Here is a 53,652-nt window from a genome sequence, read left to right as displayed (position 1 = left end):
GGCCCTGATCGCTTTCTGACCTGCCCTCACCCCTACCGATGGAGGAGCCACCATGCATGTCGTGATCGCCGGCGGGCACGGGAAGATCGGCCGGCGCCTGGGCCGGCTGCTCGTGGGCCGCGGGGACGTGGTCACCGCCCTGATCCGCAACCCCGACCATCGCGAGGAGCTGCTCGCGGACGGGCTCAGCCCGCTGGTCCTGGACCTGGAGCGGGCCACCGCCGCAGAGCTGACCCCGCACCTGGCAGGGGCGGACGCGGTGGTGTTCGCGGCCGGCGCCGGACCGGGCAGCGGCGCGGCCCGCAAGTACACCGTCGACCGGGACGCCGCGGTGCTGCTCGCCGACGCGGCCGTGGCGGCCGGGGTCCGGCGCTACCTGATGATCTCCACCCGCGGGGCCGGCAGCCCGCCGCCGCCCGGCGCCGACGAGATCTGGTCCGCGTACGTGGACGCCAAGACCGCCGCCGACGAGCACCTGATCGGCACCGACCTGGACTGGACGGTGCTGCGCCCGGCCTCGCTGACCGACGCCCCCGGCACCGGGACGGTACGGCTGACCGCGGGGCGCAGCGTCGGGGACATCACCCGCGACGACGTGGCCGCGCTGCTGGTCGCGCTGCTCGACACCCCGGCCTCGGCCGGCCTGGTGCTGGAGGCGGCCGAGGGGCCGGACCCGGTGGCCGAGGCGGTCGGACGGGCGGCCGCCGAGCGGACGGGCGCGGTGCGCGGGTAGCACGCCGACGGCCCGGCGGCCGGCCCCCGTACGTGCGGGGCCGGCCGTCGGGCCGTTCCGTGTCAGGCCATCCAGAAAAAGACGGCGGTCATCCGCTTCTCCTCCAGCGTGCGGCCGTGGTAGCCGGTGGCGCTGTGGATCAGGTTGGCCTTGTAGAGCAGCAGCCGGTTGTAGCGGTGCGGCACCCGGATGTCCTCGGTGAAGGAGTCCGGCGGCACGTAGCGGGTGCCGAGCGCGTCCACCAGGTTGTTGTGCGGGGCCGCGACCAGGTTGCCGCCGAGCACGCCGCCGGGCAGGCTCTGCCGGAAGAAGCTGGTGCCGAACTCCTCGGGCACCGTGGGGTTGAGGTAGAGCACCGCGGCGTACCGGCACAGGGTGCGCGAGTCGGCGTGCGGCCGCACCTCGCACTCCCCCTCGCCGACCACCTGGATGCAGTTGTGGTTGAGGGTGGCCCCGCCCGGCGCGGTCTCCGGCCAGATCTTCCGGGCCCCGGTCGCCTTCCTGACCAGCCGTTCGACCTGGGCCAGCTCGGCGCGGTCCAGGCCGGGCATGGTCCGCAGCCCGGGCCAGCTCTCCGGCTTGTACGGGTAGCCCTCGACCCAGTCGTCCTTCGCCAGGCACCGCGCGCGCACCGCGTCGACGTCCGGCAGCACGTCGTCCAGCACCCAGTAGTCCCGCCCGGGCGTCGGCTTGCGGTAGGGCAGCACGGGGAGGGCCGGGGCCCTGCGCGGTATCGGCGGCATGCGCCAGACGGTACCGACGGCCCACCCCGGAACTCTCCCATGTACAGGTCAACCTTGCGCCAAATCCTGGCGCGCCGTCCGGCTCCCCGGGGCGACCCGCCGGCCCGCTCCGTGGCGCGGCCGGGGCGGGGATCGGCCAGGATGGGGAGATGCTCGATCACATCTCGCTCCAGTGCGCCGACCTGGCCGCCGCCACCGCCTTCTACGACACCGTCCTGGAGCCGCTCGGCGGGCGCCGCCTGATGAAGTTCGACGGGGCGGTGGGCTACGGCATCCCGCCGTCCCCCACGCTCTGGCTCGGGCCGCAGACCTCGGGCGAGGGCTTCCGCGAGACCCACCTCGCGCTCCGGGCCCCCGACCGCGCGGCCGTGGTGGCCTTCTACACCCTCGCCACCGCCGCCGGGGCGACCGCGCTGCACCCGCCGCAGGAGTGGCCCGACTACCACCCGGGCTACTTCGCCGCCTTCGTCCGCGACCCGGACGGCAACAACCTGGAGGCGGTCTGCCACCTCGCGCCCTGACCCTCGGCGCACGGACACTCGGCATTCCTGACCGTCGGTGCGCGGACGGCCGGGGGCCGCCGGAACGGCAGGGGCGCCGTGCGGTCCACCCCGCCGGGTGGTCCGCACGGCGCCCCGCGCCGTCAGCAGCTCAGGTTGGCGCCCGGGACGGTGCCCAGCAGCTGGGTGAAGCTCTGGTAGGCGTTGATCCGGCTCTGCACCTGGGCGGGGTTGCCGCCGTTGCACTCGATCGAGCCGTTGATGCTGCGGATCGTCTCACCGAAGCCGTAGCCGTTGACCATCGCGTTGTGCGGGGTCATGGTGCCCGGCCCGCTCTGGGTGTTCCAGTACCAGAGGCCGGTCTTCCAGGCGATCGCCGAGTCGGTCTGCACCAGGTTGGGGTTGTGCAGCAGGTCGATGCCCAGGGCGTCGCCGGCGGCCTTGTAGTTGAAGTTCCAGCTCAGCTGGATCGGGCCGCGCCCGTAGTAGGCGGACCCGCCGGCCGGGCAGCCGTAGGGCTGGGAGGTGTCGCAGTAGTGCGGGTAGTTGGCGGTGTTCTGCTCGACCACGTACACCAGGCCGCCGGTCTCGTGGCTGACGTTGGCGAGGAACGCGGCCGCCTCCTGCTTGCGGACGGTGTCGCTGCCGGTGGCCGCGAAGCCCGGGTAGGCGCTGAGCGCGGCGGTCAGGCCGCCGTAGGTGTAGAACGGGTTCCGGTTCGGGAACATCTGGTTGAACTGGGCCTCGCTGACCGGGAATCCGCCGGTGGGCGGCGGGGTGGTCTGGCCGCCCGAGCAGTTGTACGGCTCCCAGTACCAGGTGCTGATCACCGGGTCGTAGCCCGGGTTGTCGTGGGTCGCCCGGTAGTAGCCGCCGTTGGTGTACCGCACCACGGTGCCGGTCGTGTAGTTCTGGCCGGCCACCCAGGCGGGGTAGTCGCAGCCGCCGGTCGGGGTCGGCGACGGCGTGCCGCCACCGCCGCAGGTGCCCTGGTCGGCCCAGACGCCGGAGGCGCCGCCCGGGGTCTCGTTCTGGGTCCACCACTTGGCGGACCAGTTGTGGCTGTTGTACGAGACGGTCGCGCCGCCGGTGTACACGGAACCGGAGTTCCAGGCGGCCGCACAGCCGGCGGCCGAGGCCGACGAGGGCAGGACGACCGCCAGGGCTATCGCGGCCGCGACGGCGGACAGGAGCGCGAGGATGCGTCGGACTGACACGTGATCACCTCTCGGTGCGGTGGGGGGCCGCACGGGTACGAGGACAGGTCGGCCCCGCGCGGGCCCGGGTGGGGACCGGGCCGACCGGGGTGCGGGCCGGTGCGGGACTGAGGGTGACTCAACCGCGCTGGTATAGACCTGTCAACCCCTTCTGAGAGCGCTCCCTGAAATCCGCACACCCGGGGTGGCGCCGGGCCGCCCCACCCCGCAGGGTGGATCCCGGGTCCCGGACGGAGCAGGCTGAGGGGTGGTCACCATGAGGCGGGGACACCGGACCCGGCGCACGCTGCTCGCCGCCGCCGTGGTCGGATCGGTCGCCCTGTGCGGACCGGCGGCGGCCCGCCCCCGCCCCGACGGACCGGTGGTCGTGGTGGACCAGGCCGCCCGCGCCGTCCTGGTGCTCGGCTCCGCGGAGGACCTGATGGCGTACCGCGGGCCGGGTTCGCTGCCGGTGGTCCGCTCCTGGAGCGCCGACCGCGACCCGGGCCTGGCCGACCTGTCGCCCGGCTTCTCCTGGACCAACCCGTCCGAGGCCAGGAGCCGGGTGCTGCGGGGCCGCCGCTACCTGCTGGCCACCGCCTCCGGCGGGCTGGCCGTCGTGGTCGAGGACGCCACCGACCGGGTGTACTGGGCGACCGACACCGGACTCGCCAACCCGCACGGCCTGGACCTGCTGCCGGACGGGAACGTGGCGGTGGCCGCCAGCACCGGCGGCTGGATCCGGCTCTACACCGCCTCGCGCGGCCCGCGCAGCGACCGGTTCGCCGCCTACCCGCTGGCGGGCGCCCACGGGGTGCACTGGGACCCGCAGCGGCGGCTGCTCTGGGCGCTGGGCAGCACCGAGCTGACCGCGCTGCGGGTCGGCGGCACCGCGGCGGCGCCCACGCTGTCGGCGGTCCGCAGCACACCACTGCCCTCGGCCGGCGGCCACGACCTCTCCCCCGTGCTCGCCTCCCCCGGCCGGTACTGGGTCTCCACCGAGACGGCGCTCTGGGAGTACGACCCGGACGCCGACCGCTTCGCGCCGGTCCGGCTGTCCGGCGGCGGACGGGGCATCAAGAGCATCGGGGACGCCCCCGGCACCGGCCGCGTCCTCACCGCCTCCCCCGAACCGGGGAACGCCTGCACCTGGTGCACCACCGTGCTGGCGCTGCACCGCCCGGACGGCTCCCGGGTGCTCACCGGCACCCGCCTCTACAAGGCCCGCTGGTTCACGGATCGGCGCCGGTAGGCTGCGCCCGCGACGTGCTCGGACGGGAAAGCGGTGGCGCCGGCTCCGGTGTTCACGGCATCCTGACCGGATGCTGATCAGGGAAGCCACCGCCGACGACTGGCCCGCCATCTGGCCGTTCTTCCGGCGGATCGTCGCCGCGGGCGAGACGTTCACCTATCCGACCGGCCTCGCGCAGGAGGAGGCCCGCGGGTGGTGGCTGCTGGCCGCACCGGACCGGACGGTGGTCGCCGTGGACGGGTCGGGCACGGTGCTGGGCACCGCCAAGATGAACCGCAACCAGCAGGGCAACGGCTCGCACGTGGCCAGCGCCAGCTACCTGGTCGACCCCGAGCACGGCGGCCGGGGCGTGGGGCGGGCGCTGTGCACGCACACCCTGGAGTGGGCCCGGGCCGCGGGCTTCCGGTCGATGCAGTTCAACGCCGTGGTGGAGACCAACGAGCATGCCGTGAAGCTCTACCGGTCGCTCGGCTTCGAGGTGGTCGGCACCGTCCCGGAGGGCTTCCGGCACCCCACCCTGGGGTACGTCGGGCTGCACGTGATGCACCGCGCGCTCTGAGCACCCCGCCGGCCGGGCCGCGCCGGCTCAGACCCCGGCCAGCCGGGCCCTGAGCCGCTCGGTCGGGCGGCCCTGCTCGATCGCCAGCTCCAGGGCTCGTTCCCACTGCTCGCGAGCGCCTCGGCGCTCGCCGCGGTCGTGCAGGATCTGGCCCACGAACTCGGCGTAGTCGAACTCGGCGTGCACATTGCCGTGTTCGCGCCCGAGGGCGAGCACCCGCCGCATCTGGGTGAGCGCCTCGTCGGTGCGCCCCAGCGCGTGCAGCACCTGGGCGTAGGTCTTGGTGCACAGGATCAGGAACGGGTCGCCGGGGCGGTCCGCCAGCAGCCCGACCGCCTCCTCGATCGGCGCCAGACCGCCCGCCGGGTCGCCGAGTTCGCTGCGGTGATCGGCCAGGTTGTTGAGCGACTGGGCGAGCAGCCGGGGGTCGGCCAGCTCCCGGGCCGCGGCGACCATGTCGACCAGGTCCGCGGTGACCTCCTCGGGCGCCTGCCCGCGCTCGGCCAGCACGCTGGAGCGCAGCGCCCGGAAGCGGTGGCGCAGGGTCGCCTCGCTGGCCGGGTCCGCGAGCCGCCAGGCCCGTTCGGACTGCCGCAGCGCCTCGTCGAAGCGGCCCTGCCAGGCCAGCGAGAGGCTGTGGTTGCTGTACAGGTGCGGCCACTGCTCGGCGGCGCCGCAGGCCTCGGCCCCGGCCAGGGCGCGGGCGGCCGCCTGCTCCCAGGCGTGGAACAGGCCGGTGTCGACGTAGAGGAACCCCGCGTTCTCCACCAGCCGGCAGCCGTACGGGAGTCGGGGGCCGTCGGCGGCCAGCGAGACCAGCGCGCGCAGGGTCGGCTCCTCCCGCCGGAACCAGGTGAGCGCGGCGGCCGGCGCCGGGAACCGCGGGACGCCGCCGGCCGGTGCGGCCGGCGGCAGGTGCGGGCGGTGCTGCGGGCGGACCAGGGCGACGGCGGCGGCGGTCGCGGCGAGCTGGTACTCGCAGAGCCGGATCTCGGCCGCGGCCCGCGCGGGGGCGTCCAGTTCGGTGTCCGCCAGGCGGTGGCAGTAGAGCCGCACCAGGTCGTGGAACTGGTAGCGGCCCGGGGCGGACTCGGTCGCAAGGTGCAGGCCGGCGAGGTCCGCGAGGGCGGCCCGGCCGACCGGGTAGGGCCGGTCGAGCAGGGCGGCGGCCACGTACCCGTCGGTCTCGGCGCCCGGCACCACGGCCAGCAACGGCAGCAACCGGGCGGCCGGCTCCGGGAGTTGACGGCGGCTGAGGCCGAGTTCGCGCTCAACCCCGAAGCGGCCGGGGCCGTCCAGGGCGGCCAGCCGGGCCCGTTCGTCCTCCAGCTCCTCGACCAGATCGGCGACCGACCAGGTCGGCCGGGCCACCAGCCGGGCCAGCGCCAGGCTGAGGGCGAGCGGTAGGCGGTCGCACAGCTCGACCAGCCGGCGGGAGGCGTGCGGGTCGGCGAGGGCCCGCGCGTCGCCCAGGCGCAGGCGCAGCAGCCGGTGCGCCGCGGCGTTGGTGAAGGTGCCCACCGAGCAGTGCGCGGCCTCCTCCCGGACGATCAGTTCCGGGAGCTCGTCGCGGCTGCAGACCAGGGTGAGCGCCGGGCCGGTCTCCGGGAGGAACGGGGTGACGTCCTCGGGGCGGCGGGCGTTGTCCAGGATCACCAGCAGCCTGCGGGTGGCGAGTCGGTCGCGGTAGAGGGCGGCGCGGGCGCCCTGCCCCTCGGGGATCCGGTCGTCGGGGGTACCGAGCGCGCGCAGCAGGGCGAGCAGGACCTCACCGGGATCGGCGGGGCCCTCGGCGGCGAAGCCGCGCAGGTCGGCGTAGAGCTGTCCGTCGGGGAAGCGGTCGGCGACCCGGTGGGCCCAGCACACCGCGAGGGTGGTCTTGCCGCTGCCGGCCGCCCCGGCGAGCACCGCCAGGCGGGCGGGCACGGCGGGGCCGGCGGGCGCTACGGGCGCGGCGGGGTCGGCGGGGTTGAGGGGGTCGGTGCACAGTCCGTCCAGCCACTCGCGTTCGCGGACCCGGTCGACGTACCCGCCGAGGGCGCGCGGCAGCAGGCGGGCGACGGGTCGGTCCTGCTCGGGGACGGCTGCGGGGGCGGGTACGGGCGGGGGTACGGAGACGGCGGGGGCGGCGGCCTCGCGGCGGAGCGCCGGGTCGGCGCGCAGGATCCGGGTGTGCAGGGTCCGCAGGTCCGGGCCGGGTGCCAGGCCGAGTTCCTGGTCGAGCCGGCGCCGGACGTCCTGGTAGACCTCGACGGCCTCGGCCTGCCGCCCGGAGCGGTACAGCGCCAGCATGAGCAGCTCGCGCAGCCGCTCGCGCAGCGGGTGCTGCCCGACCAGCCGTTCGAGACCGGCCACCAGGTGCTCGTGCCGGCCGAGTTCGAGGCCGATCTCGGCGCGCTGCTGCTCGGCGTCGAGCAGGACGGCGGCCAGCCGTTCGCGCTGCCGCTCGGCGTAGGCGCCGGGGAGTCCGGCGAGCGGTGGGCCCTGCGGCAGGGCGAGCGCGCGCTCCAGGCAGGCCTCGGCGAACTCGGGTCGGCCGCCGGTACGGGCGCCGGCCGCGGCCCGCAGCTCGGCGTCGAGCAGGCCGACATCGGTCCGGTCCGCGGGGATGCGCAGGGTGTAGCCGCCGGCCGTCCACTCCAGCAGGCCCGTGGCGGGCCGCGTGCCCTCGGGCCCGCCGCCGTCGCCCTCGGCGGCCGCGCCGGGGTCGAGCGCGCGGCGCAGCCGGGAGACGTAACCGCGCAGGGTGCTGACGGCGGCGGACGGGAGGTCCTCGCCCCAGACCGCGCGGAGCAGGGTGTCGAGGCCGACCGGGCGGCCGGGGTTGAGCAGCAGCGCGGCGAGCACCACCTGCTGCTGCGGGCGGCCGAGGGCCACCTGCTCGCCCCCGCGCCAGGCGCGCACCGGCCCGAGCAGGGTGAATCGCGGCACTGCGGCCGCCGGGTCCGACATCGGCCATCCAGCTGGAGAAGTCACGACAGTTCCTGCACCTTAACGCAGCGCAGGAACGTTTCTGCGTTCGGTCCACCCCCGCCCACGGCACCCCGGTTGGGAGCGGAGTCCGCCGCCCGCCCCCGCACCCCGGCCCTGGCCCACCTCCAAAAACCGCGCGCCCCGGCCGCACCGGCGCGCACCAGGAGGACGTGCACGCACCGAGGCGCCCCGCGTCCACCGCGCCACCTCGCTTGAACTGGCCGGACGTCGTGGACCCGGGCAATCCGCTTTTCCACGGTGACCGTTCCGCTTAAATGTCAGATCGTCATATGTGAACCAACCGAGCCCGATCGGCTCTCGGCCAACCCTATGCTGGTGCTTTACCTTTGCTTGACCTGATGCGAGGTTCAGATGGTCCGTCGCCCGCTCCTCCCGACCCACCACCTTCGCACCGACGTCACCGCCTCCCTGGTGGTCTTCCTGGTCGCCCTCCCGCTCTGCGTGGGGGTCGCCGTCGCCTCCGGCGTCCCGGCCGAACTCGGCCTGGTCACCGGGATCGTGGGAGGCCTGGTGACCGGACTGCTGCCGGGCAGCAGCCTCCAGGTCTCCGGCCCCGCCGCGGGGCTCACCGTCCTCGTCCACGAAGCCGTGACCGAGCACGGGCTGCCGATGCTCGGCGCCCTGGTGTTCGCCGCCGGTCTGCTCCAACTCGCCATGGGAGCACTGCGGTTGGGCCGGTGGTTCCGGGCCGTCTCGCTCTCGGTGGTGCAGGGCATGCTGGCCGGCATCGGGCTGGTCCTGATCGCCGGGCAGCTCTACGCACTGGCCGGCGCCAGGGCCCCGGGCCAGGGTCCGGCCAACCTGGCCGGCCTGCCCGGTCTCGCCGTGACCACCGCCGGGGACCGCACCGGCCTGGCCGCCGCCGCGGTCGGCGGTGCGACCCTGCTGGTGCTGGTGCTGTGGCGGCGGCTGCCGGCCCGGGTACGGGTGGTGCCGGCGCCGCTCGCCGCCGTCGCGCTGGCCACCGCCGTCACCGCGCTCGCCGACCTGCCGATCGGCCGGATCCAGGTGAACGGGTTGCTCGCGGTGGTCCGCGCACCGGCACCCGAGCAGTTCGCCGGGCTCGCCGGGGCGGGGGCGCTGGGCACGGTGCTGGCCTTCACCCTGATCGCCTCCGCCGAGAGCCTGTTCAGCGCGGCGGCGGTGGACCGCCTGCACGACGGGCCCCGGACCGACTTCGACAAGGAGTTGATGGCCCAGGGCGCGGGCAACGCGGTCTGCGGGCTGCTCGGCGCGCTGCCGATGACCGCCGTGATCGTCCGCAGCGCCGCCAACGTGCAGGCCGGCGCGCGGACCAAGGCCTCGCGGGTGCTGCACGGCTGCTGGCTGCTGCTCTTCGCGGCACTGCTGCCGGCCGCCCTCGGCGCCATCCCGGTGGCGGCGCTGGCCGGCGTGCTGGTGCACGCGGGGGCGAAGCTGATCCCGCTGAAGTCGCTGCTGCCGCTGTGGCGTTCGCACCGGGGCGAAGCCCTGGTGCTGGCCGCCACGGCGGTCGCGATCCTGGCCACCAACCTGTTCGAGGGGGTGCTGCTCGGCCTGCTGCTGGCGGTGCTGAAGTCGGCCTGGGAGACCTCGCACCTGCACACCGAGGTGACCGAGCGCCCCGGCGCGCCCGTCCTGCTGCGGCTCTCGGGGAACGCGACCTTCCTGCGGCTCCCCCGGCTGCTGGAGACGCTGGACTCGCTCCCGCCCGGGCGGCCGATCGAGGTCGATCTGGCCGGGGTCCGGCACCTGGACCACGCCTGCCGGGCGGCGTTGCGGGAGTGGGTGCAGCGGCACAACGCGGACGGCTCCGAGACGGTCCGGGTGTCCGCCCCGGTCTGAGCGGCGCACCCGTCGGGCCGGATGCGGGTGCGACGGGTGCGCGGGCTCAGTGCCGGCCGGAGATCCGGTCCGCCAGCCGGGCCACCGGGTCGGTGGTGGCGGAGCGGCGGGCGGACTCCCGCCGGTCCGCGCCCCGGTAGGCGGCGTACAGCGCGTGCACGCCGAGCCAGCGCAGCGGTTCGGGCTCCCAGCGGCGTACGCGGTGCCCGACCCAGGGCAGCCCGGTCAGCTCGGTGGCGCCGCCCTCGCCGGAGTCCAGCAGGACCAGGTCGCGCAGCGTGCGGCCGGCCAGGTTGGCGGTGGTCACCCCGCTGCCGACGTACCCGCCGGCCCAGCCGAGGCCGCTGACCCGGTCCAGCTCGACCCCGGCGCACCAGTCCCGGGGCACGCCGAGCACCCCGGACCAGGCGTGCTCGATGCGCACCCCGGCCGTGGCGGGGAAGAACCGCACCATCAGCTCGCGCAGCGCGTTCACGGTGGCGGCCTGGGTCCTGCCGTCGTTGTCGGTGCGCGACCCGTAGCGGTACGGGACGCCCCGGCCGCCGAGCGCGATCCGGCCGTCGGCGGTGCGCTGCGCGTACATGTACGCGTGCGCCATGTCGCCGAGCAGCTCCTGGCCGTCCCAGCCGATGGCGTCCCAGACCTGCTGCGGGAGCGGCTCGGTCGCGATCATCGAGGAGTTCATCGGCAGCCAGGTCCGCTTCTGGCCCCGGACGGCGGCGGTGAAGCCCTCGGTGCAGCGCAGCACGTACCGGGCGCGGACGGTGCCGTGCGGGGTGACGGCGCGGCCGGGCGCGAGGTCGGTGACCGGGGTGGCCTCGTGGATCGCGACGCCCAGCGACTCGACCACCTCGGCCAGACCCCGGACCAGCTTGGCCGGGTGGATCCGGGCGCCGTGCGGGGTCCAGCTGCCGCCCAGGGCACCGGCCACGTCGATCCGCGCGGCCGTCTCCGGGCCGCTCAGCAGCACCCGGTCGTGCTCGCCGAACGCCACCTCGGCCCGGTGGAAGGCCTGCAACCGGCCCAGCTGCGCCGGGGTGTACGCCACCTCCAGGACGCCGCCCGGGTGCACGTCGGCGTCGATCTGCTCGGCCTGGGCGACCAGCACCACCTCCGCCACGCTCTCGTTCATCGCCCGCTGGAGGTCGGTGGCGGCCGGCCGGCCGTGCAGCCCGGCGTAGCGGTCGCGCCCGGCGATGCCGTTGTACAGCCAGCCGCCGTTGCGGCCGGAGGCGCCGTAGCCGCAGAAGTGCTGCTCCAGCACGGTGATCCGCAGGTCCGGCGCGGCCCGCTTCAGGTAGTAGGCCGTCCACAGCCCGGTGTAACCGCCGCCCACGATGCACACGTCGGCCATGGTGTTCCCGGGCAGCGGCGCGCGGGGGGCGGGTACGCCGTCCTGCGCGTACCAGAACGAGATGCCGCCGTTGACGGTGGTCATGGTGGTCCTGTCTGTTGCCGGGCCCGCTGTCCTGCGCGGACGGTAACCCCGTGCCGAGGGGTGGGACAACGCGCAACCTGTCAGGAAGGCGGCCCGGGCTCGGACGGGGTGTCGGGGCCGGTGCGGGCGACCGCGAGCTGGGCGGCGAGCACGGCCGGCGCCTCGACCAGCGAGGGGCCGTACCAGGTGAGGTGGCGGCCGCTGAGCAGGGCGGCCGGCACGCCCGGGAACGCCTCCGGCCCGTCGGCCGCCGTGAACCGGTACGGCTCGTCCGGGAGCACCACCAACTCCGGCCCGGCGGCCAGCAGTTCACCGATCGGCACGGCCGGGTAGCGGTCCGGGTGGTCGGCGTGCAGGTGGTCGACGCCGAGGCGGCGCAGCAGGTCGCCGGCGAAGGTGTCACGGCCCAGCACCATCCAGGGCCGCCGCCAGATCGGCACCACGGCGCACGGCCGGTGGCCCGCCGGGGCGGGCAGCGAGCGCCAGGCCTGCTCGGCCCGCCCGAGCCAGGGCGGCCGGGGCAGCCCGCAGCCGGCGGTGAGCAGCCGGTCCAGGGAGTCGAAGGCCTGGTCGAGGGTGCAGATCCGGGTGACCCAGACCGCGAGCCCGGCGGCCCGCAGCTCGGCCAGGTCCGGTGCCCGGTTCTCCTCCTCGTTGGCGATCACCAGATCGGGCCGCAGGCCGGCGATCCGGGCCGGGTCCGGGTTCTTGGTGCCGCCGATCCGCGCCACCGCCAGCCCTTCCGGGTGGGTGCACCAGTCGGTGGCGCCGACCAGCAGGCCGGGGGCGGTGGCCGCGACCGCCTCGGTCAGCGAGGGCACCAGCGAGACCACCCGGCGCACCGCACCGAGCGTCAGGACGGTGCCCTGGTCGTCGGTGACGGTGCGCGGTGGTGGGGAGGCGGCCATCGGGCCACCCTACGGCGTGCCGGCGGACGGCGGCGAGAGCGCACGGCTACCGCTCGGCCGGGCGATCGGCCTGCTGCTCGACCGGGCGCCAGGCCGGCGGCTCGGCCCGCTGCTCCACCGACTACCCGACCGGCTACCCGACCGGCTGCTCGACCGCCGTGAAGGCGAGCAGGCGGTGCCAGGCGTCGGTGCAGGCCTCCTGCCAGTCCGCGAAGGCGTCGTCGAAGAACGAGTGCGGCGCGCCCTCGTAGACGTGCAGCTCGTACTCCTTGCCCGCCCGGTCGAGACCGGCGGTGAAGGCGGCGAACTCCTCCTCGGTGGTGACCACGTCCTCCCCCGCCAGCAGCATCAGCAGCGGCGCGGTCAGCTGCTCCGCCCGGTCGCCGAAGAACCGCGGCACGCCGTAGAACCCGGCCGCCCCGGCCAGACCCAGGCCGGCGGACGCCAGCCGCCAGGAGTACGAACCGCCCAGGCAGAAGCCGACGCTGAACACCGGTCCGGCCGTCCACTCCCGCAGCTTGGCGAGCGCCGCCGCCGCGTCCGCCTCGACGTGGGCGGGCTCCAGCAGCGGCATGTGGGTCGCCCAGTCGAAGTCGGCGTCCCGGCTGCCGAGGCCGGCGGAGCGACCGTAGAAGTCGAAGGTCAGGGTGTGGAAGCCGGCCTCGGCGAAGCGGCGGGCGAGGTCCTCGTAGAACGGGTGCAGGCCGCGCCGGTCGGGCAGCAGCAGGACGCTGCGGCCGTTCGGGACGGTCGGCGCGGCGCGGAAGGCGCTGAACCGGTTGCCGTCGGCGGCGGTGATCTCCAGCCGGCCCTCCTGGGCGACCGCACCCGTGACGACGGGGGCGGCGGGCGGACGGCTGTCGGTGGGGTGGCACATGGTGAATCCTTCGGACCTGCTCGGCGGGGGACGTTGGCGTCCCGTTGACGTGCTCCAGCCTGCTCGGGCCGGCCCGGCGGACCCAGACCCCTGCCGATACGGGTACCGGCAGGGCCACCCTGACCGCCCGGCATACTGGCCGGCATGCGAGATCACCAGGACTTCGGGGCCTATCTGCAGGCCCGCCGCGCTCTGATCACCCCGGAGAGCGCCGGGCTGCGCGGCGGCGGCCGGCGGCGCGTGCCGGGCCTGCGGCGCGAGGAGCTGGCGCAGCTCGCGGGGATCAGCGTCGAGTACTACCAGCGGCTGGAGCAGGGCCGGGCGGTGCACCCGTCCGACGAGGTCCTGGACGCGCTCGCCGAGGTGCTCCGCCTGGACGCCTTCGAGCGCGAACACCTGCACGTGCTCGCCCGGCCCGCGCGGCGGCAGCGGGCGCGGGCCGCCGCCCCGGCCGCGGACGGCCCGGAGGTCCGGCCGGAGCTGCTGCGCCTGCTGGACCACGTGACCGTCCCGGCCATGGTGCTGACCGACCGCATGGACGTCCTCGCGCTGAACCCGCTCGCGCGGCGGCTCTTCGTGCACGGCGCCGCCGCCCGGCCGGGCGCCTGGAACCTGGCGGCGTTCCTGTTCCTCGCCCCGGCGGGGCGGGAGTTCTACGTCGAGTGGGAGAGCATCGCGGCGGACACGGTGGGCCAGCTGCGCGCGGTCGCCGCCCGCCACCCCGACGACGCGGCGCTGGAGGCTCTGATCACCCGGCTGCGCGCGCAGAGCCCCGCCTTCCGCACGCTGTGGGCGCGGGCGGACGTGGAGGTCCGCACGCACGGGACCAAGAGCTTCCGCCACCCGGCGGTGGGCACCCTCACGTTCAGCTACGAGACCCTGCCGCTCGCCGGGGACGAGCGCCGGCGGATCGTCACCCTGACCCCCGTCCCGGACGGTGCGACCGAGGCGGCGCTCCAGCTGCTCGCCACCTGGGCGGCCGAGGCGCCGGTCCCGCCCGCCCGGGAGGCCCTGAACGCCTGACGCCGGGTCGGTCGTGACCCTGGTCCCGGTCAGGCCGGCGGCTACGGCTCGGTGGGCGCGTGGTCGTTCGCGGCCCGGACGGCGGTGCCGAGCGGCCAGGACTCGATGTCGCGGTAGTGGATCGGCCCCGGGCCGCGTCCGATGTTGCTGCCGACCAGGTGGATCCGTTCGGTCCGCCACGTCCGGCCCACGAAACCGGCGAGTCCGTCGGCGGCCCGCGGCACGCTGGTGGGGTCGTCCCGGCGGGCCCGCGCCAGGGTCAGATGGGGGTGCAAGGGGCGCTCGCGGAACGCGATCCCGCAGGACCTGACCAGCTCCCGGACCTCGTGGGCGAGCCGGTGCAGCCCGTCCAGGTCGCCGCCGATCCCGCTCCACAGCAGGCGGTCGTCGAAGTGGTCGCCGCCCCGCAGGCTCAGCTCCAGCGCCGGGTACGCGGCCGCCGCCCCGGCCAGCGCGGCGCGCAGGACCGGTACCGCGGTGACGGGCAGCTCGCCGAGGAACGCCAGGGTGACGTGCCAGTCCTCGATCCGGTTCCACCGCAGCCGCGGGTACCCGGCGTAGGCCGGCCCCAGCGCCCGGGCCAGTTCGTCCTTGGCGTCGTCGGGCGGGGCGAGCGCCACGAAGACGCGGCGGGTCGAATGCTCGGAGCTGTCGTCCACCAGGGATTTCTAGCACCTCGCCGGTGCTCCCCGCCGACCGGCACCGGCCCCCCGGCACCCGGAACCCGCCTCGTCCGGGGTACCCGGGTATCACCCGGCGGCTGGCTCCCCGGTATGACGACCGGGGTGCCGACCCGGCCCTACCCTGCTCCCGCCCGGGCCGCCGAGGCCCCTTCCGGAGTGGGAACCATGACCGACGCCTTCGCAACGCACCGCAGACGCAACCGGATCGGCCTGCCCTGGGTGGTGTTCTCGGCCCTGGCGATCGCCGGGCTGAGCACGGGCCCGTACCTGACGGCGACCCTCGCCCGGCTCGCCGAGCAGGACACCGGGCTGGCCGCCGGCTACGTCCACCGGCCGCTGCCCGTGCAGCTCGCGTTCTACGCCCATCTGGCCTTCGCCACCGTGGCGTTGGTGACCGGCCCGGCGCAGTTCTCGGTCCGGCTGCGGGCGCGGGCGCCCCGGCTGCACCGGGTGCTCGGCCGCTGCTACCTGGGGTGCGTGGCGGTGGGCGCGGCGGCGGCGCTGGTCCTGGCACCGTTCAACACCGCCGCCGTGGTCGGTTTCTTCGGCTTCGGTGCGCTCGCCGTGCTCTGGGCGTACACCGGGTGGCGGGCGCTCGCCGCGATCCGCGGCCGTGACCTGCCGGCCCACCGGGCCTGGATGATCCGCAACTTCGCGCTCACCTACGCGGGGGTGACCCTGCGGCTGTGGCTGCCCGTCCTGATCGCCGGCCAGTTGCTGCTCGGCGCGAACGGCGACACCTTCGCGGCCGCCTACGCGGCGGTGCCCTTCCTGTGCTGGCTGCCCAACCTGGTGGTGGCGGAGTGGTTGATCCGCCGCCGCGGGCTGCCCGGGTACCGGATCGGGCCGCCCGCGGGAGCGGACCGTCAGCCCGGCTGCGACTGCGGCCGGCTGTCGTAGTGCTCCTGGGCGGCGAGGAGTTCGTCCCCGTGCCGACCGAACCACCCGATGAGCTCGGTCAGCGGCCCGGACAGGCTGGTACCGAGCTCCGTGAGGCTGTAGGTGACCTGGGGCGGGTTGGTGGGCGCGACCTCGCGAGCCACGAGCCCGGCCCGGGCCAGCGCCTTGAGGTTCTGCGAGAGCATCTTCTGGCTGATGCCGCCGACCCGTTGGTGCAGCTGCGCGAAGCGGTGCGGGCCGCTGATGAGGGCCGAGATGATCAGCGTCGCCCACCGGCTCGTCGTCCGGTCCATGATCGGCCGGAGTGGGCACCTGCTGTCGAAGGTGTCATGGGCCAGGAGCCGGGCGGCCGTCGCGACCTGCTGAGTTTCCACCATGGCACGAGCTTACAAAAAAGTACGTACTTCCCCTCGGTAAGGGGGTTTCCTACGGTGAGTCAGCAGGCAAGAACCCATGATCGAGGAGTCACTGTGAGCAGCAGCACCACCCGTACGGCGATCGTCACCGGCGCGTCGAAGGGTTTGGGCGCGGGGATCGCCGAGGCGCTGGCCGGAGCCGGCGCAGCCGTCGTGGTCAACTACCGGGAGGACGCGGAGGGCGCCGCGCGGGTCGTCGCGGGCATCACGGCCAAGGGCGGCCGGGCGGTCGCGGTCCGGGCGGACGTCGCCCGCGGCGGCGACGTGCGCCAGCTGTTCGACCGGGCGCGCGAGGAGTTCGGACCGGTCGACGTGCTGGTGAACAACGCGGCGGTCGCCGCCTTCGCGCCGCTGTCGGACATCACCGAGCAGGAGTTCCAGCGGCAGCTGACCACGAACCTGCTGGGGACGATGCTCACCACGCAGGCGCTCGCCGCGCAGGACGACATCGGCGCCGCCTCGATCGTCAACGTCTCGACGGCCGGCACGCTCACCCACCCGCCGTACGCCTCGCTGTACGTCGCCTCCAAGAGCGCCGTCAACGCGTTCACCATCGTCGCGGCCAAGGAGCTGGGCCCGCGCGGCATCCGGGTCAACGCGATCATGCCCGGACCGTCGGACACCGAGGGCACCCGGGCGATGGGATTCCCCGGCTCGCCCCAGGAGGCGCAGGCGATCGCCGACACCCCGCTGGGCCGCACGGGCACCCCGGAGGACTACGGTCCGCTGGTGGTCTTCCTGGCCTCCGACGACGCGCGCTGGATCACCGGGGACGTCATCCTCGCCTCCGGCGGCATGCGCTGACACTCCGTCAGACGCGCTCGACCCTCGTCAGCCGACCAGGCGGCGGCGCCAGTCCAGCGGGGTGACGGTGATGGCCCGGGCGGGATCGTGGTCCCACTCGGTGCGCAGGCCGGCCGCGGCGAGCGCGGCCACGACCTCGTGGCCGATCGAGGCAGTGGTCGCGGCCGAACCATCGAAGCCCCCGTAGAGGAGCGTCAGGCCGCGGCCTGCGGCGGCGGAGTCGGTGCACCGGGTGTGGAAGTAGACGAAGCCGCGCGCGTCGGGGTCACCCTCGGCGCCGATCTCGGCCTCGCCGCAGGTGCGGCAGCAGGTGAAGTTCTCGCGGGCGGTGATGCCGCTCCCCTGGAGGGCGGCGAACGCGCGGGCCAGGCGCTCCGGGTCGGTCTCGCCCTGCCACCCGGCCTGCTCGGCGACCCGCGCCAGCCACAGGCGGTCGGCCAGCGCCACGGCCTGTCCGGGCGAGACGGGCCGGCGATCCGCGGTGACCAGGTACTCCTCGGCGAGCTCGGCCAGGTCGGCGCGGGTGGCGTAACCGCCGGCCAGCGCCTCGCGGACGCGCTGCTCCAGCTCCGCGCGCTCGGCCTCGTCGAGGCCGAGCGGGGGCTCCTCGGCGGTGGGGCCCATGTCCAGCGGCGACCACGCCAGGTCGGCGGCCCAGCCCGGATCCTGACGGGCCCAGCCGGTGAGGGTCGCGATCACTACCCCGGGCCCGTCGGCCGTCGCCTCGAAGTGACGGTCGGCGACCCCGTCGCGGTGCTCCAGCGTGTAGTCCCCGCCCGCGGCGTGCCAGACCTGGAAGAACACGTCCGGCAGGTCGGGTATCCGTTGGACCACCAGGAACCGGTCGCCCTCGGCGCCGATCCGTCGGACCAGCCCCGCCAGTTCGGCCTCCGACACGCGGACGTGCCGCTCCCGATTGTCCGTCCTCACCACGATCTCGAGCATGCGCAGACTCTGGCACACGCCACCGACAGCGGACGCCGGGGGCGGCGGACGCGCGGGCGGCGCCCCGGGGAGTGTCTCAGGGAGCGCCGCAGAGATCGGTCACCAGGGCGCGGGCGTAGGTCCCGTCCGTGCCGGGGACGGAGAAGACGACGCGGAAGTAGAGCGGGGCGACGATCCGGTCGAGCAGGCACTCCAGCGGGGGCGGCGCCTCGCCGCGGGCGCGCGAGGCCTCGAGGACCACGTCGAGGCCGGCCGTGCAGCGGCGCAGGCACTCGCGCAGGCCGTCGCGGCGTTCGCCGACGTCCGGGGAGACCTCGGCCCGGAAGAACGCGATGCCGCCGGGGCGGGTCAGGTCGGCCAGCGTCCGGATCGCGTAGTCCTCCAGGTCGATGCGGAGGTCACCGCTGGAGGTGGCCGGCGCGTCGGCCTCCTGCTGGGTCGCCAGGTCGGCGAGCAGGGCCTGCAAGGTGCCCCAACGGCGGTAGACGGTGGTGGGGTTGACGCCCGCGCGCTCCGCCACGGCGGGGATCGTCAGCTGGGCCGGGTCGGTCTGCGCGGCGAGTTCGGTGACGGCCAGGTGGACCGCCGCCCGGACGCGGGCGCTGCGACCGCCGGGACGCCTGGCGGGGGCTTCGGGGCTCATGCACCAAGACTAACGCAGATCTGGTTGCTTTTAGCGGTCGGGGCGCGCTAGCGTCGACTAAAGCAAAGCATCTTGCTTTAAGTCACCCTTCAAGCCACCCTTTGCGTCACCGTTCCGGAGGAATCCGCCATGACCACGAACCCGACCACCACCGCCGCCCACGCCCTCGGCCGGCAGTTCCACGCCGCGCTCGCCGCCGGCGACTGGGCCGCCATCCGGTCACTGCTCCACGAGGACGCCACCTGGACCCTGCCGGGCGACAACACCATCAGCGGGACGGTCGTCGGCGCGGACGCCGTGGTCGAGCGCGCCCGGAAGATCGCGTCCTACGGCCTGCGCTTCGAGCTGCTGCACGTCCTGGTCAGCCGCGAGAACATGGCGCTGTCGCTGCACAACACCGCACAGCGCCCGGACGCGGTGCTGGACGAGTACCTCTCCACCGTCTGTCGACTGCGGGACGGCCGGATCGCCGAGATCGAGACCTACCTGTCGGACGTCCCCGGGATGGACGCCTTCTTCGTCTGAGCCCGGAGAGCTGCGCCGCGGTCCCGGGCGCCACGGCTGGAACGCGGCTAGAACGCGGCGGCGCCCGCGTCGCGCTCCACCGAGCGGACGTCCGGGTGCGCCAGGACGGTCGCCACCTGGCGGCGGTCGAGGTCGGCCGCGAAGCCGCGCAGGGCGTCGCGGTAGACGTAGGCGGGGGTGATCCCGGTGTCCCGCAGGACCTGGTCGGGGTCGGCGCCCTCGTCCAGGGTCACCAGGTAACGCGCCGTCCGGGCCCCGGCGGACACGGCCGGGGCGGCGCCCGGGTCGGTGCCGGGGTGGGCGGCGGCCGCGGTGGCGGGCAGCGCGTACAGCGGGGCGACCAGCAGGGCGGCGGCGGACACGCGGAGCAGGGTCGGACGCATGCGGGTTCTCCGTTCGAGCAGGGGCGGGACGAGGTCGGCATTCCCCGGTCCCTCCATGCTTCGGCCATCGCGCCCGCGGCCTTGAGCGGGCTCCGCGCGGCGCCCGCGGCGCCGTTCGCCGACCCGGCACCGTTCGTCGACCCGGCGGTGGTGGGTGCGCGGGCTGCGGTACTGTTACCGGCTCAGGCGGCGTTCAGGCCGCCCGCGACGAAGGAGGTGGGACCGATTTCCGCTGTGTCTGGCCGGGTGCTCCCCTCCTACGGTCGTACGCTCACCTGACAGAGGTGACCGCGGGAGCGCCCTTCGGTATCCCGAGAGGCTCTCATGTCTGCTTCACCATCGCCTTCCCCCGTCTCCTCGCTGGTCTCCCGGCTGCGCGCCGCCGGCTGCGTGTTCGCCGAGGAGGAGGCCGAGCTGCTGCTCGCCGCCGCCGGCTCCCCCACCGAACTCGCCTCCATGCTGGAGCGCCGGGTGCACGGGCTCCCGCTCGAGCACGTGGTCGGCTGGGCCGGCTTCCGGGGCCTGCGGATCGCCGTCGACCCCGGGGTGTTCGTACCCCGCCGCCGGACCGAGTTCCTGGTCGAGCAGGCGGTCGCGCTCACCCCGCCGGGCGCCGTGGCGGTGGACCTGTGCTGCGGCTCGGGCGCGCTCGGCGCGGCGCTCGCCGCGGCCGTCGAGGGGGTCGAGCTGTACGCCGCCGACCTCGATCCGGCGGCGGTCCGGTGCGCCCGCCGGAACCTGCCCGCGGAGCGGGTGTACGAGGGCGACCTGTTCGCCCCGCTCCCCACGGAGCTGCGCGGCCGGGTCCAACTGCTGCTCGCCAACGTGCCGTACGTGCCCACCGGGGAGATCGGGCTGCTGCCCTCCGAGGCCCGCGAGTACGAGGCCCGGGTGGCGCTGGACGGCGGCGCGGACGGGCTGGACGTCCTGCGGCGGGTGGCCGCCGCCGCCCCCGGATGGCTGGCGCCGGGCGGGCACCTGCTGTTCGAGACCGGCGAGCGGCAGACCGAGCACGCGGTGGCCGCGGTGCGGCGCAGCGGGCTGGCGGCCCGGGTGGCCACCTGCGAGGAGCGGTACGCGACCGTCGTGATCGCCACCCGCCCGGCCACCGCCGTTGACGCGGCGCCGCGGGCGGGCGAAGCTACCAGTCGGTAACTCAGCTCCCCCGCCAGCCGGATCCCCGCCCCGAAGGTAGGAACCATGCCCGCCGCCCGCTCCTCCGCCCGCCTGCTCGCCGGCCTGCTGCTCGGCTCCGGCGTGCTGCACTTCGTCGCCCCCCGGCCGTTCGACACGATCGTGCCGCGCTCGCTGCCCGGCCGTCCGCGCCACTGGACGTACGTCAGCGGGGCGGCGGAGCTGGCGATCGGCGCGGCCGTGGCGGCGCCCCGGACCCGACGGCTCGGCGCGCTGGCCGCGATGGGGCTGTTCGTCGCCGTCTTCCCCGCCAACGTCAAGATGGCCGTCGACTGGCGCAACCGGCCGGCGCCCCTGCGGGCGGCGGCGATCGGACGGCTGCCGGTGCAGCTGCCGCTGGTGCTCTGGGCCCGCCGGGTCAGCCGCACCGCGCGCTGACGGTCGGTCGCTGTGATCCGGTGGTCGTGACCCGGTCGCCGTGGCCCGGTGGTCGTGGCCCGGTGGTCGTGGCCCGGTGGCCGGCTCGTGAAATCCTCCGCACCGTTCCTGTTATCCGGACCGCCCCGATGGATCTCCCAGTTGCAGGGGCACAGAGGGCCCCGGACAGAGAGGGCGGAGACATGGACAGCGACTTCCGGACCGGATCCGGCGACTTCGAGCCGCGCCCGGCTCAGGGAGCACACCGCAGGACGGCCCCGGGCCGGGCGGGGCACCGGCGAAAGCCGTCGACCCGGCCGCGCACCCTGGGCGCGATAGCCGGGACGGCGGCGCTGGCCGTCGTGGCCGGCGGCGCCTACACGCTGTTCGGACCCGCCCAGCCGGGCAGTGCGCTCACCGAGGGCGCGGCCGCCGCTCCGCCCGTCTCGGCCCCCGACCTGCCGGTGACCGGCGGCGCGGACCCGGGCACCGGAACGCCGGGCAGCAACCCGTCCTCCGCAGCCCCTGGGGCCCCGGGCACCGCCACTGCGGGTACCCCGGCGCCGCAGGCCGGCGACCCCTCGGCCGCGCCGGCCAACCCGGCACAGACCGCCACCGCTGCCGCGACCACCCCCGGCGCCGCACCCGCCGACCGAGCCGCGACCGCGCACACCGGCGCCTCCGCGCCGGGCGGCGCGACCAAGCCCGCGGCAGCCAAGCCCGCACCGGCCCCGCCGGCCGCCTCGGGGAAGGCCGCGCAGTTCGCCGCGCAGGTCACCGACCTGGTCAACGCCGAACGGGCGAAGGCCGGTTGCGGGCCGGTGACGCTGAACCCCAAGCTCAGCACCGCGGCCCTGCAGCACTCGGACGACATGGTCGCCCGGCACTACTTCGAGCACGCCGACCCCGAGGGGCACCACGCCGACAGCCGGATCGAGGCGGCCGGTTACCGGTGGAGCTCCTGGGGCGAGAACATCGCCTACGGCCAGGCCGACCCCGCCGCGGTGATGGACGCCTGGATGCACAGCGAGGGGCACCGGGCCAACATCCTCAACTGCGACTTCAAGGAGATCGGGATGGGCGTCAACTTCGGTGCGGGCGGCCCCTGGTGGACCCAGGTGTTCGCGGCGCCGCGCTGAGTCGGACGGGAGCGGGAGCCCGGCGGGAGCGCGGGGCCCGGCGGGAGCGGTTGCCGACGGAAGCGGTTGCCGGCGACGGCAGGGCAGCCGCTCAGCGGCCGAAGGTGTCGATGTTCTCGATCCGCCAGCCGCCACCCTGACGGACCGCGTCGACCGCGAACATCGCCGCCGCGTAGGTGGCCGCGTCCGTGGCCCCGTCGGCGGTGCTGGTGTTGCGCTGGTCGGCGAAGACCAGCACCCGGGCCCGGGCCCCGTCCAGGGTCTGCACCCCGCTGTCGGTGACGGTGGTGGTCAGCACCAGCTTCCTGGCCGCGGCCTGCGCCCGGACCTCGGTCAGCAGGGTGGCGTGCTGCTGGACCGCCCCGCCGGTGAGCAGCCGCCGGGCCGCCTGATCCGTCCGGTCCGGGTCCGCATAGCTGTAGGAGAACAGGGAGTTGACCGCCTCGGTCACCGCCCCCTTCACCTCGCTGGTACGCACCGGGTCGGTCAGTGCCGCGTTGTGGTGCGCGGGGCCGGAGCGCAGCCGTTCGGCGGCCGGGCCCGCCCAGCAGGCGAACGCTGCCAGCAGCACGGCCAGGACCAGCAGGACCGCGGTGGGCCGGGGCCGTCGCCGCCATCGGGGCAGGCGCGGCTGGCGGGACTGCTCAGGTCGGGTCGGGTCGGGCTCCGGCGTCGGCGTCGGCGTCGGCGCGGGAGCCTCGGTCGGGACCGGACGGGGCAGGGTGGCCACCGCGGCGAGCCGGCGCTGGCGGTTGATCAGGTGGCGGGTGGTCGACGACATGGCGGGCTGGTCCTCTCCTGCCGGGCTCAGCGGCCGGTGGGCGACGGGGTGGCGGCGGATCCGGGCGCGGCGGTTCCGGGCGCGGCGGCCGGGGCGGTGGGGGTCGCGGATCCGGCGGTGCTGCCCATCGGGGCCTGGCCGAGGGCGCTGAGCTTCCAGCCGGAGGCCGTCCGGGTGAGTTCGCCGAGCATCCGGCTGTCCTTGGCGGCCGGCTGCGCCTGCGGGGCCTGGACGGTGATCCGGACCGCGATCAGCACCGCAGCCCGGCCGGCCGGCTCGTCCAGCTCGGTCACCGCGCCGGCCAGGATGCGGGCGGTGGTCACCGTCTTCGCCTGGGCCACCTGCTTCTCGAAGTCCGCCCTGCCCTGGACCAGTTGGGCGTGCAGGTCACCCGTGGTCGAGCTCTCCCAGAGGTCCAGGCCGCGATCCAGGTCGGCATGGTCGAGGGTGTTCATGTTCTGCACCGCCTGCTCCCCCGCGGCCAGCACCTGGTCACGGACGGTGGCCCGGGCGGCCGGTCCGTCGTGCGCCGCCGCGTACCAGGACCAGCCGGTCCAGGACGCGGCCACCGCGGCCAGCACCAGCAGGCCGGCCGCGAGCGACCGCAGCCGCGCCCGTACCCCCGATCGCGCCACCGCACCCGCTCCGGACCGGAGCCTCTCGCGTACCGTCATCGGCTCCTCCATCACAGGGACTTGAGATCGTCGATCAGCCAGCGGCCGGCCTCCAGGCGGGCGGTGACCGCCAGCTGGGCGGCGGTCACCGTGGGCGGTCCGCCGGCCCGCTCGGCACTCTGGTCGAGCAGCACCAGCAGCTCCGCCCGGTCGGCCGTCAGCCGGACCACGCCGGCGTCGGCGACCCGGGTCGTGAGGGTGAGTTGCTGGTCGCCCACCCAGCCGCGCAGCTGCTCGGTCAGGCTGCGGTACTGCTCCGCGGCCGGGCCGGTCAGCAGGCCCGCAGCCGCGGCGCGGTCGCCGGCGCCTTCGGTGGCCGAGTAGGAGAACAGGCGGTCGAGGGCGTCGCCCACCTCGGCGATCACCCGGCCGGTGGCCGCCCGGTCGGTCAACGCCCGGTTGGCGGTGTCGGCGGTGGAGCGCTCGTGGTGGGCCGCCAGCAGCAGCCCGGCTCCGGCCAGCAGCAGGACGACAGCGACCGCCACGGCGGCCACCCCGGTCACGGCGGCCCGTCCGGTGCGCGCGCTCACCCGGGCGCCCCGACCGGTACCGCGGTCAGCGCCGTGACCTTCCAGCCGCCCGGACCACGGGTCAGGGTGGCCGCCAGCCGGCGGCGGTCGGTGGTCACGGCACCGGCCGCCTGGGTGAGGTCCACCCGGACCACGGCGATCACGCGCGCGGTGCCGGCGCCGGTGTCGAGCGCGGTGACGGCGGCCTCGGTGACGGTGGACCGGGCGGTGACGCCCGGGTCGGGGGCCGGGCCGGCCGCGAGCTGGTCGTGCAACGGGCCAGCGGTCACGGCCAGCCAGCCGGCCCGGGTGGCGTCGGGTCGGGCGGCGTCGGTGCTGGTGAGCCGCCCGAGCGCCTGCCGGCCGGCGGCCAGCGCGGCGTCCCGGCTGCGGGCCCGGTCGGGCACCGGGTCGTGGCGGGCCGCCTCGTACTGGACGGCGCCGAGTGCGCAGCAGAGCGCCGCAACCGCCAGGGCGGTGAGCCGGAGGGTTCGGCGTGCTGTCAGTGCTCGGGATGCTGTCAGTGCTATCGGTGACAGGCGCGTGGTCGACGCTCGGTCTTCTGTCGCCGCTAGGCCACCTGTCACCGCTAGGTTCCCGGCCACCGCTGGAGGCCCTGTCGCCGCTCGATCCCCTGTCACCGCTAGGACCCCTGTCGCCGCTCGATCCCCTGTCACCGCTAGGACCCTTGCCGCCACTAGGCCCCCTGTCACTGCTCGGTCTCCTGCCCCCGCCTCCCCGGCTGCCACCGCTCGCGGCACTGTCACCGCTCGCTCCGTCCGCCGAGGCCGGTGCCGGTCCCGCCCGCGGCCGGGGTGGCCGGCGCCACGGGGGTGGGCACCCCGCCCTTGGGCGCGTTCCCGGAGCCGCGCACCGAACTGCCCGAGGAGGCGGGAGCAGTGCAGCCGGCCGCCGTGTTGAAGGCGGGCGCGGGCGAGGTGTCCAGCCCGTTCCGGTAGGTGGTGCCCCCGTACCCGGTGGTGCAGGGCAGCGGCGAGAAGAAGGTGACGGCCATCCCGAGGTGCGCGCCCCCGCTGTCGACGGCGGTGGCACCGGCGGCCGCCACGGCCGGCAGCCGCACCAGCAGCTCCTCGATGCCGTGCTGGCGGGTGACACCCAGTTCGGCGGTGGTCAGCAGGTTGGCGAGCAGCACGCTCAGCCCGGGGTCGACGTCCCGGACCAAGGCCCCGACCTCGGCGGCGGCCTGCGGCCCGGTGGCGATGATCCGGCGCAGGTCGGTGTCGGAGGCGGCGAGTTGCCCGGCCAGCTGCTGAGCGCCGGTCGCGAACCCGCGGATCGCGTCCGCCTCCTCGTGCTGGGTGCGCAGCACGGTCTCGGAGTCGACCACCAGCCGCGTCGTGGCGGGCAGCGCGGCCGAGGCGGCGGAGACCAGCTGCCCGGTGCCGTCCAGCAGCGCCTGGAGGTTGTCGGCCTGGCCGTCGAAAGCCTGGCCGAACTCGTCGACCACGGTGCGCAGCGAGTCGAGCGGGACGGAGCCGACCAGGGCGTCCACGTGGCCGAGCAGGTCGGTGACGGGTGCGGGGGTGGCGGTGTCGGCGCGCGCTATCGCGGAGCCGTCCCGGAGGTAGGGCGGCTGGTCGGTGGCGGGGCGCAGGTCGAGGTACTGCTCGCCGACGGCGGAGAGGTTGGCCACGACGGCCTGCAGCCGGCTGGGGATCCGGGGCGCGGAGTCGTTGATCCGCAGCTCGGCCCGGACGCCGTCGGGGGTGAGCCGGATCGGACCGACCCGGCCGACCGAGACGCCCCGGTAGGTGACGTCGGCATGCTCGAACAGGCCGCCGGTCTGCGCGAGTTCGACGTCGACCCGGTAGTAGCCGCGCAGTCCGACGTAACGGCCGAGGTCGGCGTGCTCGACGGCGATGTAGCCGACCACCAGGACGGCGACGACCACGAAGGCCAGGTTCTTCAGGCGGGTGCCGAGGCTGAGCATCAGTGTCCCCTCCCCTGGCGGGCGGCGGCGGACGAGGGCAACGGCAGCGGCAGCCCGCGCGCAGGATCGGCCGGCGGATCGGTGGGCGGGTCGGTGGGCGGATCAGCCGGTGGATCAGCCGGCGGGTCGGTGGGTGGGTCGACCGGTGGCGGCGCCGCGTTCTCGTCGGGGTCCAGCTCGGGCACGATCACCGTCCCGGGGGCGGCGGCCAGGTCGAGGTACACGTTGAGGTAGTCGCCCTTCACCCCGCGCAGCACCTCGTCCGTGAACGGGTAGGTGAGCAGCACCTGGAGCGAGGCGGGCAGGTCCTTCCCGGCATCGGCGAGCCGCTGGAGGGTGGGGGCGAGCGCCTTCAGGTCGGCGACCATGTCGGCGTGGCTGCGGTTGACGGTGTCGACGGCCACGGCGGACAGCGCGTCCAGCGAGCGCAGCAGGGTGACCAGGTCACCGCGCTGCTGTTCGAGCACGGCGAGCCCGGGGCTGAGGTCGGTGAGAACGGTGCCGATCTGCCGGTCACGGGTGGCGAGGGTGGCGGACAGCCGGTCGACGGCGTCGAGCGCGTCGGTGATGTCCTGCCGGTGGGCGTCCAGGTCGCCGGTGAGCGTGGCGAGCCGGTCGAGGACGGAGCGCAGCTGCGCCTCGTTGCCGGTGAGGGCCGTGCCCAGTTCGGTGGTGATGGTGTGCAGCTGGTCGATGCCGCCGCCGTTCAGGAGCAGCGAGAGGGCGCCGAACACCTCCTCCACCTCCGGGTTGCGGTCGGTCCGGTCGAGCGGGATGACCGCGCCCGCCGCGAGCCGCCCGGTACCGGTGTTGGTGTTGGGAGCGGCGGCCGGCACGGTGCCGGAACCGCTACCGGACCCGGTGCCGGGCGTCGCCGGCGGTGCGGCGAGCTGGACGTACTTCTCGCCGAGCAGCCCGGACTGGGCCAGGTGCGCGTAGCTGTCGGCGGGCAGCCGGACGTCGCCGTTGAGTTCCAGGGTGACCAGGGCGGTCCAGCCGTCGGGGGCGAGGGTGATCCCGGTGACCCGGCCGACCGCGACGCCGTTGACCTTCACGGCGGCCTGCGGGACCAGGCTGAGCACGTCGGCGAACTCGGCCTGCACCCGGTAGGGGTGGCTGCCCAGGTCGGCGCCGCCGGGCAGGGGGACGTCCTGGAGGCCGCCGAGCCCGGTGCTGCAGCCGGTGAGCAGCAGCGTGCCGAGCACGGCCGGTGCGAGTCGCAGTCTCATCGGGCCGCTCCCGGCAGGGGCAACGGCAGTGCGCCGCCGCTGAGTTCGGTGAGGTTGGCACGGCCGTCGAGGGTGCCGTGCGCGCTGTCGTACGCGCCGAGCAGGTTGCCGGCGGCCAGCGGGGCGGTGTCGAGGAGTTCGGCGAGCGAGGCGCGCTGGTCGACCAGGCTCCGGGTGATCGGGACGAGTTGCTCGATGCTGGTGGCCAGCCGGCCGCGGTTGTCCTCGATGAAGGTCCGCACCTGGCCGAGGGCGATGGCGAGTTGCTGCAGGGCCTGCCCGAGGTCCTCCTTGTCCTCGGCGAGGAAGCCGGTGACGGTGGCGAGGCGGTCGGTGGCCGAGCGGACCTGGGTGTCGTTGTCCTTGAGCATGGTGGTGAAGGACTGGAGCTGGGTCAGGGTGGTGAACAGGTCGTCGCTGTGGCCGGAGAGGGTCTTGGCGGCCCGGCCGAGCTGGTCGATGCTGTCGCCGATCGCCCCGCCGTTGCCGGCGAGGTTGCGGGCGCCGGTGTCCAGCAGTTCGGAGAGCGCGCCGGTGGCGTTGGCGCCGTCGGGGCCGAGCGCGGTGCTGAGGTCGCTGATGCTCTGGTAGAGCTGGTCGATCTCGACGGGCTCGGCGGTGCGTTCGGCGGGGATGACCCCGTTCCGGCCAAGCGCCGGGCCGCCGGTCCAGGCGGGGGTGAGCTGCACGTACCGGTCGGCCACCACGCTGGGCGCGACCACCACGGCGGAGGCGTCGGCCGGGACGTTGATGCCGTGGTCGAGGGTGAGCTCGACCCGGACCTGGCGGCCCTGCGGGTGGACGCCGTCCACCGTGCCCACCTTCACGCCGAGCACCCGCAGGTCGGACCCGGCGTAGATGCCGACGGCGTGGTCGAAGTACGCCGTCAGGTGGGTGCCGCCGGGGCCGGTGGCGGCGGGTACGGCGACCAGCGCACCCGCCAGGAGGGCGGCGGCGGCGAGGGTGGCGAGGAGGGGCCTTCTCATCCCTGGGCTCCTTGCGGCCGGGCGGGCTGGCAACCGCTGCCCGGTGGTGTTCCGTCGGGGAGGTAGCTGCGGGGCACCACTCCGCACAGGTAGGCGTCGAACCAGCGGCCGTTCCCGAGGGTGTTGCCCATCAGGCGGTAGTAGGGGCCGACCAGGGCCAGGGTCTGGTCCAGGCTCTGCTGGTTGGCCCGCAGGACGCCGGTGACCCGGTCGAGCGCGGCGAGGGTGGGGTCGAGCTGCCGCTCGTTGTCCTGGACCAGGTCGGTGAGCCGGCGGCCCAGGTCGGCGGTGCCGGTGAGCAGTTGGTGGACCGCGTCGCGGCGGCGCTGGATCTCGCCGAGCAGCTGGTCGCCGTCCGCGAGCAGGGTGGCGAAGCGGTCGTTCTGCTCGCTCAGGGTGCGGGTGAGCTGCCGGCTGCCGGCGAGCAGGGTGGCCAGCTGGGCGTCGCGTCCGGCGATGGTGCGGGAGAGGGCGGAGAGGCCGTCGGCGGCGGTGCGGACCGAGGCGGGGGTGTCCTTGAAGGTGTCGGAGATGGCCCGGAAGCTCTCGGCGAGCTGCTGGGTGTCGATGGCGCCGATGGTCCGGCCGAGGCCGTCGAGGGCCTGGGTGACGTCGTAGGGCGAGGTGGTGCGGTTGCTGGGAATGGTGCGGTGGGGGTCCTGCGGGGCGGCGCCGAGCGGGTCGAGCGCGAGGTACTTCTCACCGAGCAGGGTGCGGATGCCGATCGCGGCGGTGGAGGCGTCGCCGACCCAGGCGTGCTCGACCCGGAACGCGACGGCGACCCGGTCGCCGGCGAGCGCGACCCGGGTGACCTTGCCGACCCGGGCGCCGGCCACCCGGACCTCGTTGCCCGGGCGCAGGCCGGCGGCCTCGGTGAACTCGGCGGTGTAGGTGGTGCCGCGGCCGGTCAGCGGCAGGTCGTCGGCGCGGTAGGCGAGCACCGCGCACAGGGCGAGCAGAAGCAGGCCGACGGCGCCGACGGCGACCGGGTTGCGGTCGCGCAGCGGACGTACCAGCGGTCGGCGCAGCGGGCGGGCCTGCGGGCCGCGCAGCCGGCGGGCGGCCGGCCCGGCCGGGGGGCGGAGCCTCATGCGCGGCACCTCGCTTCGGTGACGGGGATGCCGGTGGGCGGCGCGCTGCCGTCGGCGGTGGCGACGCCGGTGACGGTGGCCTGGCAGAGGTAGAGGTTGAACCAGGATCCGTAGGAGGCGAGCCGGCCCAGGGTGCGGAGCTTCTCGGGGCTGAGCTGAAGGAAGCGCTCCAACTCCGGGCTGTGGTCGGCGAGTCCGGCGGAGAGCCGGCCGAGCTGGCCGATGGTGTCCTTGAGCGGCTGCCGGCCGTCGGCGAGCAGGCCGGCGGTGCTGGTGGTGAGCCCGGCGAGGGCGTCGACCGCCTGGCCGATCGGCTGGCGGTCCCGGTCGAAACCGGTGACGAGTTGCTGGAGGGTGGCGACCAGTTCGGTGAAGCCCTGTTCGTGGGAGTCGACGGTGGCGACCACCGTGTTCAGGTTGTCGATGACCTGTCCGATCACCTGGTCCTTGCCGGCCAGGGTGCTGGTCAGCGAGCCGACGCTGCGCAGCAGGCTGTCGACGGTGCCGCCCTGGCCCTGGAGCACCTGGACGATCTCCTCGGCGAGCCGGTTGACCTCGGTCGGGGACAGGCCCTGGAACAGCGGCTGGAACCCGTTGAACAGCTTGGTCAGGTCCAGCGCGGGCCGGGTGCGCTCCAGCGGGATGGTGGCGCCGGGCGGGAGCTGCTCGCCGACCGGTCCGGTGCCCTGTTCCAGGTCGAGGTAGCGCCGGCCGACCAGGTCGAGGTACTTGACTGAGGCCGTCACCGAGCCGGGCAGGGTGTGGTCGCGCCGGACCGAGAAGCGGACCTGGGCGAGCCGGTGGTCGACCACGGTGACGCTGTCGACCTGGCCGACCCGGACCCCGGCGATCCGGACGCTGTCGCCCGCCGCCAGTCCGGTGACGTCGCTGAACCTGGCCCGGTAGCCGGTGGTGGTGCCCACGCCGGTGTCGGCGATGCCGAAGGCCAGCGCGGTGGTGGCGAGCGCGGTGACGAGGATGAACACCAGGGACTTGGCGAGCGGTCCGGCGAGGGATCGGCGTCTCATTTCAGCGTCACCTCCGCCCCGCGCAGCAGCGGTCCGGCCAGCAGGCTGCTCCAGTCCGGGAGCGGGGTGGTCGTGGTCCGCCCGGGGGCCAGGAGTTCGTTGACAAGCTCGTTCTCCTGCGGGGAGTTGGGCAGGCCGAGGCCCGGGGTGGTGGGCATCGGGAAGCCGTCGCCCGGGGCCGCCGCGCTGGGGGTGCGGCCCTGGCCGGTGTAGGGGGCGTCGTAGCACTGCGGACCGCCGCCGGCCCGGTAGACGGGGGTGTCGCGGCCGGGCCGGTAGGCGCCGCGGGAGGGCACGGTGGTGACGTCGACGTGCAGTCCGGGCCGGTCGGTACCCTTGCCGAGCGCCTTGTCCATCACCGGGACGAAGTCGGCGAGGGTGCGCAGGGTGCAGGGGAAGGCGGGGGCGTACTCGGCGAGCAGGTCGAGGGTGCCGCGGCTGTCGGCGGAGAGCCGGATCAGGGTGCTGCTGTTGCGCCGGAGGAAGTCGGTGAGCTGCTGGGCGCCGGCCGTCCCGGTGGCGTACAGGCTGCGCAGGCCGGCCTGCTGCTGGGCGATGGTGCTGCTGGTGGTGGTGAGGTCGGTGAGGGCCTGGAGGATGTCGGGGGCGGCATCCGCGTACGTCCGGCCGACCGTGACCAGCTGCTGGATGTCCCGGTTGAGGGTGGGGAGTTGGGGGTTGAGGCCGCCGAGGTAGTCGTCCAGCTGGCGCAGGGTGCGGCCGAGTTGCTCGCCGCGGCCGCGCAGGGCGGTGGAGACCGCGTCGAGGGTGGCGGCGAGCTTCTCCGGCTGGACGGCGGTGAGCAGCGGCAGCAGGTGGTCGAGGAGTTGCTCCAGTTCGATGGCGTCGGCGGAGCGGTCCTGCGGGATGGTGCTGCCGGCCTTGAGCGCCGGGCCGGTGGCCGGGCCGGCTGCCGAGCCGGTGGCCGGTCCGGTCGGCACCAGCGCGACGAACCGCTCGCCGAACAGGGTGGTGGGCAGCAGCTGGGCGCGGACGTCGGCCGGGATCTGTGGCAGCCGGTCCGGGTCCATGGCGAGGGTCAGCCGGGCCCGTTCGCCGTCGGCGCTGACCTGCCGGACCCGGCCGACCACCACGCCGCGGAGCTTGACGTCCGCGTTGACGTGCAGTTCGTTGCCGACGGTGCCGGTCTCGACGGTGACGGTGGCCTCGTTGCTGAAGTCCTTGTCGTAGACCGCGACCGAGACCCCGGCGAGCAGCGCGGGCACCAGCAGGAAGACCACGCCGGCGGTGCGTCGGCCGGCCCGGCGCGGGCCGCGGGCGCTCATCCGGCCACCCGCACGGTGGTGGTGGCGCCCCAGATCGCCAGCGAGAGGAAGAAGTCGGTGACGCTGATGATGACGATGGCGTTGCGCACCGAGCGGCCGACCGCGATGCCGACCCCGGCCGGGCCGCCCTTGGCGTGGTAGCCGTAGTAGCAGTGCGCCAGGATGACGATCACGCTGAACACCAGCACCTTGAGCCCGGAGAGCAGCACGTCGGCCGGGGCCAGGAAGAGCCCGAAGTAGTGGTCGTAGGTGCCCGCCGACTGGCCGTTGACCAGCACGGTGACGGCCCGCGAGGCGGCGTACGAGCTGAGCAGCCCGATGCCGTACAGCGGCACGATGGCGACCACGCCGGCGATGATCCGGGTGGTCACCAGGTACGGCAGGCTGCGGATGCCCATCCCCTCCAGGGCGTCCACCTCCTCGTTGATCCGCATGGCGCCGAGCTGGGCGGTGAAGCCGGCGCCGACGGTGGCGGAGAGCGCGAGACCGGCCACCAGCGGGGCGATCTCGCGGGTGTTGAAGTAGGCGGAGACGAATCCGGTGAAGGCGGTGGTGCCGAGCTGGTTCATCGCCGCGTAGCCCTGGAGGCCGACCACCGTGCCGGTGGCGGCGGTCATCCCGATCATCACGCCGACCGTGCCGCCGATGACGCCCAGCCCGCCGCTGCCGAACACGACCTCGGCGAGCAGCCGTTGCACCTCGCGGCCGTAGCGGCGCAGTGCGCGCGGGATCCACAGCAGCGCGGCGAGGTGGAACAGCAGGTGGTCGCCGACCTCCTCCAGCCAGGCCAGCCGGGAGCGGCGCGGCGGGGGCGGCGGGGGCGGGCCGCCGGGCGGGGTGGCGCGGTCCAGCAGGGCCATCGCTCAGGCTCCCTTCTGCGGGATGATCCGCAGGTAGACCGCGGTGAGCACGACGTTGACCAGGAACAGCAGCAGGAAGGTGATGACCACCGACTGGTTGACCGCGTCGCCGACGCCCTTGGGGCCGCCGCGCGGGTTGAGGCCGCGGTGGGCGGCCACGATGCCGGCGATGAAGCCGAAGACCAGCGCCTTGAACTCGCCGACGTACAGGTCCGGCAGCTGGGCCAGGGCGGAGAAGCTGGACAGGTAGGCGCCCGGGGTGCCGTGCTGGAGTAGCACGTTGAAGAAGTAGCCGCCGAGCGTGCCGACCACCGACACCAGGCCGTTCAGCAGGACGGCGACCGCTATCGCGGCCAGCACCCTTGGGACGACCAGGCGTTGGACGGGCGAGACGCCCATCACCTCCATCGCGTCCAGCTCCTCGCGGATCTTGCGGGAGCCCAGGTCGGCGCAGATCGCCGAGCCGCCGGCGCCGGCGATCAGCAGCGCCACGATGAGCGGGCTGGCCTGCTGGACGACGGCGAGCACGCTGGCCCCGCCGGTGAACGACTGGGCGCCCAACTGCTGGGCCAGCGAGCCGACCTGGAGCGCGATGACGGCGCCGAACGGGATCGAGACCAGCGCGGCCGGCAGGATCGTCACGCTCGCGATGAACCAGAACTGCTCGATCAGCTCGCGCAGTTGGAAGGGCCGCCGGAAGGTGTCCCGGATCGTGGTCGCGCACAGCGCGAACAGCTGGCCGCTCTGGCGCAGCGCGCCGGTCACCGGGTTGCCGCTCAAGCCGGGCCCCCCGCGGTCGCGCGGGCCAGCCGGCGGTGCAGTGCGGCCCTCGGCGGCAGGCCCGAGGAGGGTTCCAACTGGGTCGGGATCGGCCGGGGTTCGGCGTACTGGTGGGCGCCGTCGGCGAGCTCCTGGGCGATCGCCGCCTCGTCCTTCTCCTCGGACATGCCGATCGGGCCGGCCCGGCGGCCGCTGAGGAACTGCCGCACCACCGGTTCCTCGCTGGCCAGCAGTGCCTCGCGCGGGCCGAAGGCGACCAGCTCGCGGCGGAACAGCATGCCGATGTTGTCCGGCACGGTGGCGGCGATGTCCAGGTTGTGGGTGACGATCAGCATGGTCGCGTCGATCTGCGCGTTCAGGTCGATCAGCAGCTGGGACAGGTACGAGGTGCGGACCGGGTCCAGTCCGGAGTCGGGCTCGTCGCAGAGCACGATCTGCGGGTCCAGCACCAGCGCCCGGGCCAGGCCGGCGCGTTTGCGCATCCCGCCGGAGATCTCCCCCGGCAGTTTGGCCTCGGAGCCGACCAGGCCGACCATCTCCATCCGCTCCATCACGATCCGACGGATCTCGCTCTCCTTGCGGCGGGTGTGCTCGCGCAGCGGGAAGGCGATGTTGTCGTAGAGGTTGAGCGAGCCGAACAGGGCGCCGTCCTGGAACATCAGGCCGAACAGCCGGCGAGCCTGATAGATCTCGCGTTCCGGGCTGTTGACCATGTCGACGCCGTCGACCAGCACCCGGCCGCGCTCCGGTTTGAGCAGCCCGATCACGGACTTCAGGAAGACCGTCTTGCCGGTGCCGGAGGGCCCGAGCATGACGGTCACCTCGCCGGGCGGCAGCGTGAGCGTGACGTCCTGCCAGACGGTCTGCCGTCCGAAGGACTTGGTGAGGCCCTCGACGGTCACTTCGATTCCCATGACACCTCCCGGGAGTTCGGACGGTCAGCGGCGGTGCGGCAGCGAGGGGAGTTCGATCTCCGGCTCGCACCCGTTGGGCTGGTCGCTGGTCGGGGTGCAGATCGCGCCCTGGATCAGGTTGAGCGTGTTGCCGGCGCCCGAGACGGCGGCGGTGAACAGCGGGTCGAGGTCCTCGCCGCCGGTGCCGCAGCCGGTGAACGGCGGGATGGTGAGGTCGCGTTGGGAGAGCGGGCCGCCGCCCTGCAGGGTGTAGTCCGGCCTGCCGTCCCCGCCGCCCGGCAGGTAGTCGTCCTGCCGGCCCTGCAGCCGCAGGTCGACGGGCCGGCTGGTGCGGCAGTTCGGGCCGACGTCCAGCGGGGTCCCGTTGATCCGCACGTCGTACAGGCGCAGCGACTGGTAGCCGCCGATGGTGAACTCGGCCGGCTGGTCCCAGTCGGAGTTCCCGGTGGCCACGATGGTGAGCGGGCCCTCGGGGACCAGCTCCATCTTCGCGGTGGTGGGCACGAAGCCGTAGGTGAGGAAGGCGGTGTCGGAGGGCGGCAGCTTCAGGTAGCCGAGCGAGTCCGCCTCGAAGTACGGCTGCTGGCCGGGCTCCGGGTCCCAGAGGGTGACGAACCGCCGGGTGAGGTTGATGGCGGCGAGCGCGGGGCCGTGCGCCGGGTCGTTCACCACCGCGGCCTGGCCGAGCTTGTGCACGTTGGCGTAGCCGACCGCGAAGGCGCAGGCGGGCACGTCGGGGAACGGGTCCATGTCGGGGAACGGGATCACGGTCGCCCCGTCAGGGACGGGTGGCAGGCGGGCGGCGTCGAGCTCACCGGTGGGCGCCGCCGGGCAGTCCCGGACGCCCGAGTGCTCGGCGGGCTGGACCCGGATGGTGCTGGGGCGCTTGGGCCGGCCCGGCAGCATCCCCAACGAGAGCGGCGCGGACGGCTTCGCGCCGGTGGCGCCGGCCGCAGCGGTGGGGGTCGCAGCGGTGGGGGTCGCGGGGCTCGCGGACGGGGACGCGGTGGCTCCGGACGCGCTCGGGGACGGCGCGGGCGGGACGGAGGCGGACGGCACGGGAGCCGACGGGGTCGACGGGGCCGGCGGTCCCGGTACCTGGACGGTGCCCAGCGGCGGCGCGCTGCCCTGGGGCGCACACTCGACGGCGGCGAGGCCCGCGGCTGCGGAGTCCGGGGCGGGTGCAGCGGCGGCGCCCGCCGCCCGCAGGTCGAGGGTGAGGGCGAGCACGTGGAACACCACCGGCCCCGGCGCCGTGACCGTGACCGGGGCGGCGGGCCCTTGCGCCGTCAGCACCAGGTCGCCGGTGGCGGGGACGGCCGTGCCGGCCACCAGCAGGTCCGGCCAGCTCGTCTCGGCCACGGACTCCCCCTGGGTGACCCGGACGGTCAGCCCGACCCGTCCTTCGACCGCCGCCGCCCCGGCCGGCAGCAGCGCGGCCAGCCCGTCCCGGGGAACGGTCAGGGTCAGCCGCGGGTCGCCGGGCTCGAACGGGGTGCCGACCTCGCCGCGCGCGGGGTAGCTCTGCGCGAAGCCGACGGCGACCGGGACGGGGCCGGCCTGGGCCGGGCAGCCGAACGCGACCGGCACCGGCGGCGGCGCGCCGTCGGCGACGGAGGAGCCCCCGGGCAGCAGGCCGGCGGACAGCACGGCCACCGCGGCGGCCAGCCGCGCCGAGCGGCGGCGGGCGGCAGCCCTCACGGCGTCCCTCATGGCGTCCCTCCTCGGGCGGGCTCGACAGGCTTGGAGATGGCACGGCGCGGCGCACGGCGGAGGTACGGGGCAGCCGGGACCGCCCTCGGGCAGACGGCCCGGGGAGGCTCGAGAGGCAGGACACTACGGCCCGGTAACAAGCCGTCACAAGTGATCGCGCCGCGGAATCCGCCCGGCCGCCGACGGCCACCGGATTCCCTGTCATCCGATGACAAAAGCGCCGGCGGCCGGTTGTCACGCGGTGCGCAGAGCCGTGCCCGGCCCCACCGGACGGTGCCGGACCGGGGCCGGGGACGGCGGTGCCGGATCAGCTCACGGAGAGGTGATCGACTGCGGCGCGCTGAGCACGTACGCGGCGTTGTAGGTCGCCGGGTCGTTGTTGTTCAGCAGGCCCAGGCAGCTGCCCGACACGCCGTAGGCATGCAGGTCACCACCGCTGATCGTGAGGGTGTTGGTGGAGTTGCTGTAGGTGCCCGTCAGGGTGGCGGGCGTGGTGCTGGTGGGGCCGGCGAAGTCGGCGTTGCAGCCGGCGCCGCTGATGTGCGCCTTGACCCCGGTGACGGTGCCGGTGGTGACCCCGGTGCCGGCGTTGTAGGTGAGCGCGTTGATGCCCCAGGGCAGGTTCTGCGGTGTCACGGTGAAGACGATGCCCAGCGGACCGGAGCAGCTGGTCCAGCCGATCGAGGTGATGGTGGAGATCGGCAGGCCGTTGCCGCTGCTCAGCACGCCCGCCGCGGAGGACGAGGTGCAGGTCAGCTTGGTGCCGGTCCGGGTGTCGGTCAGCTTGGGCGAGGCGGCCTTGGCCGTCCAGGCGCCGCCGGGGCTGGCCGTCCAGGTGGCCGTGGTGGTGGCGGTGGCGGGGGCGAGCGCGAAGCCGGCCGCGGCGGTGAACGCCGCGGCGGCGACAAGGGCGCCCTTGACTGTGTTGCGCACAGGCTGGTCCTTTCCGTGGGTCGGCGTGACGAGCCTGCCGACTTCCCGTCCGACAACGGGAATTCGGCGGCCGCACGCTTCCGGGGAAGCGGGGCGAAATGTGGGGGACGCCCCGCTGAGGTGGGACGTTACGCACGGGTAATGAGGCCGCGCAACGCTGTCGGCGGAGTTCTCGCAGACCTCGCTACCGGCCGGTAATTTCTTGTTCCCGGCGGATGAGAACCCGCCCCGGTTTTGTCCGGAAGTGAGTACCGGCCCTGCCCTCCGGCGACCAACGCTGCGTCAACTCCCGGCCGATGCAGGCGGTTTACTTCGCCGAGGTACTGCGCCGCGGACCGCTCGTGCTCTATCTTCAGCGGACCACCGAAAGTTGTCCGCATCCGCCCGACCGAGCCGCACCGGCAGGGGGAGCACATGGCCATGCCACCGAAGGTCGCCGGGTCCGGCCCGCGGATGGAACGGGTCCCGCCCGAACTGGCCGCCGTGATGCGCCCCGAACTCCCCAGCCTGCTCAAGGAGATGGCCGCCGAGATCGTCGGCGTCATCCCGGAGTACCGGGAGCTGCTGGAGGGCCCGAACGCCCGGGTGATCCGGGTCGGCATCGAGCAGAACCTCGCCACCTTCGTCGACCAGGTCGCCGCCCCCACCGCCACCACCTCGCTGCGCGACGAGATCTGCCGCCGGTTCGGCCGCTTCGAGGCCTACGAGGGGCGCAGCCTGGACATGCTGCAGGACGCCTACCGGATCGGCTGCCAGGTGGCACTGCGCCGGGTCCGCACCGTCGGCCGGCGCTACAACCTCTCGGCGACCGTGCTGATGGCCTTCGCCGACGCGCTCTTCGCCTACATGGGCGAGATCGCCGAGCTCTCCCGCGAGGGCTACCTGCAGGCGATGGCGGAACTCGGCGAGGAGCCGGACAACCGCCGCCGCCGGCTGCTGCGCCGGATCCTCGGCGGCGCGTCCGTGGCCCGCGGGGCGCTCGCGGAGCTGGCCGAGCACGCCGCCTGGCCGCTCCCGGAGCAGGTCACCCTGGTCGCCCTCGGCCGCGGCGGCCGCCCGGTACGGGCCGCGCTCGACCGGGACGTCCTGCTCGACCTGGCCGACCGCGAACCGTACCTGCTGGTGCCCGGGCCGCTGGACGTCCGGCGCCGCGCCGAGCTGGCGGCCGCGCTCACCGGCTGCCGGGCCGCGGTGGGGCTGACCACCCCGCTCGGCGAGGCCGCGGACTCGCTGCGCTGGGCCCGGCAGCTGCTCGCGCTCACCGGGGACGCCGCGGGCGGGCCGGGGCCCGCGTACTGCGAGGACCACCTGGTCCAGCTCTGGCTGCGCGGCGACCCCGCGCTGGTCCGGCAGATCGCCCAGCACTACCTGGCACCGCTCGACGGGCTCACCCCGACCCGGCGGGCCCGCCTGCTGGACACCCTGCGGACCTGGCTCACCACCCGCGCCACCGCCGCGGAGATGGCCGAGCTGCTCGGTGTGCACCCGCAGACCGTGCGCTACCGGATCCGCGCCCTGGAGCGCGCCTTCGGCGACCAGCTGGTCGACCCGGAGGCCCGGTTCGCCACCGAGGTCGCGTTACGGGCCACCCGGCTGCCCGACCCGCCGGCGCCCCGGCCCGAGCCGGGGCCGGGGCCGCGCTGCGAGTGAACGGGGTGCAGCCGTGGGCCTGCGCCGTGCGCGGGCGGTCGGCAGGACGCGGCCCGGGGTTGACCCCTCCCACCCGAAGGGACCAGCGGGTACCCCGGACGGCGGCCCCCGAGTGCGGAGCACCCACCGGCCGACCACGGTGAGGAACGGTGCTGCTGCGATCTGACGAGCCGGCAACGGGCCGGCCCCCGCCAGCACCCGGAAGGAAGCAACCCATGCGTTCTGCACGTACCTTCGCAACCGGCGCGGCCATCGCCGCCACCCTCCTGCTCGGCGGCCCGGCGGTCGCTTTCGCCGACGGCCCGAGCGACACGGCCAGCCATGAGAAGACCGACAAGAGCTGGGAGGACAGTGGCAAGGAGTCGAAGGACGCCGCGGCGACCACGGAGGAGCACGGCACCTCGGAGGAGCACGGCAAGGACTCCACCAGCGAGCACGCGAAGCCGCACGGCGGCGTCCACACCGGTGGCGGCGGCCTGGCCCTGTCGGGCGGCGGCGCGGCCACCGGCGCGGTCCTGCTGGCCGGCGGCATCGGCATCTCGGCGTACGCGCTGCGCCGCCGCCGCACCGGCGGCGCCGTGGGTGCCGCAGTCTGATCCCCACCCCGCACCAGCGCCCTGCCGGGCCGCCGCCGCACGGTGGTCGGGCAGGGCGTTCGGCTTCCGCCCCGATCGAGAAAGGCCCCCACCGATGGACACCCCGCCACCGGCCCGCCCCGGCCGGCTGCTGCGCTTCGGCCTGGCCGCCACCGCCATCGGCGCCGTCCTGCTGTACACCTCGGTCGACCCCGCGCCGGCCGACGCACCGGCCGCCGCCGCTTCCCCCACGGCCGCGCCGAGCGCCGCCGCGCCCGCGGTGCCGCCGGCCAAGCAGAAGCCCGGAATGGCCCGCTCGAAGCCGACCCGGGTACGGATCCCGCAGCTCGGGGTCGACGCGCCCGTCACCGAGCTGACCCTGAACGCCACCGGCCAGCTGAACGCGCCGCCGGTCGACAACCAGAACCTGGTCGGCTGGTACCGCGACGGCGCCTCCCCCGGCGAGCGCGGCAGCTCCGTGCTGGCCGGGCACGTGGACACCAAGACCGGCCCGGCCGTCTTCCTGCTGCTGCGGATGCTGCTGCCCGGCAACAAGGTCGAGGTCACCCGCGCCGACGGCACCGTCGCCGTGTTCACCGTGGACAGCGTCGAGACCTTCCCCAAGGACGCCTTCCCGGACGACCGGGTGTACGCGGACACCCCCGACCCGCAGCTGCGCCTGATCACCTGCGGCGGCTCGTACGACCGGACCAAGAAGGACTACACCTCCAACGTGGTGGTCTTCGCCCACCTGGAGTCCTCCCGCAAGGCCTGAGGCCGGGGCGGAGGTGGGGCGGACGTGCTGCGGCCCCGGCCCGGATCGCTCCGGGCCGGGGCCGTCCGCGCGCCGCCGGGCGCTCACCCGACGGCGAGCAGCCGGTCCAGCAGCGTCCGGTAGTCGCGCAGTGCGAGCCGCAGCTGCTCGGTGGTGACGGCCGCGTCGCCGTCCGGCGCGCCGTCGGCGCCGCCGAGCACCTTGCGCTGCTCGGCGACCGCCTCGGTGACCAGGTCGGCCGCCTTGCCGACCAGGGCGTCGGCCGCCGCCACGGCCCGGGCCGGGTCGTCGACGAAGCCGGTCTGCACCGCACGCCACTCGGCGGTGAGGCGGTCCACCCGCTCCGGCTCCAGCCAGCCGCCCGTACTGCCCGGCGGGTGCGGCACGGGCTCGCCGGGCAGCACGGCGCGCAGCGTCCGGGTCGGCGAGTCACCGGGCTCGGCGCCCGCACCGCCGGGGCCGGGGTCGGCGGGGACCGCGGCGGGGGCGGGGGCGGCGCCCTGCGGAACGGAACGGTGCGGCTCCCCGGGTTCGGCCTGGCGCGGGACGGTCGCCCTGGCGGTCCGGCCCTCGGCGGGGGGCGGGTGCTCCGAGGAGCGGTGGTCGGCGGCGGGATCGTGCTCCGGCATGTCGGTCTCCTTCAGGACATCGGGGGAACGGGCGGGGTGCAGGGGGCCGGGCTCAGTTGGTACGCGGTGCGGGGGCCTTGCGCAGCGCGGGCGCCGCGGGGCCGGGCGGTTCGACGGGCTCCGCCGTCAGCACCTGGCGGGTCAGCTCGCGGACGGCCAGCAGGGCGGAGCGCAGCTCCTCGGTGCCGACCTGGACGGCCTGGGCGCGCTCCAGGGTGCCGAGCGCGGTGCGGTAGCCGGGCAGGGCGCCGGCGTGCCGGACCGAGAGCGCCTCGGGGCGGCCGTCGGCCGGGTAGCCGATCCGGTCGAGCAGTTCCGCCAGCTGGCGCTCGGCCTCGGCGACGGCCCGCCCGGGGTCGTCGACGAACAGCTCCTGCACCTCGGCCAGCCGCTGCCGGGCGCGCTCCTGGTCGGCCGGCGCCAACGGGCGCAGGTGCAGCTCCCGGGAGCGCCGTACCCGGTCGGACAGGTCGCGCTCGGCGGCACGGACGTCGTCCCCGTGGCCGCGCAGCGCGCGCTCGTACTCCGCTCCGAAACGCTCCCGCAGACGACGGGTGCGCAGCCGGGGCAGGCCCAGTGCGCATCCCACGGCCAGTACCGCGAGGACGGCGACGATCACGATCAGCCAGACCATGCGAACTCCTCCCGAGGGCAGGTCGGCCGAACCCCTGTCCGGCCCGCCGCTCGTCTCACCGCTGCGGCGGGTTTGAAACCGGCCCCGGTCCGGCCGCTCCCGGCGGGGTTCGCGCGGCTGTGCGTCGGGCACGGATGGACAGCGGTAGGTTCGAGGTGAGCGGACCGGATCCGCCGGGGCGGTGCACGCCGTGCCGGCGGCCGATCGACGGACCGGACGCGCCACGAGCGCGTGCGGCGGACGGACGAAGGGTGTCTGACGGATGGTTCAGCAGGTGCAGGGAGTCGTGGCCCTCGGCAAGGGGGCACCGGTGCGGGTGGAGACCGTGCTGGTGCCCGACCCCGGCCCGGGTGAGGCCGTGGTCCAGGTGCAGGCGTGCGGGGTGTGCCACACCGACCTGCACTACCGGGAGGGCGGGATCAACGACGAGTTCCCGTTCCTGCTCGGGCACGAGGCGGCGGGGATCGTCGAGTCGGTCGGCCCCGGCGTCACCGAGGTCGCGCCGGGCGACTTCGTGATCCTCAACTGGCGTGCGGTGTGCGGGCAGTGCCGGGCCTGTCGGCGCGGCCGGCCGTGGTACTGCTTCAACACCCACAACGCGGTCCAGCGGATGACGCTGGCGGACGGCACCGCGCTGTCGCCGGCCCTGGGCATCGGCGCGTTCGCGGAGAAGACGCTGGTGGCCGCCGGGCAGTGCACCAAGGTCGATCCGAAGGCGACGCCGGCGGTGGCCGGTCTGCTGGGCTGCGGGGTGATGGCCGGGCTCGGCGCCGCGGTCAACACCGGCGCGGTGGGCCGGGGCGACTCGGTGGCCGTGATCGGCTGCGGCGGGGTCGGCAGCGCCGCCGTGCTCGGCGCGCGGCTGGCCGGCGCGGCCCGGATCATCGCGGTCGACCTGGACGACCGCAAGCTGGCCGGGGCCACCCGGCTGGGCGCCACCCACACCGTCAACTCCCGCTCCACCGACCCGGTGGAGGCGATCAAGGAGCTGACCGGCGGCTTCGGCGCCGACGTGGTGATCGACGCGGTCGGGCGCCCGGAGACCTACCAGCAGGCCTTCTACGCCCGCGACCTGGCCGGCACGGTGGTGCTGGTCGGGGTGCCGACCCCGGAGATGAAGCTCGAACTCCCGCTGCTGGACGTGTTCGGCCGGGGCGGCTCGCTGAAGTCCTCCTGGTACGGCGACTGCCTGCCCAGCCGGGACTTCCCGCTGTTCATCGACCTCTACCTGCAGGGCCGGCTCGACCTGGAGGCCTTCGTCAGCGAGACGATCCCGCTGGACGGGGTGGAGCAGGCCTTCGCGCGGATGCACGAGGGTGACGTGCTGCGTTCGGTGGTGGTGTTCTGATGGCGGCCGCGCCCCGGATCGAGCGGGTGGTCACCTCCGGCACCTTCGAGCTGGACGGCGGCAGCTGGGCGGTGGACAACAACGTCTGGCTGGTCGGCGACGACCAGGAGGTGCTGGTGATCGACCCGGCGCACGACGTCGAGGCGATCGCCGGCGCGGTCGGCGCGCGCCGGCTCACCGCGATCGTCTGCACCCACGCGCACAACGACCACATCGGTGCCGGGCCGGCGCTGGCCGACCGCACCGGCGCGCCGATCCTGCTGCACCCGGACGACACCGCGCTGTGGAAGCAGACCCACCCCGACCGCGCCCCGGACGGCCCGCTGGCCGACGGGCAGCGGATCGAGGTGGCCGGGGTCGCGCTGACCGTCCTGCACACCCCCGGGCACGCCCCGGGCGCGGTCTGCCTGTACGCGCCGGAGCTGGGGACGGTGTTCACCGGTGACACCCTGTTCGCGGGTGGTCCGGGCGCCACCGGCCGCTCGTTCTCGGACTTCCCCACCATCGTCCGCTCGATCCGGGACCGGCTGCTGGCCCTCCCGGCGCCGACCGTGGTGCGGACCGGCCACGGCGAGGACACCACGATCGGGGCCGAGGCCCCGCAGCTCGACGAGTGGATCCGCCGGGGCCACTGAGGACCAGGGCTTCCGAGAAACCTGTTCGACCCCCGTGGCCTGCCCTGATAGCGTCCCAGGGCCGGCCGCGGGACTCCGGCGCGACTTCCGGAACCTGCCTCTGACGCACTGATTCGCAGCTCGCGCCCCCACTCCCCGGCCGGCACCCCACTGCCCCGGGGGGGGACCGGAATGGACTCGCTCGGCGACCTGATCGCCGCCGACGACGTGCTGCTGTTCGTCAACGCCGCGATCACCTCCACCGGCCAGCGCGAGTTCCACTCCGACGCCGGCGAGCAGCGGCTCTCGCTGGAGTTCCTGCACGCCTACCTGCTCGGCAACTACCGCGACCTGTACGCCGCGACGCTGGCCCTGGACATCAACGACCACAACGCGGCGCTGATCGTGCGGCACCTGCTGGCGAGCGCGGGCGAGGCGTCCGCGGCGCAGCGCCGCACCGAGGGCCGGCTGATCGCCCGCCGGCTGGCGGCGCTGCCGCCGCAGCGGGTGTACCGGCTGTTCGGCGAGCTGCGCCGGGCCAAGGTCAACAACCGGCGGACCAGGGCGATCGTCCGGGACTGGATCGCGGCCCGCCCCGACCCGGTGCTCGACGCCGTCAAGTACCGCGCCGGGCTGAAGGCCGCCCTGCGGCACACCCATCTCCCGCCCGCCACCGCGGAGTTGGGGCCGTTCCTGTTCGCGCCACGGGCCCGGGCGGCGTTCGCCACGCCGCTGTTGGAGCACTGGCGGCAGGCCCACTACCGGCAGTCCGCGCTGTACGAGCTGCCGTACACCGTCGCGGAGGGCTTCGCCGCCCGGCACGGCATCGACCGGGCCGTCTTCCTGGAGCGGATCGCGCCCCGGATGACCCGGCGGGAGCAGCTGCGCCTGCGGGAGTCGACGGTCGCCGCCGGCGGGGCGGCGGTCGACCTGGCCGGGATGCCGCTGACCCGGCTCGCCTCGTACGTGCTCGGGCTGCCGGTGCCGGAGCGGGTGCGGCGCCGCGCGGAGCTGACCGGGGCGCTGCGGGCGGCCGCCGACCGGGCGGCGGGCGGGCAGCGGGGCACCTGGGGCCGGGTGGCCGCGGTGCTGGACGACAGCTTCTCGACCTACGCCTCGGGGCACAAGCGCCGGCGGCCGCTGGCGGTGGCCCTGGCCTGCCACTTCCTGCTGGAGTCGCTGGCCGATACGTACACGGCGCTGTGGACCTCGGGCCGCGGGGACGCGCTGCTGGCCCGGCCCGCCGGCCCGACCCCGCTGGGGCGGCGGATCCTGGACGCGCTGGACACCGCGCCCGAGCGGCTGCTGATCGTCTCCGACGGGTGGGACAACGCCCCGCCGGGGCTGGCCGGCGAGGTGCTGCGGGTCTGGCGCACCCGGCTGGACCCGGACCGCCGGACCAGCGTGGTCCACCTCAACCCGGTGTTCGACGCGGCCGACCTCGACGTGCGCCGGCTGGCGCCGAGCGTGCCCACCGCGGGCCTGCGGGACGCCGAGGACCTGCCCGCGCTGGTCGAGATCGCGCAGTTCGCCGAGGGCCGGACCGGCCTGGCCGAGCTCACCGCCCACCTCGACGCCCGGATCGCCCGTTTCCTGGCCGAGCCGATCCCCCGGGGGACGCGATGACCACCACCCGACCCGCCGTGCCGGCCCGGCTCGACCTGACCGGGCTGGCCGTCCGCCCGTCCCAGGTGTGGGGTGCGGTGCGGCTGGTCCCGCTGGTGCGCGCCGAGCCCGTCGAGGGCCTGCGGCTGCACCGGCTGGCCGCCGGCCCCGAGGCCGGGGCGGACGCTGAGGCCGACGGTGGACTCCGGTACGTGCCGCACGGGTTCGTCGCCGACTGGGCCGAGGACGGCGCGGTCGCGGCGGCGTACGGCACCCAGCTCGCCGAGCGCGCGGACGCCCTGCCGGAGCGGATGGCGCTGGGCCTGCCCGCCCGGGGCGGGCGCCGTGGCGTGCGGGCCCGGCTGCGGTTCCTGCCGCAGCACCTCGCGGTGGACGGCTACCTGGCCCGGCACCTCGGCGGCCCGCCGATCGCCTGGGAGCAGTGGTCGCAGCGGGCGATCCGGCACGGTCTGCCGCCGCGCGCGGAGGAGGCCTACCTCGGCGCCGAGGTGCGCGGACTGGCCGACGCCCTGCGGGTGTTCGAGATCCACCAGGGCCAGTGCGGCCTGATGGTGTTCGCCGCCGACGCGCTGGCCGGCGCCTTCGTGGTGCCGCACCCGGACGACTATCGGGCGCTGCACCCGACCCTGGTCCAGGACCTGTTCGGGGAGCTGATCCACCACTACGCCACGCTGATGGCGCCGGTGCCCGAGTACCGGGCCCGGATCCCCGGCGCCGGCATCCGCTCGCTCGCCGACCTGCGGGCCGCGGCCGACGGGGCGGAGGCGGACTGGGCCCGGTTCCACGAAGAGGTGCAGGCCGCCGGTCTGCTCGACCCCGGCTACCGGGTGCGGCAGTTGCACCGGCTGGGCCGGTTCACGCTGTCCCGGCTGCTGCCGCCGTTCGTCCCCAAGCAGGAGAACCACCTGGGCGAGGCGATCACCGGACCGGACGGCCGGATCGCCTACCTGAAGACCTTCCGGCTGTCCGAGAGCCAGGTGCGGCGCGGGCACCTGCTCGACCGGCTCGCCGCCCACGACTGGCACCTGGCCCGCACCGCCGCCGAACTCGGCACCACCGAGGAGCAGTTGGGCATCCGACTGGAGTCGGCCGGCTTCGGGTCACTGCTCCGGCAGGACGTCCTGGACGGCTACCGGCGCCGCGCGGCCCGCTGAGCGACCGGGCTCAGCGCAGCACCTCCAGGCTGTGGCAGGTCCAGCTGAGCCGGGACGGGCCGCCGGCGCTCGGCACCGGGTGGTAGACGCCGTCGGAGACCGACATGTTGACGATCAGGAAGGCGCGCCAGGACGAGCCGACCCCGCGCCGGTCGGAGTAGACCAGCCGGTCGGCGACGTACCAGTCGACCGAGCGGGAGCCGAACTCGGTGCGCAGCGTCACCGTCGAGCCGGGGGCGATCTGCGAGGGCGGCCCGAGCCAGTACCGGTAGCCGCCCCGGACGTGGTTGGACAGCTCCAGGGTGCTGGGGTTGTCGGGGTGGTACTCGAACACGTCGATCTCGTTGCCGCCCGAGCGCCAGGTCCAGATCGCGGGCCAGGCGCCGAGGCCGGTGGGCAGGGTGACCCGGGCGCGCAGCGCGTCGCCGGTGCGCAGCTGGAAGCCGTCCGGGCTGCCCTCGGTGGTGAGCAGGTCGCAGTCCCAGAGGTCGTCGGAGGTGCGCCGGGTGGCGGCGAACACCCCGCCCTGGATCGGACGCGGCGTCAGGTGGTCCAGCTTGTGGTCACCGCGGTTGGTCGGGCCCATGCCCGGGTACGCGCTGCTCCGCCCGGCCACCCACTGGCGGGTGGAGGTGAAGTCCGCGGTGAAGACCGTGCGACGGACGTCCACGGCCAGCTCGGGGCGCCCCTGCGGGCGCCGGCGTCGATCCCACCAGGACACTACGGCATGCCACCAGCTCACCACGGCACTCTCCTGACGCTCCGACCGGACGGAACGGTTCCGCTCACGTCCCGCCATCTGGAGTACCCGGCCTGGCGCGCTGTATGCGAATCAGTAGCCGTCCGTTGACGCTCCGCGACCGGTGTCGAAGCCGCCGTAGCCGCCGTCGTGGTACAGCAGCGGCGTGCCGCCGTCCGCGCCCGCGGCGAGCACCTCGCCGACCACCAGCAGGTGGTCCCCGACGGGTTGGCGCAGCACCGGCCGGGCCGTCAGCCAGGCCACCACGCCGTCCAGCCGCGGGACCCCGCGCTCGTCCGTCCGCCAGTGGGTGCCGGCGAAGCGGTCGGTGCCGCTGCGGGCGAAGCGCCGGGCCAGCTCCTCCTGGTCGCGGTGGAGCAGGTGGGCGGTGAATGCCTCGGCGGCCAGCACGGCCGGCCCGGCGGAGGCGGTGGCGGAGAGGTAGAAGGAGACCAGGGCCGGCTCCAGGCTGGCCGCGGCGAAGGAGGTGGCGGTGAAGCCGGCCGGGCCGGGCACGGTGATCACCGCAACGCCGGCCGGATGGCGCCGCAGGGTGCGGCGGAGCAGGTCGGCGGGCGGCACGGCGGCGGGGCCGTCGGGGCGGCGGCCATCGGCACGGCGGTCGTCGACTGCGGTCACGGTCGGATTCCTTCCGGTACGGCGGACACGTCCATACGACGGGCACGGCGGCGCACGGGCGCCGGGCACCCCCGTACAGCTGAGCTGTCCGCCGGAGGAGCATCTTCCTCCTCAGCTGACGATCAGTCATCAGTCCGGCGCGGATTGGCGGCACCGACCTGGCCGCCACCCCGACCCGATCGGGACGCGGAGGTCGGGCGGACTACCCGGACACAGCACGGCGGCCGCCCCGGCACCTGGCCGGGGCGGCCGCCTGGGGCCCGCCGTCGCTCCCGCCGTCAGTACCGCAGCACCGCGGCGATCCGGTCGTGGTCGGCGAGACTGTCGGCCGGGCGGAAGACCACCTCGGACCGGCTGTCCAGCGCGGCCTCGACCAGTTCGTCGACGATGTCCTCGCGCACGCCCTGCTCCCAGGCGCCCGGGCCCGGCTCGCCCTCCACCGGGGCCAGGTGTCCGTCCGCCAGGCGCACCGTGGCCTGGAAGGTCTCCTCCACCGCCAGCACCTCGACCCGGCCCTCCCGGACCGCCTCCCACACCTCGTCCAGCCCGGCCGCGAAGAGCTTGCGCCCGCGCGCCTCGTCGAGCAGCTTGCCGAGCCGCCTGCCCTGCTCGGCCGCCAGCTGCTCGGCGGCCGGCGCCAGCTCCTGGAGCAGCACCCGGGCGGGCCCGTCCACCAGCCCGCCCTTGCGCAGGGTGCCGGAGGCGGCGCGGGCCGCGCTGCCGACCTCCTCCAGCAGGCCGACCGCCTGGGCGAGGCCGACCAGCAGGAACGGCCGGGCCTCGGCGGACAGCACGGCGGCCAGCGCGGTGTCGACCGTGCGCAGGAAGCGCCGGGTCTCCTCGTCGCTGAAGGTGCTGGGCTGGTCTCCGACCCGCTCCTGCCGCTCGGGGTCGAAGTCCAGCGGCTCGGGTTCGAGCGGGAAGCCGTGGGTGCGGTCCTCGGTCAGCGACTCGCCGACGCCGCTCCACAGGGTGGCCCGGTCGGCGGCCACCGCGAGCACCCAGTACGGCCGGGTCTGGGCCCGGGCCGCGACCAGGTTGCGGGTGAGGTAGGTGTCGCTCAGCACCACCCGCTCGGGCACCGACCGGGGCAGCGACCACACCTGGTGCTCCCGGGCGGTGGCGAGCAGCACCAGACCGTCCAGCGAGTGCCGCAGGTCCACCTCGGCGGCGGCCTTCTCCAGCCGGGCCAGCAGGTCGATCCGCTCCTGCCGGGACACCTGCGGGTCCGCCTCGACCCGGCGGGCGGCCTCGGCGAGCACGTTGCGCAGCCGTACCGCGTCCTGGGCGTTGTCCGGTTCGCGGCGGTGCGTCGGCATGGTGAGCGACACCGCCGGATAGGGCCGCGGCGCCCGGAGTTCACGGAGGACGGCGGCGGTCAGTGCGTCGGTTTCCATGGGGCCTTCCTGGTCGGTCGCCTGAGGGGCGCGGCGGAGCGCGCCGCCGGCCGCGCTGCTGCCTGGCCGCCGCCGGCCGATCCGCCCACCCCGACGAGCCTGGCACAGCACGGCGGACGCTGCCCGTCGGCCGCGCCGGGGAGGCCGTACGCGGCACGGCGGCCACCGGGGCGACGCGCCACGGGAAGGCCCGCGCCGGGCGCCCACGGGCACCTGGCACGGGCGCCCGGCGCGGGGAGCCGGTCAGAAGCCGGTGTCGTAGGTGTAGTGCTTGGTGTGGTCGAGCATGTCGGCCGGGGTGGTGTCGTTCCACGGCTTCATGCTGTCGTTGAGGTCCACCACGTCCGGGGTGCCGCCGGTGGGCAGGTAGCCCTGGGTGGGGTGGCGGCGCTGCCACTCGGCCCAGAGTTTGTCGATGAAACAGTGGTGCAGCCAGAACACCGGGTCGTTCGGCGACATGCCGGTGCTCATCATGCCGCCGACCCAGACGTGCACCCGGTTGTGCAGGTTGACCCCGCGCCAGCCCTCCAGCTGGTTGCGGAAGCCGTCCGAGGAGCTGTTCCACGGGGCCGCGTCGTAGGTGGTGACGGCGAGCACGGACTCCACCTCGGCCCGGGTGGGCAGCTGGGCCACGCCGGTGCCCAGCGAGCGGCGCAGGAAGTCCCGGCTGTCGGGGCGCACCCCGAGGGTCCACCGGCCGGTGCCGCCGGCGAACGGGCCGGTGGTCACCTGGCCGTCGCGGGCGCGGCCGTTGCCGCCCATCAGGTCGGAGCCCCACAGGCTCGCGGTGGTGGTGCGGTCCGCGGTCCAGTCCCAGTACGGCAGGTTGACGGCCGGGTTGACGCGCTGGAGGTCCTGCTCGAACTGGAGCAGGAAGCGGCGGTGCCAGGGCAGGAAGGACGGCGAGCGGTGGCCGGTCCGCTCGCCGCGGTCGGTGTCGGAGACGATGAACTGGTTGTGGGTGCTCACGTAGGCGTCGTAGCGCCCGAGGCGCTTGAGCTCGAGCACGGCGTCGACGAAGTCGCGCTTCTCCGCGGCGGTCAGGGCTGACTGGTTCTTGCGTACTGCCATGGTCGTCCTCCGGTTCGGTGCAGGGATGGTGGGGGTCGGTCAGCCGAGCGCGAGCGGGACCAGCTGGGCACCCTGCAGGTCGTCGACGGCCGCGCGGGCCAGCGCCCGCGGGGTCTGGTGGGTCTGGTAGTGGTTGATCACGCTGATCCAGGTGCCGTCGGCGTTGCGCATCATGTGCAGCTCGCGGCGGTCTATCTGCACCCGGTAGCCGGTGTCGTGGTGGTGGCCGCCCGCGGCGGCGGGCGCGCCGGCGGTCGGGGCGCCCTGGATCCGGCGGCCGCGGTAGGTCTCGTCGAAGTGGTCGCCGGCCCCCGGGTCGGCGGCCGAGGCCGGGCTGTCGGCGGGGCCGGTGGCGCCGAGCACCACGGCGCCGACGGCGGCGGTCAGCGCGACGCCGGCGCCCTGGAGCATCCGGCGGCGGGTCAGTTCGGTTCCTGAGTGGCCGTTTTCGGACATGGCTGAGTCCCCCCTGGGAGAGAAGTGAGGAATGGGTGGACGGTCGTCACACCGCCACCTCATGCTTTCAAGATCGCGGAGGGTCCGGAACGGCCGATCGGCGGGGGTCGAGGGGATGATCGCATTTTCGGACATCCCGTCACAGATGTTGCATCTTGCACCAACTCAGGAACCACGGCTCCACCCCTGCACCGGCGGCAACCTGGCGAAGATCTTCCGGCCGCCACGGCGTGTCGACGGAAGATCTTTTGCCGAAGCCGAATCCTGTGGTCCGCTTCACGGTCCGAGGTTGGCGCATTGCGGTGGCCTGATCCGACGTCATATTACTTTCGGGTAATCTCTGGCCGTCCGGCGGGTGAACCACCTGCCATCTCTTGAAGGAACAGCACGTGCTCCGTCACCGGCCCAGCCGCCCCGGCCGTCTCACCCGCTCCGCGATGGCCGTAACCGCCGCCTCCGCGCTCCTGGCCGCCCTGCCCGCCGCGCCGGCCCTCGCGGCGCCCGCGCCCGCCACCTCCTCGACCCCGCACCTGGACGCGATCGAGCAGACCCTGCGTCAGGTCTCCCCCGGGCTGGAGGGATCCGTCTGGCAGCGCACCGAGGGCAACAGCTTCACCACCCCCGCCGACGACCCGGCCGGCTGGCTGCTGCAGACCCCGGGCTGCTGGGGCGACGCCACCTGCGCCGACCGCCCCGGCACCCGGAAGCTGCTCGACCGGATGACCGCGGACATCGCCGCGGCCACCCGTACCGTCGACGTCTCGACCCTCGCGCCGTTCCCGAACGGCGGCTTCGAGGACGCGCTGGTGGCCGGCCTCAAGGCCTCGGTCGCAGCCGGGAACCACCTCCAGGTCCGGATCCTGGTCGGCGCGGCCCCGCTCTACAACATCAACGTGCTGCCGACCGCCTACCGCGACGAGCTGGTCGGCAGGCTCGGCGCCGCCGCCGGCGGCGTCACGCTGACCGTCGCCTCGATGACCACCTCCCGCACGGCGTTCTCCTGGAACCACTCCAAGCTGGTCGTGGTCGACGGCCGGAGCGTGATCACCGGGGGCATCAACGGCTGGAAGGACGACTACCTGGACACCCGGCACCCGGTCACCGACGTCGACCTCGCCCTGAACGGCCCGGCCGCCGGCACGGCCGGGCGCTACCTGGACACCCTGTGGGACTGGACCTGCCGGAACACCGGCCTGTTCGGCAACGCCTGGTTCGCCGCCTCGAACGGCTCGGCGTGCCGCCCCTCGCTGGAGCGCGACCTCAACCCGGCCGCCGCGCCCGCGACCGGCGACGTCCCGGTGATCGCGGTCGGCGGCCTCGGGGTGGGCATCAAGGACAAGGACCCGTCCTCCGCCTACCGGCCCACGCCGGTCTCCGCCCCCGACACCCGGTGCGGCCCGGTCAACCTGCACGACAACACCAACGCCGACCGCGACTACGAGACCGTCAACCCGGAGGAGAACGCGCTGCGGGCCCTGATCGGGAGCGCCGGCAGCCACATCGAGATCTCCCAGCAGGACGTCAACGGGACCTGCCCGCCGCTGACCCGCTACGACCTGCGGCTGTACGACCTGCTGGCCGGCAAGCTCGCCGCCGGGGTCAAGGTCCGGATCGTGGTGAGCGACCCGGCCAACCGCGGCGCGGTCGGCAGCGGCGGCTACTCGCAGATCAAGTCGCTGGCCGAGATCTCCGACACCCTGCGCACCAGGCTGACCGCGCTCAACGGCGGCGACGCGCCCAAGGCCAGGGCCGCGCTGTGCCAGAACCTCCAGCTGGCCCCGTTCCGCTCCTCCGCCGCCACCACCTGGGCGGACGGGCACCCGTACGCGCTGCACCACAAGCTGGTCTCGGTGGACGGCTCGGCGTTCTACCTCGGCTCGAAGAACCTCTATCCCGCCTGGCTGCAGGACTTCGGCTACGTGGTCGAGGACGGCCGCGCCGCCGCCCAGCTCGACCGCGACCTGCTCGCCCCGGAGTGGCAGTACTCGCAGGCCGCCGCGACGGTCGACTGGACCAAGGGGCTGTGCCAGGCCTGACCCCGCTCCTCCGGGTGGCCCCCGCCCAGGGGCCGCCCGGACGGCCCGCACGACCGTGCCGAAACAGGCGCCGGAGGCCGGTATTCCACCCGAACGGCGGAGTATCCGGCCCGGTACCAGCACTGTTCGAGCCGTGCGCGGCAGCATGGGGTTCATGACACACGACACCGCACCCAGCGAGTTCAAGACGTATACACACGGTCAGCACATCAGAGTGACCGACCGCTCCTGCGCGCCGGACGGACCGGCCGAGGAGAGCGCGACCGCCCAGCTCGGCGACGCCGACCTGGGCCTGCTCGACGACGGGGCCTGGGACGACGTCATCACCCGCTCCGTCAACTGAACCGCGGCCCGGCGGGTCGCACCCGCACTCAGTGCGGCTCGCCGAGCGGGACCCCCAGCGCGACCAGCCCGGCGAGGAACAGCTCCACCCCGACCGCGGCGAGCAGCAGGCCGAGCAGCCGGGACAGCACCTCCAGGGTGGTCTGGTGGGTCCGCCGGAGCACCGGGGCGAGCAGCGCCACACAGGCCAGGTCGATCGCGACCACCGCCGTGTAGGCCACCGCGATGGTGGTGTTCCAGCCCAGCCCGTTGTCACCGATGGTCTCCACCAGGATGGCGGTCATCGCCAGCGGGCTCGCCACGAACGGGAGCAGCAGCTCCCGGACCCCCTCGGCGAGCGGGTTGCCGAGCGTCTCCGAGTCGTCGCCGGCCCCCAGGTGCAGGCCCAGGACCAGGCCGATCGCGTACACCGTGAAGATCAGACCGCCGGCCAGCTTGAGCGATTCGTCGCCGATGTGGAAGAAGTCGGTGAGGAACTCCGCCGTGTAGGCCACGGCGATCCCCAGCACAGCGGCGATCGCCGAACTGACCGCCGCGACCCGGATCAGCTCCCGGGAGGTACGGCTGCGCGCCAGGTGCCCGAAGGCGAGCAGCACCTTCGGCGGCCCGACCACGGCGAAGAAGGTGATGAAGGCGGAACTCAGGTTGAAAGGAGCCACCGCCCCATCCTGGCCCGCGGCACGCCGGGTACCCCGCAGGCCACACGGCCCGGACCCGGGCGGACCCCCGGGCGGGTGCCGGCGCTACCCTTGTGGCCCATGGCACTCGGCACCGCACTGTGGTCCTTCGCCCTGGTCGTCGGACTCCTCACGCTCACGCCCGGACTGGACACCGCGCTGATCCTGCGCACCGCCGCGCTCGGCCGGCGCCGGCGCGCCTGGGGGGTGGTGCTGGGCATCCAGACCGGCACCTTCGCCTGGGGCACCCTCACCTCGCTCGGGGTCACCGCCCTGCTGACCGCCTCCCAGCTCGGCTACCAGGCACTGCGCTGGGCCGGCGCGGGCTACCTGCTGTGGATGGGCGCCCGGATGCTCCGGGACACCTGGCGCCGCGGGCCCGGTCCGGCGGAGGCCGAGGAACCCGAGCTCCCGGCCGGGCGGGACAGCCTGCGGGAAGGCTGGCGCCAGGGCACCCTGACCAACCTGCTCAACCCCAAGGTGGGAGTGTTCTACGTCGCCGTGCTCCCGCAGTTCATC

At 74.9% G+C, this 53,652-nt stretch carries 56 protein-coding genes and 1 pseudogene (2 of these 57 cut by a window edge); 23 read left to right on the top strand and 34 right to left on the bottom strand.

Features of this window, described 5'->3' with window-relative positions; genetic code table 11:
• Positions 1–19, top strand: the 3' portion of a protein-coding gene (locus ABT014_RS13705; protein WP_350638896.1) for a zinc-dependent alcohol dehydrogenase family protein. The gene continues 1,019 nt to the left of window position 1, outside the view; 19 of the gene's 1,038 nt are visible here — the last part of the coding sequence; its start codon lies beyond the left edge, outside the window; its stop codon occupies positions 17–19.
• Positions 20–52: 33 nt separating this feature from the next.
• On the top strand, positions 53–733 hold the full coding sequence (locus tag ABT014_RS13700) for an NAD(P)H-binding protein (RefSeq protein WP_350638895.1): 681 nt from the start codon (positions 53–55) through the stop codon (positions 731–733).
• Positions 734–795: 62 nt separating this feature from the next.
• Here the strand turns inward: ABT014_RS13700 and ABT014_RS13695 are convergent, their stop codons facing one another.
• Positions 796–1,476 (bottom strand): DUF6445 family protein, encoded by a 681-nt coding sequence (locus ABT014_RS13695; RefSeq protein WP_350638894.1) that lies wholly within the window; start codon positions 1,474–1,476, stop codon positions 796–798.
• A gap of 149 nt (positions 1,477–1,625) precedes the next feature.
• On the opposite strand from ABT014_RS13695, the gene ABT014_RS13690 reads away from it, so the two are divergent.
• Entirely contained in the window at positions 1,626–1,997 is a 372-nt protein-coding gene (locus tag ABT014_RS13690; protein ID WP_350638893.1) for a VOC family protein, read from the top strand.
• Positions 1,998–2,119: 122 nt separating this feature from the next.
• Here the strand turns inward: ABT014_RS13690 and ABT014_RS13685 are convergent, their stop codons facing one another.
• Entirely contained in the window at positions 2,120–3,193 is a 1,074-nt protein-coding gene (locus ABT014_RS13685) for a glycoside hydrolase family 19 protein (RefSeq protein ID WP_350638892.1), read from the bottom strand.
• 256 nt (positions 3,194–3,449) lie between these two features.
• Between ABT014_RS13685 and ABT014_RS13680 the strand changes: the two genes are divergently transcribed.
• Complete coding sequence (locus tag ABT014_RS13680; protein ID WP_350638891.1) at positions 3,450–4,424, top strand: DUF6528 family protein; 975 nt, start codon at positions 3,450–3,452, stop codon at positions 4,422–4,424.
• 70 nt (positions 4,425–4,494) lie between these two features.
• Positions 4,495–4,983, top strand: a complete 489-nt coding sequence (locus ABT014_RS13675; RefSeq protein ID WP_350638890.1) for a GNAT family N-acetyltransferase — start codon at positions 4,495–4,497, stop codon at positions 4,981–4,983.
• 27 nt (positions 4,984–5,010) lie between these two features.
• Here the strand turns inward: ABT014_RS13675 and ABT014_RS13670 are convergent, their stop codons facing one another.
• A complete protein-coding gene (locus ABT014_RS13670) occupies positions 5,011–7,935 on the bottom strand; it encodes an AfsR/SARP family transcriptional regulator (protein ID WP_350638889.1) in 2,925 nt (974 codons plus the stop codon).
• Between the two features lie 393 nt (positions 7,936–8,328).
• Here ABT014_RS13670 and ABT014_RS13665 point away from each other — a divergent pair, with 393 nt between their 5' ends.
• Positions 8,329–9,801: a SulP family inorganic anion transporter gene (locus ABT014_RS13665; RefSeq protein ID WP_350638888.1), complete on the top strand. Its 1,473-nt coding sequence runs from the start codon at positions 8,329–8,331 to the stop codon at positions 9,799–9,801.
• A gap of 46 nt (positions 9,802–9,847) precedes the next feature.
• Here the strand turns inward: ABT014_RS13665 and ABT014_RS13660 are convergent, their stop codons facing one another.
• The 3 genes from ABT014_RS13660 to ABT014_RS13650 all read right to left on the bottom strand — a co-directional run bounded on the left by ABT014_RS13660 (position 9,848) and on the right by ABT014_RS13650 (position 13,024).
• Positions 9,848–11,239: an NAD(P)/FAD-dependent oxidoreductase gene (locus tag ABT014_RS13660; protein WP_350638887.1), complete on the bottom strand. Its 1,392-nt coding sequence runs from the start codon at positions 11,237–11,239 to the stop codon at positions 9,848–9,850.
• Positions 11,240–11,319: 80 nt separating this feature from the next.
• Positions 11,320–12,147, bottom strand: a complete 828-nt coding sequence (locus ABT014_RS13655) for a helical backbone metal receptor (protein WP_350638886.1) — start codon at positions 12,145–12,147, stop codon at positions 11,320–11,322.
• Positions 12,148–12,280: 133 nt separating this feature from the next.
• Positions 12,281–13,024 carry a dienelactone hydrolase family protein gene (locus ABT014_RS13650; RefSeq protein WP_350638885.1) on the bottom strand — a complete coding sequence of 248 codons (744 nt, stop codon included), beginning with the start codon at positions 13,022–13,024 and terminating at the stop codon, positions 12,281–12,283.
• Positions 13,025–13,168: 144 nt separating this feature from the next.
• Between ABT014_RS13650 and ABT014_RS13645 the strand changes: the two genes are divergently transcribed.
• Complete coding sequence (locus ABT014_RS13645) at positions 13,169–14,047, top strand: helix-turn-helix domain-containing protein (protein WP_350638884.1); 879 nt, start codon at positions 13,169–13,171, stop codon at positions 14,045–14,047.
• 41 nt (positions 14,048–14,088) lie between these two features.
• On the opposite strand, the gene thpR is transcribed toward ABT014_RS13645, so the two are convergent.
• Positions 14,089–14,706, bottom strand: a complete 618-nt coding sequence (gene thpR, locus ABT014_RS13640) for an RNA 2',3'-cyclic phosphodiesterase (protein WP_350638883.1) — start codon at positions 14,704–14,706, stop codon at positions 14,089–14,091.
• A gap of 189 nt (positions 14,707–14,895) precedes the next feature.
• Between thpR and ABT014_RS13635 the strand changes: the two genes are divergently transcribed.
• A complete protein-coding gene (locus ABT014_RS13635; RefSeq protein ID WP_350638882.1) occupies positions 14,896–15,630 on the top strand; it encodes a DUF2306 domain-containing protein in 735 nt (244 codons plus the stop codon).
• On the opposite strand, the gene ABT014_RS13630 is transcribed toward ABT014_RS13635, so the two are convergent.
• Positions 15,597–16,007 (bottom strand): winged helix-turn-helix transcriptional regulator, encoded by a 411-nt coding sequence (locus ABT014_RS13630; RefSeq protein WP_350638881.1) that lies wholly within the window; start codon positions 16,005–16,007, stop codon positions 15,597–15,599. The genes ABT014_RS13635 and ABT014_RS13630 overlap by 34 nt on opposite strands.
• A gap of 93 nt (positions 16,008–16,100) precedes the next feature.
• Between ABT014_RS13630 and ABT014_RS13625 the strand changes: the two genes are divergently transcribed.
• Positions 16,101–16,850, top strand: coding sequence for an SDR family NAD(P)-dependent oxidoreductase (locus ABT014_RS13625; RefSeq protein WP_350638880.1), 750 nt, complete (start codon positions 16,101–16,103; stop codon positions 16,848–16,850).
• A gap of 27 nt (positions 16,851–16,877) precedes the next feature.
• Here the strand turns inward: ABT014_RS13625 and ABT014_RS13620 are convergent, their stop codons facing one another.
• Positions 16,878–17,795 carry a DUF6891 domain-containing protein gene (locus ABT014_RS13620; protein ID WP_350638879.1) on the bottom strand — a complete coding sequence of 306 codons (918 nt, stop codon included), beginning with the start codon at positions 17,793–17,795 and terminating at the stop codon, positions 16,878–16,880.
• A gap of 76 nt (positions 17,796–17,871) precedes the next feature.
• Positions 17,872–18,438, bottom strand: coding sequence for a TetR/AcrR family transcriptional regulator (locus ABT014_RS13615; protein WP_350638878.1), 567 nt, complete (start codon positions 18,436–18,438; stop codon positions 17,872–17,874).
• Positions 18,439–18,567: 129 nt separating this feature from the next.
• Here ABT014_RS13615 and ABT014_RS13610 point away from each other — a divergent pair, with 129 nt between their 5' ends.
• Entirely contained in the window at positions 18,568–18,963 is a 396-nt protein-coding gene (locus ABT014_RS13610) for a nuclear transport factor 2 family protein (protein WP_350638877.1), read from the top strand.
• Positions 18,964–19,010: 47 nt separating this feature from the next.
• Here the strand turns inward: ABT014_RS13610 and ABT014_RS13605 are convergent, their stop codons facing one another.
• Entirely contained in the window at positions 19,011–19,346 is a 336-nt protein-coding gene (locus tag ABT014_RS13605; RefSeq protein ID WP_350638876.1) for a protease inhibitor I9 family protein, read from the bottom strand.
• 324 nt (positions 19,347–19,670) lie between these two features.
• Between ABT014_RS13605 and ABT014_RS13600 the strand changes: the two genes are divergently transcribed.
• The 3 genes from ABT014_RS13600 to ABT014_RS13590 all read left to right on the top strand — a co-directional run bounded on the left by ABT014_RS13600 (position 19,671) and on the right by ABT014_RS13590 (position 22,036).
• Positions 19,671–20,501, top strand: coding sequence for a putative protein N(5)-glutamine methyltransferase (locus ABT014_RS13600; RefSeq protein ID WP_350638875.1), 831 nt, complete (start codon positions 19,671–19,673; stop codon positions 20,499–20,501).
• 45 nt (positions 20,502–20,546) lie between these two features.
• A complete protein-coding gene (locus ABT014_RS13595) occupies positions 20,547–20,918 on the top strand; it encodes a DoxX family protein (protein ID WP_350638874.1) in 372 nt (123 codons plus the stop codon).
• A 182-nt stretch (positions 20,919–21,100) separates the two neighbouring features.
• Positions 21,101–22,036, top strand: a complete 936-nt coding sequence (locus ABT014_RS13590; protein WP_350638873.1) for a CAP domain-containing protein — start codon at positions 21,101–21,103, stop codon at positions 22,034–22,036.
• 91 nt (positions 22,037–22,127) lie between these two features.
• Here the strand turns inward: ABT014_RS13590 and ABT014_RS13585 are convergent, their stop codons facing one another.
• From ABT014_RS13585 to ABT014_RS13515, 15 genes and pseudogenes are all read right to left on the bottom strand, one after another.
• Positions 22,128–22,817, bottom strand: coding sequence for a hypothetical protein (locus ABT014_RS13585; protein ID WP_350638872.1), 690 nt, complete (start codon positions 22,815–22,817; stop codon positions 22,128–22,130).
• 26 nt (positions 22,818–22,843) lie between these two features.
• Entirely contained in the window at positions 22,844–23,491 is a 648-nt protein-coding gene (locus tag ABT014_RS13580; protein WP_350638871.1) for an Rv1363c family protein, read from the bottom strand.
• An 11-nt stretch (positions 23,492–23,502) separates the two neighbouring features.
• Positions 23,503–24,021, bottom strand: a complete 519-nt coding sequence (locus ABT014_RS13575) for a hypothetical protein (protein ID WP_350638870.1) — start codon at positions 24,019–24,021, stop codon at positions 23,503–23,505.
• Positions 24,018–24,407: a hypothetical protein gene (locus ABT014_RS13570; protein ID WP_350638869.1), complete on the bottom strand. Its 390-nt coding sequence runs from the start codon at positions 24,405–24,407 to the stop codon at positions 24,018–24,020. The genes ABT014_RS13575 and ABT014_RS13570 overlap by 4 nt, the downstream gene beginning before the upstream one ends.
• A gap of 356 nt (positions 24,408–24,763) precedes the next feature.
• The gene (locus ABT014_RS13565; RefSeq protein ID WP_350638868.1) at positions 24,764–25,951 is read right to left on the bottom strand and encodes an MCE family protein; all 1,188 of its coding nucleotides are present in this window, start codon (positions 25,949–25,951) and stop codon (positions 24,764–24,766) included.
• Complete coding sequence (locus tag ABT014_RS13560) at positions 25,951–27,180, bottom strand: MlaD family protein (protein ID WP_350638867.1); 1,230 nt, start codon at positions 27,178–27,180, stop codon at positions 25,951–25,953. Before ABT014_RS13560 ends, ABT014_RS13565 begins: the two co-directional genes overlap by 1 nt.
• Positions 27,177–28,166, bottom strand: coding sequence for an MCE family protein (locus ABT014_RS13555; RefSeq protein WP_350638866.1), 990 nt, complete (start codon positions 28,164–28,166; stop codon positions 27,177–27,179). The genes ABT014_RS13560 and ABT014_RS13555 overlap by 4 nt, the downstream gene beginning before the upstream one ends.
• Positions 28,163–29,257 carry an MCE family protein gene (locus ABT014_RS13550; RefSeq protein ID WP_502894958.1) on the bottom strand — a complete coding sequence of 365 codons (1,095 nt, stop codon included), beginning with the start codon at positions 29,255–29,257 and terminating at the stop codon, positions 28,163–28,165. The genes ABT014_RS13555 and ABT014_RS13550 overlap by 4 nt, the downstream gene beginning before the upstream one ends.
• The gene (locus ABT014_RS13545) at positions 29,254–30,285 is read right to left on the bottom strand and encodes an MCE family protein (protein ID WP_350638865.1); all 1,032 of its coding nucleotides are present in this window, start codon (positions 30,283–30,285) and stop codon (positions 29,254–29,256) included. Before ABT014_RS13545 ends, ABT014_RS13550 begins: the two co-directional genes overlap by 4 nt.
• Positions 30,282–31,571 (bottom strand): MCE family protein, encoded by a 1,290-nt coding sequence (locus ABT014_RS13540; RefSeq protein ID WP_350638864.1) that lies wholly within the window; start codon positions 31,569–31,571, stop codon positions 30,282–30,284. The genes ABT014_RS13545 and ABT014_RS13540 overlap by 4 nt, the downstream gene beginning before the upstream one ends.
• Entirely contained in the window at positions 31,568–32,431 is an 864-nt protein-coding gene (locus ABT014_RS13535) for an MlaE family ABC transporter permease (RefSeq protein WP_350638863.1), read from the bottom strand. Before ABT014_RS13535 ends, ABT014_RS13540 begins: the two co-directional genes overlap by 4 nt.
• 3 nt (positions 32,432–32,434) lie before the next feature.
• On the bottom strand, positions 32,435–33,211 hold the full coding sequence (locus ABT014_RS13530) for an MlaE family ABC transporter permease (protein ID WP_350638862.1): 777 nt from the start codon (positions 33,209–33,211) through the stop codon (positions 32,435–32,437).
• 20 nt (positions 33,212–33,231) lie between these two features.
• A pseudogene (locus ABT014_RS13525) lies at positions 33,232–34,125 on the bottom strand (ABC transporter ATP-binding protein); the annotation flags it as partial.
• A 24-nt stretch (positions 34,126–34,149) separates the two neighbouring features.
• Positions 34,150–35,838: a DUF6801 domain-containing protein gene (locus ABT014_RS13520; RefSeq protein ID WP_350638861.1), complete on the bottom strand. Its 1,689-nt coding sequence runs from the start codon at positions 35,836–35,838 to the stop codon at positions 34,150–34,152.
• Between the two features lie 312 nt (positions 35,839–36,150).
• Positions 36,151–36,771 carry a hypothetical protein gene (locus ABT014_RS13515; protein ID WP_350638860.1) on the bottom strand — a complete coding sequence of 207 codons (621 nt, stop codon included), beginning with the start codon at positions 36,769–36,771 and terminating at the stop codon, positions 36,151–36,153.
• Between the two features lie 420 nt (positions 36,772–37,191).
• Between ABT014_RS13515 and ABT014_RS13510 the strand changes: the two genes are divergently transcribed.
• The 3 genes from ABT014_RS13510 to ABT014_RS13500 all read left to right on the top strand — a co-directional run bounded on the left by ABT014_RS13510 (position 37,192) and on the right by ABT014_RS13500 (position 39,771).
• On the top strand, positions 37,192–38,421 hold the full coding sequence (locus ABT014_RS13510; protein ID WP_350638859.1) for a PucR family transcriptional regulator: 1,230 nt from the start codon (positions 37,192–37,194) through the stop codon (positions 38,419–38,421).
• A gap of 215 nt (positions 38,422–38,636) precedes the next feature.
• On the top strand, positions 38,637–39,017 hold the full coding sequence (locus tag ABT014_RS13505) for a hypothetical protein (RefSeq protein ID WP_350638858.1): 381 nt from the start codon (positions 38,637–38,639) through the stop codon (positions 39,015–39,017).
• A 94-nt stretch (positions 39,018–39,111) separates the two neighbouring features.
• Entirely contained in the window at positions 39,112–39,771 is a 660-nt protein-coding gene (locus ABT014_RS13500; protein ID WP_350638857.1) for a class F sortase, read from the top strand.
• Between the two features lie 83 nt (positions 39,772–39,854).
• On the opposite strand, the gene ABT014_RS13495 is transcribed toward ABT014_RS13500, so the two are convergent.
• Both ABT014_RS13495 and ABT014_RS13490 read right to left on the bottom strand, forming a co-directional pair.
• Positions 39,855–40,400 (bottom strand): hypothetical protein, encoded by a 546-nt coding sequence (locus tag ABT014_RS13495; RefSeq protein WP_350638856.1) that lies wholly within the window; start codon positions 40,398–40,400, stop codon positions 39,855–39,857.
• A gap of 52 nt (positions 40,401–40,452) precedes the next feature.
• Positions 40,453–41,034 (bottom strand): hypothetical protein, encoded by a 582-nt coding sequence (locus tag ABT014_RS13490; RefSeq protein WP_350638855.1) that lies wholly within the window; start codon positions 41,032–41,034, stop codon positions 40,453–40,455.
• Positions 41,035–41,296: 262 nt separating this feature from the next.
• Between ABT014_RS13490 and ABT014_RS13485 the strand changes: the two genes are divergently transcribed.
• From ABT014_RS13485 to ABT014_RS13470, 4 genes are all read left to right on the top strand, one after another.
• Positions 41,297–42,382, top strand: coding sequence for an S-(hydroxymethyl)mycothiol dehydrogenase (locus ABT014_RS13485; protein ID WP_350638854.1), 1,086 nt, complete (start codon positions 41,297–41,299; stop codon positions 42,380–42,382).
• Positions 42,382–43,017: an MBL fold metallo-hydrolase gene (locus tag ABT014_RS13480; protein ID WP_350638853.1), complete on the top strand. Its 636-nt coding sequence runs from the start codon at positions 42,382–42,384 to the stop codon at positions 43,015–43,017. The genes ABT014_RS13485 and ABT014_RS13480 overlap by 1 nt, the downstream gene beginning before the upstream one ends.
• A gap of 171 nt (positions 43,018–43,188) precedes the next feature.
• Positions 43,189–44,622 (top strand): hypothetical protein, encoded by a 1,434-nt coding sequence (locus ABT014_RS13475; RefSeq protein WP_350638852.1) that lies wholly within the window; start codon positions 43,189–43,191, stop codon positions 44,620–44,622.
• A complete protein-coding gene (locus tag ABT014_RS13470) occupies positions 44,619–45,776 on the top strand; it encodes an ARPP-2 domain-containing protein (RefSeq protein WP_350638851.1) in 1,158 nt (385 codons plus the stop codon). The genes ABT014_RS13475 and ABT014_RS13470 overlap by 4 nt, the downstream gene beginning before the upstream one ends.
• A gap of 10 nt (positions 45,777–45,786) precedes the next feature.
• Here the strand turns inward: ABT014_RS13470 and ABT014_RS13465 are convergent, their stop codons facing one another.
• The 5 genes from ABT014_RS13465 to melC1 form a co-directional block, all read right to left on the bottom strand.
• Positions 45,787–46,518, bottom strand: coding sequence for a LamG domain-containing protein (locus tag ABT014_RS13465; protein ID WP_502894957.1), 732 nt, complete (start codon positions 46,516–46,518; stop codon positions 45,787–45,789).
• A gap of 90 nt (positions 46,519–46,608) precedes the next feature.
• Positions 46,609–47,154 carry a flavin reductase family protein gene (locus tag ABT014_RS13460; RefSeq protein ID WP_350638850.1) on the bottom strand — a complete coding sequence of 182 codons (546 nt, stop codon included), beginning with the start codon at positions 47,152–47,154 and terminating at the stop codon, positions 46,609–46,611.
• A 278-nt stretch (positions 47,155–47,432) separates the two neighbouring features.
• Complete coding sequence (locus tag ABT014_RS13455; RefSeq protein WP_350638849.1) at positions 47,433–48,551, bottom strand: baeRF3 domain-containing protein; 1,119 nt, start codon at positions 48,549–48,551, stop codon at positions 47,433–47,435.
• Positions 48,552–48,794: 243 nt separating this feature from the next.
• Complete coding sequence (melC2, locus tag ABT014_RS13450; RefSeq protein ID WP_350638848.1) at positions 48,795–49,622, bottom strand: tyrosinase MelC2; 828 nt, start codon at positions 49,620–49,622, stop codon at positions 48,795–48,797.
• A gap of 39 nt (positions 49,623–49,661) precedes the next feature.
• Complete coding sequence (gene melC1 / locus ABT014_RS13445; RefSeq protein WP_350638847.1) at positions 49,662–50,078, bottom strand: apotyrosinase chaperone MelC1; 417 nt, start codon at positions 50,076–50,078, stop codon at positions 49,662–49,664.
• Positions 50,079–50,515: 437 nt separating this feature from the next.
• Between melC1 and ABT014_RS13440 the strand changes: the two genes are divergently transcribed.
• Positions 50,516–52,114 (top strand): phospholipase D-like domain-containing protein, encoded by a 1,599-nt coding sequence (locus ABT014_RS13440; RefSeq protein WP_350638846.1) that lies wholly within the window; start codon positions 50,516–50,518, stop codon positions 52,112–52,114.
• Between the two features lie 214 nt (positions 52,115–52,328).
• On the top strand, positions 52,329–52,457 hold the full coding sequence (locus tag ABT014_RS13435) for a hypothetical protein (RefSeq protein WP_350638845.1): 129 nt from the start codon (positions 52,329–52,331) through the stop codon (positions 52,455–52,457).
• A 28-nt stretch (positions 52,458–52,485) separates the two neighbouring features.
• On the opposite strand, the gene ABT014_RS13430 is transcribed toward ABT014_RS13435, so the two are convergent.
• Complete coding sequence (locus tag ABT014_RS13430; protein ID WP_350638844.1) at positions 52,486–53,115, bottom strand: MarC family protein; 630 nt, start codon at positions 53,113–53,115, stop codon at positions 52,486–52,488.
• A 99-nt stretch (positions 53,116–53,214) separates the two neighbouring features.
• Between ABT014_RS13430 and ABT014_RS13425 the strand changes: the two genes are divergently transcribed.
• Positions 53,215–53,652 carry the 5' portion of a LysE family translocator gene (locus tag ABT014_RS13425; RefSeq protein ID WP_350638843.1) on the top strand. 204 nt of this gene lie beyond the right edge of the window, so the window shows 438 of its 642 coding nt (coding positions 1–438); it begins with the start codon at positions 53,215–53,217; its stop codon lies beyond the right edge, outside the window.

Source organism: Kitasatospora sp. NPDC094015, from assembly GCF_040304075.1.
Classification (GTDB): domain Bacteria; phylum Actinomycetota; class Actinomycetes; order Streptomycetales; family Streptomycetaceae; genus Kitasatospora.
Note: the sequence above shows the minus strand (reverse complement) of the source record. Positions and strands in the feature narration are given on the sequence as shown.

Excerpts from the sequence above, each read along its gene's own strand:
- ABT014_RS13615 (WP_350638878.1), bottom strand. The coding sequence starts at position 18,438 with ATGAGCCCCGAAGCCCCCGCCAGGCGTCCCGGCGGTCGCAGCGCCCGC.
- ABT014_RS13650 (WP_350638885.1), bottom strand. The coding sequence starts at position 13,024 with ATGTGCCACCCCACCGACAGCCGTCCGCCCGCCGCCCCCGTCGTCACG.
- ABT014_RS13590 (WP_350638873.1), top strand. The coding sequence starts at position 21,101 with ATGGACAGCGACTTCCGGACCGGATCCGGCGACTTCGAGCCGCGCCCG.
- ABT014_RS13545 (WP_350638865.1), bottom strand. The coding sequence starts at position 30,285 with ATGAGACGCCGATCCCTCGCCGGACCGCTCGCCAAGTCCCTGGTGTTC.
- ABT014_RS13540 (WP_350638864.1), bottom strand. The coding sequence starts at position 31,571 with ATGAGCGCCCGCGGCCCGCGCCGGGCCGGCCGACGCACCGCCGGCGTG.
- ABT014_RS13550 (WP_502894958.1), bottom strand. The coding sequence starts at position 29,257 with ATGAGGCTCCGCCCCCCGGCCGGGCCGGCCGCCCGCCGGCTGCGCGGC.
- ABT014_RS13695 (WP_350638894.1), bottom strand. The coding sequence starts at position 1,476 with ATGCCGCCGATACCGCGCAGGGCCCCGGCCCTCCCCGTGCTGCCCTAC.
- ABT014_RS13560 (WP_350638867.1), bottom strand. The coding sequence starts at position 27,180 with ATGAGACTGCGACTCGCACCGGCCGTGCTCGGCACGCTGCTGCTCACC.
- ABT014_RS13480 (WP_350638853.1), top strand. The coding sequence starts at position 42,382 with ATGGCGGCCGCGCCCCGGATCGAGCGGGTGGTCACCTCCGGCACCTTC.
- ABT014_RS13585 (WP_350638872.1), bottom strand. The coding sequence starts at position 22,817 with ATGTCGTCGACCACCCGCCACCTGATCAACCGCCAGCGCCGGCTCGCC.
- ABT014_RS13605 (WP_350638876.1), bottom strand. The coding sequence starts at position 19,346 with ATGCGTCCGACCCTGCTCCGCGTGTCCGCCGCCGCCCTGCTGGTCGCC.
- ABT014_RS13490 (WP_350638855.1), bottom strand. The coding sequence starts at position 41,034 with ATGGTCTGGCTGATCGTGATCGTCGCCGTCCTCGCGGTACTGGCCGTG.
- ABT014_RS13470 (WP_350638851.1), top strand. The coding sequence starts at position 44,619 with ATGACCACCACCCGACCCGCCGTGCCGGCCCGGCTCGACCTGACCGGG.
- ABT014_RS13630 (WP_350638881.1), bottom strand. The coding sequence starts at position 16,007 with ATGGTGGAAACTCAGCAGGTCGCGACGGCCGCCCGGCTCCTGGCCCAT.
- melC1 (WP_350638847.1), bottom strand. The coding sequence starts at position 50,078 with ATGTCCGAAAACGGCCACTCAGGAACCGAACTGACCCGCCGCCGGATG.
- ABT014_RS13555 (WP_350638866.1), bottom strand. The coding sequence starts at position 28,166 with ATGAGAAGGCCCCTCCTCGCCACCCTCGCCGCCGCCGCCCTCCTGGCG.
- ABT014_RS13440 (WP_350638846.1), top strand. The coding sequence starts at position 50,516 with ATGGCCGTAACCGCCGCCTCCGCGCTCCTGGCCGCCCTGCCCGCCGCG.
- ABT014_RS13645 (WP_350638884.1), top strand. The coding sequence starts at position 13,169 with ATGCGAGATCACCAGGACTTCGGGGCCTATCTGCAGGCCCGCCGCGCT.
- ABT014_RS13620 (WP_350638879.1), bottom strand. The coding sequence starts at position 17,795 with ATGCTCGAGATCGTGGTGAGGACGGACAATCGGGAGCGGCACGTCCGC.
- ABT014_RS13680 (WP_350638891.1), top strand. The coding sequence starts at position 3,450 with ATGAGGCGGGGACACCGGACCCGGCGCACGCTGCTCGCCGCCGCCGTG.
- ABT014_RS13565 (WP_350638868.1), bottom strand. The coding sequence starts at position 25,951 with ATGCTCAGCCTCGGCACCCGCCTGAAGAACCTGGCCTTCGTGGTCGTC.
- ABT014_RS13520 (WP_350638861.1), bottom strand. The coding sequence starts at position 35,838 with ATGAGGGACGCCGTGAGGGCTGCCGCCCGCCGCCGCTCGGCGCGGCTG.
- ABT014_RS13595 (WP_350638874.1), top strand. The coding sequence starts at position 20,547 with ATGCCCGCCGCCCGCTCCTCCGCCCGCCTGCTCGCCGGCCTGCTGCTC.
- ABT014_RS13485 (WP_350638854.1), top strand. The coding sequence starts at position 41,297 with ATGGTTCAGCAGGTGCAGGGAGTCGTGGCCCTCGGCAAGGGGGCACCG.
- ABT014_RS13505 (WP_350638858.1), top strand. The coding sequence starts at position 38,637 with ATGCGTTCTGCACGTACCTTCGCAACCGGCGCGGCCATCGCCGCCACC.
- ABT014_RS13610 (WP_350638877.1), top strand. The coding sequence starts at position 18,568 with ATGACCACGAACCCGACCACCACCGCCGCCCACGCCCTCGGCCGGCAG.
- ABT014_RS13665 (WP_350638888.1), top strand. The coding sequence starts at position 8,329 with ATGGTCCGTCGCCCGCTCCTCCCGACCCACCACCTTCGCACCGACGTC.
- ABT014_RS13500 (WP_350638857.1), top strand. The coding sequence starts at position 39,112 with ATGGACACCCCGCCACCGGCCCGCCCCGGCCGGCTGCTGCGCTTCGGC.
- ABT014_RS13675 (WP_350638890.1), top strand. The coding sequence starts at position 4,495 with ATGCTGATCAGGGAAGCCACCGCCGACGACTGGCCCGCCATCTGGCCG.
- ABT014_RS13690 (WP_350638893.1), top strand. The coding sequence starts at position 1,626 with ATGCTCGATCACATCTCGCTCCAGTGCGCCGACCTGGCCGCCGCCACC.
- ABT014_RS13580 (WP_350638871.1), bottom strand. The coding sequence starts at position 23,491 with ATGACGGTACGCGAGAGGCTCCGGTCCGGAGCGGGTGCGGTGGCGCGA.
- ABT014_RS13700 (WP_350638895.1), top strand. The coding sequence starts at position 53 with ATGCATGTCGTGATCGCCGGCGGGCACGGGAAGATCGGCCGGCGCCTG.
- ABT014_RS13510 (WP_350638859.1), top strand. The coding sequence starts at position 37,192 with ATGCCACCGAAGGTCGCCGGGTCCGGCCCGCGGATGGAACGGGTCCCG.
- ABT014_RS13475 (WP_350638852.1), top strand. The coding sequence starts at position 43,189 with ATGGACTCGCTCGGCGACCTGATCGCCGCCGACGACGTGCTGCTGTTC.
- ABT014_RS13655 (WP_350638886.1), bottom strand. The coding sequence starts at position 12,147 with ATGGCCGCCTCCCCACCACCGCGCACCGTCACCGACGACCAGGGCACC.
- ABT014_RS13635 (WP_350638882.1), top strand. The coding sequence starts at position 14,896 with ATGACCGACGCCTTCGCAACGCACCGCAGACGCAACCGGATCGGCCTG.
- ABT014_RS13670 (WP_350638889.1), bottom strand. The coding sequence starts at position 7,935 with ATGTCGGACCCGGCGGCCGCAGTGCCGCGATTCACCCTGCTCGGGCCG.
- ABT014_RS13535 (WP_350638863.1), bottom strand. The coding sequence starts at position 32,431 with ATGGCCCTGCTGGACCGCGCCACCCCGCCCGGCGGCCCGCCCCCGCCG.
- ABT014_RS13600 (WP_350638875.1), top strand. The coding sequence starts at position 19,671 with ATGTCTGCTTCACCATCGCCTTCCCCCGTCTCCTCGCTGGTCTCCCGG.
- ABT014_RS13495 (WP_350638856.1), bottom strand. The coding sequence starts at position 40,400 with ATGCCGGAGCACGATCCCGCCGCCGACCACCGCTCCTCGGAGCACCCG.
- ABT014_RS13660 (WP_350638887.1), bottom strand. The coding sequence starts at position 11,239 with ATGACCACCGTCAACGGCGGCATCTCGTTCTGGTACGCGCAGGACGGC.
- melC2 (WP_350638848.1), bottom strand. The coding sequence starts at position 49,622 with ATGGCAGTACGCAAGAACCAGTCAGCCCTGACCGCCGCGGAGAAGCGC.
- ABT014_RS13455 (WP_350638849.1), bottom strand. The coding sequence starts at position 48,551 with ATGGAAACCGACGCACTGACCGCCGCCGTCCTCCGTGAACTCCGGGCG.